Origin of the sequence: Campylobacter ornithocola (assembly GCF_013201605.1) — a bacterium.
Taxonomy (GTDB): domain Bacteria; phylum Campylobacterota; class Campylobacteria; order Campylobacterales; family Campylobacteraceae; genus Campylobacter_D; species Campylobacter_D ornithocola.
In genome coordinates, this window is sequence record NZ_CP053848.1 from 1,441,790 (window position 1) to 1,499,460 (window position 57,671).

The window sequence follows — 57,671 nt, forward strand, 5'->3', positions numbered from 1 at the left end:
GTGTATGATCTTGAAATTCACAAAGTAAAGGCTGTTGTTCTACACTAAAAACTTTAACATTTTTAAAAAATTTAGATAGATTAAAATCATGATTGCCTTCTAAATAAATGATTTCAATTTCATGAGCAAGTTCTTCAAGTAAGTCTATATAAGCTTTTGCAAAATCATGAGTTGCTTTTACTTCATAAATTAAAAGATCAAAAATATCACCCATTAAAAAAAGTTGCGGAGTTTGGAGTTTTTTATCTTTTAGGGCTTGTAAAAACTCCCAAAAACCACGTCTATTTTCATTTTCATGTGCGTCTGCTATGAAAATTGCATTTTCTTTTATAATTATTTTTTGCAAAAATTAAAATTCCAAAGCTTTATACTCTATAGAGATTATTTCAAATTCACTCTCGCCTTTTGGCAAACGCACTTTAAAGTCATCTCCTTCTTTTTTACCAAGCATTGCCTTAGCAATAGGCGAACTAATGGAAATATAACCTTTTTCCAAATTTCCCTCATTTACTCCTACTAAAGTATAAGTGCTTTGTTTTTCACTTTCTAAATCTTCCACCACAACAGTTGAACCAAATTTCACACTATCGTGTTCGTAAGAAGCTGGATCAATAATTTGTGCTCTTGAGATTAAGTCTCCAAGCTCAGCTATCTTGCCTTCTATAAAAGCTTGTTTTTCTCTAGCTGCGTGATATTCTGCATTTTCTTTTAAATCCCCATGAGATCTTGCTATGTCTATTTCTTCTACTACTTTTGGGCGTTCAACTTTTTTTAGGTATTCCAATTCTTTTTCTAATTTCTCATAACCATATTTACTCATAGGTTCTTTTTGCATAATTTATCCTTATTTGATTTCATAAAGTATTTTAGCTAAATTTTTTGCACTTGCAAATTGCAAATATTCTTTTAAAAAGCTCACTTTATCAAAAAATGCCTTATAATCGTATTTAAGATAAGCTTGATATAAATTTTCTACACTTACTTGCTCTTGCAAAAATTCAGGATTAAGTTCATTTTTACCTGCAAAATCTAAAAAAATATTTGCAAGACCTATATGTTTTAATTTTACAAAAAGTTTAGCTATAAAAATATCTATAGCTTTAGCCTTGTAAGCAAGTACAAAAGGCGTGCCAACTAAAGCTGCTTCAAGCGTAGCTGTGCCACTACAAATAAAAGCAAAATCTACATATTTAAGCACCTTTGGAGCGTTAGTTTGAATTTCAAATTCACTCACATCTCCATAAAGATTTAACCTTTTAAGATTAAACTCAGGTACACAAAGTATCTTTTTACCTTTAAATTTTATGCTTAAATCTTTAAAAATAGGCATCAAGCGCTTTATCTCACTTTTTCTTGAGCCTGGCAAAAAAGCTATTATTTTTTCATCATCTTTTTTTGAAAGTATATTATTTATATCATCTTGATTTTTAAATTCTTTAATCTCATCTAAAAGCGGATGACCCACATAAATACTTTTACTAAAAAATTTCTCATCAAAAGGCAAAATAGAAGCTAAAATATCAAAATGGTTTTCTATAATAGGAATGCGTCCTTTTTTCCAAGCCCAGACTTGAGGTAAGATATAATAAATTCTTTTTACTTTAGAATTTGCCTTTTTTAAAGCTTTCGCAAAAGGTATATTAAAAGCAGGAGAATCTATGCACAAAATCGCATCAATTTTTTGGGTAAGACTTAAATTTACAAGTTCTTTGATAGCTTTTTTTGCCTTAAAAATAAGTGGTAAAACTTCTATAAAACCCATAGCGCTAAATTCATGTGAGCTATATAATGGTTTGGATTTTAAGTTAAACTCTTCGCATAAACTCTCATCATAAATTCCAATCAAATCAAATTCTTTATACTCTTTCTTGTAAGCTTTTAAAACTTCTCTTAAATGCAAATTTGCCGATGGTTCTAACGCACAAACTAAAAAAAATTTCATATTACCTAACTTAATATTATTTTTATCTGATCTTTAATTATATAAAATACAAGCAATAATTCATAATTGTAAGATTTATTTTCAATTCTAGCAAAATATACTAAAAATATAAATTAATACTATTAAAATAGCAACAAATAGAAAATAATTAAAAAAATAATTAATTATGATAATTATTATCTTATTTTACCCGATATAATTTGTGTGATTATTTTAATTTCAAGGAGAAAAAAATGAAAAAAATAATTTTTTTATTATTTGTAAGTCTGATAAGTTTTAAAACTTTTTCATTGGCACAAGATAATCTTGATTTTTCTTTTCAAGATACGCCTCAAGAAAAATATAGAAAATTTTCCAGTGGTAACGAAGTAGTGTCTTGGTGGCAAAATTTATATAGCGGATTAAAGCTATCTAAAGATGAAAAAAACATAATTTATCAATATACCTTTGGGGATTTTGTAGTAATCAATGGTAAATTAAGAAATGGATTTTCTATATCTTCTTTAGATGAAAAACAAAAAGATATGATCTCAAGATTAGATAAAGCTCTATCAAAAACTATAGTGTTTGAAAATCTTCAAGTTTATCGTTATGAAAATCTTGGATTTTTGCTTAAACTAATAGATAAAGATTTATTTAAAAAAATTTACCAAAATGGAAAATTTACCAAAAAATCTGCTTCTTATTTAGAAATTATCAATCATAAAAAATACAAAGATTATGGATTTATGTCAACAACGGCTATTCGAAATAGTGTTTTTCAAACCCGTCCAATAGAATTAGTTATAAAAGTACCTAAATATTCTGACGTTATGTTTGTTTCGCTTAAAGAATTAGCAGGATCTCCGGATCAATATGAGTTATTATTTCCAAGAAATAGAATTTTAACCATAGAGAAATATGAATTATCACAAGATTATACAAGATTAACTATCTTTGCAAAAATGTCTCCACCTTGTCAAGAAGGCAAAACTTGTATAGAAGAGAAAGTAGATAATTTAAAACAACCTAAAAACTAATATTGGCATTGTGCCAATATTAGTTTTTTCTCCAGCCATATTTTTCAAAAATTTCTTTTACTTCATCACTGCTTAGATAGTTTATAAAATCTTGTACTTCTTTGCTTGAATTTTCTTTAGCAACCACATTTAAGGTTCTATATACTACTAAATCTTTTTCAATAGCTACTGCTGTTCCTATATCTGGATTGCTTTTTGACCAATCAATCCAAGTTATCCAAGCATCGGCTTTATTTTCAGCAAAAAGTTTTCTAGCGCTACCACTATTTGGAGTAAATGCAACAATATTTGATCTAAAATTAGCAATAGTTTGGATATTTTGAGTTCTTCCTATCATATCTTCCCAAACACCCGTTCCTGAAGTATTGCTTTTTCCAGCACCCTCTGGCACAACAATTCTTACTTTTTTATCAGCTAAATCTTTTAAACCTTTAATCTTTAAAGGATTTCCTTTTTGAGTTAAAATAATTGCTTCTCTAAAATATAAAGGCTTAATTTTATTTACATCAAAGTCTTTTTCAAAATCACTAGCTATTGCTAATGCAGATTGATCTGAAGCACCAAATAAAATATCCGCGTCTTTTTTAGCTTTTTCAAACCAAGTAGCTTGTGGTCCAAAATTTACATTAATTTTCACTCCTGTTTTTTCGCTATATTTAGATGCTACATCTTTTAAAGCAGTATGCGGGCCACCTGGTCCATAAAGATTAATATCTGCATTTGCTAAACTAACAAAAATCACACAAGCACTAAATAAGCTAAGAATTTTTTTCATTATTTCTCCTAAAATTAAATTAAGAGTGAAATTATACGATTTAAAAATTAATCCGCTACAACAAATACAAAAATTAACTTGTCTAGTTAGTAAACAAGTTAATAAAGCGGAGTTGCTTCTACTATTGCTGGAGTAAAAAACATTAGCTCATTTAAATCTAAAAATAATGCCGGGTCTAAAGTACAAGGTTGTATGCCAAAACGATTTTCTATGGGAACATTTGGATTGAAAAATGTTACCATACACTCTCTACCACCTTCAACCAAAGATCTAATTTGAACAGCAGGAGTTGTAGTTGGCATTATAGAAAAAACAGTTTCTAATTTAGCGTCATTTAGGTCACTTGAGCAAGATTTAGTACCAAAAAAACCACTTTCTAAAATAGCCAAACAAAGATCATCATCACTTGGGTGTATAAACTGAACATACCCAAAAGGCAAATCTTCTGCCAACTCATCCTTCTTTTTTAAATCATCACTTAAAATTATTTCTTTTAAAATCCAATTTTGATCTTCTAATTTAGAAGAAGTCTCTCTAAAAGGGCTTAAAGAAATTCCAGTTTCTAAAGATCTTATAGCAAACATAGGGGTAAAGTCAGGCAAATCTCCTTGAGAAGGATCTATGGCATATGAAATATTCAACAATGCAAAAAATGTAATTAATAATTTTTTCACAATAATCTCCTAAAATCTTCTAAAATTTACTGGAAAATGATCAGATGCTAAAAAAGTTCGAAGACCAGCTAAAGCTAAAACTGCAAGTATTGCAGGAGGATTGTAAAGCCTTGTTGTATCTGAATTTCCAGTAACGGCATAATCTATAACTCTTTGTGCGCTTGTTTGCGTAAAAGATGGAGGTGATACTATATTTATACGCGATCTTACTCCAGTATCTAATATAGAAACTAAATCGCTAGGAGTTCTATTGAAATCACCCATAATCATCCAGTTAATTTGTGGCATATTTCTAAAATGCATATCAACTGCATTTACTATAGCACCAGCATCGTTACCAGTTCTTGCTAAAGCATGTACACTAAAAAATACATCATTCCCTATACGAATTCCTATTATAGGACGAGACACAACAGTTGGTGGTGGCAATACTATAACCTCATCAGCTCTAATTCTACTAACTATTGCCATATTTACACGATTTGCACCAACATCCACTCTTGAATAATATATAAAAACATTATTTGGACGGGATAAAGTCCCTAAATTCCATTCATACTCGTGTATGGGAATTCCCACTCCCACAGGCTGAACTTGCCTTGGAGTCATAACTGCAGTAGTCGGTAAAACCCCTGCTTCTTGAACAGCTAAAATATCCAAAGGATTATCACCGCTTATTAACTGTCTAATGCTTATATTCCATTTGCTTTCAGTGGCAGCTGAAGAACCTTGCAAATTCCAAGTTCCGACATTATAATTTTCTAAAGCCCCAAAAGTTAAATTGATAATAAAAACCAAAAATAATATTTTCTTCATATTAACTCCTATCTATAAGGTCTTTTAGCTGTAAAAGTAGGTACTGTTATATACCATTGTCTATCTAAATTTTTCTCTCCAGATTTCAAGCAATTTGTCAAATAAATGTTAAAAAAACTAAAACTAAAATCTTTCATTACATTAGAAATTGGCGTTTGTATACATTGTTGTGTAGCAAAATTTTGTATTTGATAAGCTCCATTACTCATAGGAAATAATTTCCAAAATTGTGCATGATTGCTTTGATCACAAGGATAATGCACTATTCCATTTCCATACGCATTTAAACAAGTATTTGTTTTAACATTCTTAATCACAACCATATCATTAGGAAATTCTATCAACTGCCAAACTCTAGCATCACCAAATGGTTTGCTATTATACAAACTATAACCCCAAATCCAATTTCCAGGCGCCAAAGCCCATACAGTTAAAGCTGCTCCATTTGGATTCATAATAGTTACAAAATCACTCGGAAAACCTCTGTTTTCAAAAACAGCAACATCATTAAATTGTTTTTCGCTTTTTAGTCTTGGCAAGGGACCTTTTAAAGCATTATCACCTTTAAAAGTATTTGTTTTAATCAAAGGTGGTTGCAATGGAATCTGAGGAACCAAATCAGAACCATCAACCAAAGTTGGATTTTTTTGTTTTACAGGTGGTATTGGATTTTTACCTATTTTTAAAGGATCACTATCATTTATAGCACCAAAAGAACGCCCTAAAGGATTAAGTTGCTCCTTAGAAGAACATGCCGTAAAAAACAGCATAAATATGCTAAACATCATTATAAAATTAATTTTTTGCATACTTCCATCCTTAATTTTTTAAATCTTAAAATATAAATATATTAACATAATTTTTAAATAATTTTGATAAAAAATATCATTTAATAAAATATTATTAATTTTATAAAATATTTAAAAAATGAATTGTTATAATTTATTAATTTTTAATACAAAAGGAAAAATTATGGATATTGTTCAAAGATTTATAAACTACACCAAGATTAACACCACTACAAGTAGAGAAAATGGTGCTAAAGGTATTATGCCATCGAGTCCTAATCAAATGGAACTTGCAAAATTACTCGAAAAAGAACTACAAGAGTTAGGTTTAAAAGATATAAAAAGAAGAGAAAATACTATTACCACAGCCCTTTTACCAGCCAATACTCCAAATGCCCCAAAAATAGCCTTTTTCGCACATTTAGACACAAGTATGGAGCAAACCAATGATACCAAAGCACAAATTACTAAATATCAAGGTGGAGATATATGCTTAAATAAAAACTTAGATCTTTATCTAAAAGAAAGCGAATTTAAAGAGCTTAAAAACTATATAGGAGATGATATCATTCACACTGATGGCACAAGTTTACTTGGAGCTGATGATAAAGCGGCCATTGCAGCTATTATGGATATGCTTGAGTTTTTTGTAAAAAATCCTGATATTAAACATGGTGATATTTATGCTTGCTTTTTACCTGATGAAGAGCAGGGTTTAAGAGGAGCAAAAGCTTTTAATATAAAGGAAATTGATGCTGATTTTGGGTATTGTTTAGATTGTTGTGAGATTGGAGAGTTTATTTATGAAAATTGGAATGCAGGAGATTGTGAAGTAGAATTTACAGGAAAGTCTGCTCATCCTATGAGTGCCAAAGGAAAATTAGTTAATTCTTTACTTTTGGCACATAAATTTATCTCTATGCTTCCAAATGGCGAAGCACCTGAATATACGGAAAACAAAGAAGGATATTTTTGGGTTAAAGAACTTAAAGGAAATAGTGCTAAAACTACTTTAAAAATAGACATTAGAGAATTTGATGATGAAAAATACAAACAAAGAATGCAATTTTTACAAGATTTAAGCGATAGTTTTAAAAAGCTATACGGAGAAGAAAGAATTAACATTAAGCTTAACGATCGTTATAAAAATGTCTTTAATAGTCTAAAAACAACCGAATCTTTACCTATTAAACTTGCCTTACAAGCTTATGAAAATTTAAATATCAAAACTAAAATCATTCCTATGCGTGGAGGATATGATGGAGCGGTGCTTTCAGAAAAAGGCCTGCCTTGTCCAAATATCTTTACCGGAGCACATAATTTTCACTCTATTTATGAGTATTTACCTGTTAAATCTTTAAAAGTAGCAAGCAAAGTAATACAAGAAATCATCATTCTAGCTGCAAAATAAATTTAAGCCTTAAAAGGCTTAAATTTATAATAGCACAAAAGCGATTACAACTACTGAAACAACACAACCTAAAGCAGTTCTTTTAACAATTTCTAAAGGACTTACTCCTGCTATAGCTGAAACGATAATACAAGCTCCTAAAATAGGCGAAAGGTATCTTCCAAGCACTGCTGACATTGCCACTGCAGTACCAAGTTTAACTTGATCAAAACCAAGATCTTGAGCATGAATAGTTACAGCCTTATTAAATGCCATAGCAGCAGCATCACCACTACCTGTAACCATAGCCATTAAAAATGGTATAAAGGTTCCACCAAAACGCACATAATGCTGTTCGTTTTTAAGCCATTCTATGATGATATCAATCACCCCACATGCTTTTAAACCTGCAACAAAAACACTAGCTGCTATAATAATTCCTATAATTTCTGCATAAGATTTCCCCATACCATTGAAAAACTCTTTAAAAATGCTATCAGGTTTACTCATGGTTACTACCAAAGCTATGATTGCACCTAAGAGCATAGCTTCAGCAACTCCAACTTGTTTTGTCCATACTAAAAACTCATAATTATGCAAAGGACTTGCACCTATGATTAAAACAACCAAAGGTACTAAAGGCATAAGTGCATAAAACACATTTACTTTTTCGATATTATCTTCAACTTTATTTTGATTAGCTACTTCAAAAACTTGCCCTTTTTGATAATCTTTAAAAACTATTGCCATAATCATCAAAGAAATCATCACTATCACTCCTGCGGTTAATGCATTTGGAGTTTGAGTTAAGACAATTTCTTGTATATTTTTTCCAGAAATTTCTGAAATCAAAGCAGTATGAGAAACACCTGGACTTAAAATTCCTCCTATAGTTCCACAAAGCACTGTTGATGCTGCCATGGCAGGCTTTATACCTGAAGCCATTAAAAGCGGTATTAAAGTCGCACCAACTGCTGCTGCACACCCTGCTGCTGAAGGTATAGCTATAGCGATAAAAAAAGTCACCATAAAAGCGAGCGGGATCAAGAAAAATCCTACATTTTTCAAAGGTGTTGTAAGTAATCTAACCAAATGCTTATCACACTTAGTCACTTTCATCACAAAAGCAAAGCCCATGCTTGCACAAATTGCTTTAATCAAAGCAGGTTGCACCATAGCATGAGTAAAAGCACTCAAAGCTTCAATAGGTTTAAATGAAACCAAGCACAAAATAAAACCAACGCTAATTAAAGCTGTTTTTGTCTCTACTTTTTTAATAAGCAAATAAACCACAGCCACAATACCAAAAATCGCAGCTAAAAGATAAAAAGTTTGCATTTTTCTCCTTTAGATTTTAGTTATTTGATTGACTTTTAAATACTCTATACTAAAAGGATAGCTAAGCTTTAACACATCATGATAGCCTATGATTTTCAAGCTATCATCTTGTACTTTTAATGCAGAACCCTCCGGTATAGCATAAACAATATCTTTTGGATTAGTTAGTAAAAACTCTTCTAAACGCTCTTCCCTACTTTCTCCATTATGTCCAGGAAATTTTCCACTAATAAAATGAGGGTTGATTTGATAAGGAAAGATTCCTAAACTATCAAAACTTTTTGGCATAACGATAGGCATATCATTAGTTGTTTTTATACTAAGTCCTGCTATATTCGAACCTGCACTCCAACCTATATAACAAGCTCCTTTTTTAATACGCTCTTTTAAAACTTCAAGTAAATCATTTTCATATAATTTATGCAAAAGCATAAAGCTATTACCTCCACCTACTAAAAAAACTTTTGCATTTAAAATCGCTTCTTTTAAATTTTCAAAACAATGTAAAGATTTAATATTATCTTTTTTTAAGCCTTCTTTTACCTTAGCCTCATAAGCATCATAAGTCCTTCTAACTCCTGCGTAAGGTATAAAAAGAATTTCTTCATCAATCATAAAATTTTCTTTTAAAAAATCATCTATAAATTCTCTAGTATGACTTAAATATGCACTTTCTTTATAGCCAGAAGCACTAAAAAGTAAAAGTTTTGACATCATTCTTTCCTTTTAAAAAATTAATCAAAAACTATAATTTTAATATTTAAAAAATGAAAAAACAATTTAATAATAAAAATATTGTATTACTTGTGTTAAAATTTAAAAAAGGAATAAACATGAAAGAAATTTTAATAACAAACGATGATGGCTATGAAAGTGAAGGATTAAAAAAACTTATTAAAATGCTAAGAAAGCATTTTAAAGCTAAAATCACCATAGTAGCTCCTGCTAGTGAAAAATCAGCATGCTCGCACTCTATAACACTAACCAAACCTTTAAGATTTTACAAAGTTGGCAAAAGATTTTACAAGCTTGATGATGGCACACCTGCTGATTGTGTTTATCTTGCTTTGCATGCTTTATATAAAAAGCGTTTGCCTGATCTTGTGATAAGTGGGATTAACAAAGGTGCTAATGTAGGCGAGGATATAACCTACTCAGGAACTTGTGCGGGTGCCATGGAAGCAGTACTTCATGGAATTCCTGCTATTTCTTTATCACAATTTTACAAAGATAGCCAAAAAGAGCTTAATTATAAACTTGCTTTAAAACTTACTAAAAAAATAGTCAAAAATATCTTTGAAAAAGGCTTTCCTCTAGATAAAAAAGAATTTTTAAATATCAACTTTCCTTCAAATAAAACAACCTTTCAAGGCTTAAAAATTTGCAAGGCAGGTAAAAGAATTTATAGTTATGAAGCACATTCAAATACAAATCCAAGAGGTGTAGAATACTACTGGCTAGCCGCTGCTAATCTTGACCATGAAAATGAAAAAGACTCAGATATAGCACTTTTAAAACAAGGTTATGCTACGATCACACCTATAATGCTTGATCTAACAGCTTATAAACAAATGAAAAATCTCAAAAAATGGATGAAAAATGGATAGATACACGCGTATAAAATGGCTTGTTAATGAAGAAAATTTTATTAAATTTCAAAATACCAAAGTTTTAGTTTGTGGTTTGGGTGGAGTTGGCGGAATTTGTGTTGATGCACTTTTTAGAAGCGGCTTTAGCAATCTGACCTTAATCGATACGGATAAATTTGAAACTACTAATCAAAACCGCCAACTTCATAGCGAAAATATAGGCGAGGAAAAAGCTAAGGTTTTTGAACGTATTTATAATGCCAAAGGTATAGTTAGTAAAATCGATGATGAGTTTCTGAAAAGTTTTGATCTAAGCGAATTTGATTTAATCATTGATGCGATTGATGATATACCTGCTAAGGTCGCTTTGGCTAATTTAGTTGATTTAAAAAAGCAAATTTTTATCTCATCAACTGGTGGAGCTAGAAAGCTTGATCCAACGCGTATTAAAACGACAAGCATATTTAAAACACATGGCGATGCTTTAGCTAAAAAATTCCGTTATGAGCTTAGAAAATCAGGCTTTAAAGGGGATTTTGATGTGGTATTTTCAGATGAAGAAGCTCATTGTAAAGATCTTGGCTCATTTATGGGTGTGACAGCCTCTTTTGGACTTGCTTTAGCTTCTTTGGCTTTAAGGAAAGTGCTTGATAAGAAAGCTTGATATAAAAGACTTAGCTTCTTGCATCAAGCTTTTTAAGCAAAGCGTATCCACTCTTTGTAAAAATGATTATACAAAAGAGCAAATTCATGCATGGATTAATATAGACCAAAAAGTTTGGGAAGAAAAATTTCAAAATCAACTAGGCTTTGTTTATGAAGAAAAAGGCCAAATCATATCTTTTATAAGTATAAATTTAGAAGAAAAAACACTCGATCTTTGCTTTACTCATGGAAACTATGCTCATCAAGGTTATGGCAAAGCTTTATTAGAATTTGCTCTTAAAAACTACCCTTATAGTGAAATTTATACTTTTGCTAGCCTTAGTGCTAAAAATTTCTTTTTAAAAGCAGGATTTAAAATCATCAAAGAAAACATTGCTATAAGAGATCAACAAGAATTGAAAAATTTTTTAATGAAAAAGGAAATAAATTGAAAAAATTACTTTTGCTTTTTAGTCTTTTTTGCTCTTTTGTTTTGGCAAATGAAAATTTAGAAAATCTTTTTAAAGATTACAATGAAAGTGGAGTTTTTATAGCTTATGATGGCAAAGATTATTATAGCAATGATTTTACAAAAGCAAACAAACGCATTTTACCTGCCTCTACTTTTAAAATTTTTAATGCCCTAATCGCACTTAATGAAGCCGTTGTGAAAAATACTAATGAGATTTTTTATCATTACAAAGGCGAAAAAGTATTTTTACCCTCTTGGAAAAATGACGCAAATTTAGCCCTAGCTATGCAAAGATCTCAAGCTCCTGCTTATAAGGAACTAGCTAGAAAAATAGGCTTAGAAAAAATGCAAAAAAATTTAGATAAACTTAACTATGGTAATCAAAAAATAAGTAAAATCGATGAATTTTGGCTTGATGATTCTTTGCAAATTAGTCTTAAAGAGCAATCCACTTTACTTTTCAAACTTGCAAATTTAGCACTAGATTATCCTAAAAATATACAAAAAGAAATTATCAATATAATAAAACTTAGTGAAAATGACCATTATGAGTTTTTTGCAAAAACAGGCTGGGGTAAAGAAAGATATGGACAAATCGTAGGTTTTATAAAAGATAAAAAAACTCATCAAATTTATGCTTTTGCTTTATGCATGAATACAAGTGATTTTAACAAACTTTATCTAAGAGAAGAATTAGCAAAAAAATATCTATCAAATTTAATAAACTTGACACATAAAAAATAAAGGATGATAAGTCAAGGTATTTTGAAATTCTTTTTCATAGTTTTTTAAAAATGCCTTGCTTATGAAAAATTTATTACCCAAAGCATTTACCCCGCTTAATTTCAAATGTCTAAAAAGTTCTAAAGTATGATCAAATTTTAACTCTTTTAATTCTTCTTTTGCTTTTATGATCTTAAATTTTTTAGAAAGCTTTTGCTTAATTTGCTCTAAAGTTAAATATTCAAGTGATAAATTAGTGCTTTGCTTTATTTGAATGAAATTTTTTTCTCCAAAAGTAGAAAAAAGCAAAATCCCGTTTTTATTTAGCATGCTTGCAAGGTTTTCTAAAAGCTCATCTATCTTTAGCCACTGCATACAAGCATTTGAGGCTATAAGATCAAATTTTTTCGTATAAAAATGATGATTTTTAAGCTCATTCATATCAAAAACGCCAAATTCATCAAATTTACAAAGATTTTCAAAAGGATAAATATCATTTAAAAAATAATGCTTAAATTTAATACACTCTTGCAAAGCCTTACTAAAAATCCCTACCCCACAGCCAAACTCAAACACCGCTTCAAAATAGCTAAAATCACTCTCATTAAGTATTTTACAAAGCTCTTTAGCCATGTCTTTTTGCACAGGTGTATTTACGATATAAGTGTCTTTTGCTCTTATGAAAGTTTGCAAAGTGCTTCCCAAGTGTGGTATTTAAAAAATGCAAAATGTGGCTCATCGATAAACACTGCCTTTTTTTTGAAAAAATTAAAAGCATGCTTTGGTGGAAAGATTTTATCCTCTTTGCTAATTATGGCTTTATCCCAAGTGAAATTTTCATTTAAATCCTTAGTGCAAAACTCATATAAGCTTAAAAGTTCTGCTTTTAAATGCTCGTTTTTTTCAAAGTAAAATTCATCACTTAAACTCATTCTTTTCTCAAGCAAATTTGCTTTAAAATCCTCTAAAGCAAATCTTTTTATCGTTAGTTTAAAAATGGCTTTTTTGATCCCAAATTCATCATTTATAGGTAAATTTGTGCCATTTATGGCTATTTTTTTATCAAATTTTATATCTTTTAAAAGTTTACTCGCTACACAAACTCCCATAGAAAAGCCAACAAGAGTGATTTTTTCAAATTTATGAAGATCAAATTCCCAACCAAAACTCGTATAATCATACACCATTAAAACATTTACATCACTTTTTAAATGCGCAAAATGGCTAAAATGTGAGCAAAACCCTGAAAAAAATAAAATCAACTCGGATGAATTTGCATTTTCATGTAAGAAATGAGTTTTCAAAGTACCTCCAAAACCTTTTCTAAGTCTTTTTTCACTAGCCCAGCATGCAAAGAAAAGCGAATTCTAGCTGTATTTTTAGCTACGGTTGGCTCTTTAATAGCAGGTGCAAAAACACCATTTTCTAAAAGCTTTTGAGAAATTTCACTAGCTAGTGCATTTTGCCCTAAAATAAAAGATATCACATAAGCCTCGCCTAAAACTGCACCTTTACTTGCTAAAGCATTTTTAAACCAAGTGCTTAATTCTAAAAGTTCTTTTCTTTGAGCGTTAAATTCATGTAAATGCTTAAAAACATGCAAAGTCCAAGCTACATTGATGGGCGCAATAGCAGTTGAGTATATAAAAGCTCTTGCTTTGTTGATAAAAAAATCTTTCTCATCACTTATCATACAAGCTCCCATGGAAGCTATGGCCTTACCAAAGGTAAAAACTAAAAAATCCACTTCCTTTTCTAAGCCCAAAAATTTCACATAACCCAAACCATCATCTCCAAAACACCCAACACTATGCGCTTCATCAATGTAAATTTTGATATTTTTAAACTCTTTTTTTAAATTTATGAATTCTTTTATAGGTGCAAAATCTCCATCCATACTAAATAAAGCTTCGCTTGCGATGATGATATTTTCAAATTCTTTATGGTGTTTTTGCACTAAGCTTTGTAAATGCCTTATATCATTGTGTTTAAATCTTATAAATTTAGCCCCGCCAAGCCTTAAACCATCGATGATACTTGCATGTACTTGTTTATCTGCTAAAAATAAAGTATTTTTAATGCTTGCTAAAGCTTGCAAACAGCTAACATTTAAGGCATAACCATTGTTAAAATGCAAAATTTTTTTGCCTAATTTAGCTTCTAAAAAGCTTTCAAATTCATCAAAAATCGCATAGTTTCCACTCAAACTTCTTGAACTTGAACTAGAAAATTCAAATTCTTTCAAATGTGTTAAAAAATCTTGCTTTAATGCTTTTTCATTGCTTAAATTTAGATAATCATTGCTCGCTAAATTCAGCAATTTTTGCTCATTATAAATAACATATTTTCCCTCATGTTTTAATGAGCGTAGAATTCTAAAATTATCTTGTTGTTTTAATGTATCTAAAATTTGTGCAATTTGCATTATTGTTTAAGCCTTGCGTAGTTTTGACAACCTAAGTCATCTTTTAAATCACAAGCCTTGCCAAAATATTCTAAAGCTTTATAAAGATCCTTTCTAACACCATGCCCATTTACATACGCAACTCCAAGATTAACACAACCCGCACCTTTATTTAAATCACATGCTTTTCTAAAGAATTCAACTGCTTTAAAATTGTCCTTTTTTACACCTTGTCCATTTACATACATAAAACCAAGATTAGCGCAATCACTTTCACTACCTAAATCACAAGCTTTTCTAAATAATTCAACTGCTTTAAAATTGTCCTTTTTTACACCAAGCCCATCCTCATATAAAATACCAAGTTGATGACAACCATCACCAATATTTAAATCACAAGCTTTTCTGTAAAATTCAACTGCTTTAAAAATATCCTTTTTTAAACCATCTCCGTTTTCATGCATAAGCCCAAGACCATAGCAACTTTTACCTTCATTTAAATCGCAAGCTTTTTTAAAGTATTTTAAAGCTATTGGGTAATCGTCTTTAACATAAGCTTCAAGTCCTTTTAAAAACAAATCCTCTTGTGAGTATGCAAAATTTAAAAATAAAATTGTTAGAACAATTAATATTTTTTTCATTATTTTCCTTTTGAAATTTTAAAATAAAAAAGCTAATTATATAAATATTTTCTAAATAATCCTTTTTCGTTTTAAAGCATAAATTTGAGTAAAAATTGTAGTATCATTAGTAATAAAAATCAAAGAAGTAAAAATGAATTTAAAAGAACTAGACTTAAAATACATTTGGCACCCTTGCACGCAAATGAGCGATCATGAGTTTTTACCTTTAATACCTATAAAAAAAGCTAAGGGGGTGTATTTGTATGATTTTGATGAAAAATCCTACATAGACTGCATTAGCTCTTGGTGGGTAAATATCTTTGGCCATTGCAATGAATATATCAATGAAAAAATCAAAGATCAACTTCAAAATTTAGAGCATGTTATACTTGCTGGTTTTTCACATGAGCCTATCATAAAGCTTTCGCAAAGACTTTGTAAGCTTTTACCTTTTGATAAATGCTTTTTTGCAGACAATGGTAGTTCAGCCATAGAAGTGGCTTTAAAAATGAGTTTTCAATACCACTTAAACAATGGCTCCAAAAAGGATAAATTCTTATCGCTTAGCAATTCTTACCATGGAGAAACTTTAGGTGCATTAAGCGTTGGCGATGTGGCACTTTATAAAAAAACCTATGAGCCTTTACTTTTAAAAAGTATCACAACACCTGTGCCAACAAGCAAGGACTATACAAAAGAACTTGAAATTTTAGAAAGCATTTTAAAAAATCATCATCATGAAATTTGTGCTTTTATACTTGAGCCTTTACTTCAATGTGCGGGCAATATGCATATGTATGAGCTTGGGTATTTAAATGAAGCGGTTAAACTTGCTAAAAGTTATGGTGCGCAAGTGGTATTTGATGAGATAGCCACAGGTTTTGGACGCACAGGGGAAATGTTTGCACTTGATTATTGCTCACAAAGCATTGATTATATATGTCTTTCTAAAGCTATCACGGGTGGGTATTTACCACTTTCAGTGGTGCTTACTAAAGATGAAATTTATGAGAAATTTTATGATAGCTATGAGAGCCAAAAGGCCTTTTTACACTCTCACTCTTACACGGGTAATGCCCTAGCTTGTGCAGCAGCTAATGCAACTTTGGATATTTTTGAAAAAGAAAATATCATCGCAAAAAATAAAATCAAAAGCGCTTTTATAAAAACTCAATGGGAGAGTTTAAAAGAATTTGATTTTTTAGGAAATTTTAGAAATTTAGGCATGGTAAGTGCATTTGATATACAAAAAAGCAAATACCAAAGAGCAGGACTTGAAGTCTTTCAAAGAGCCTTAGAAAAAGGTTTGCTTTTAAGACCACTTGGAAATACAATTTATTTCATGCCACCATATGTTATAAATGAAGATGAGATTGCTTATGTAGTGGAGTCTTTAAGAGAGATTTTCAAGGATTTTTGAAAGTTTTTCACACACTTTATCATCAAATTCTATGATAGGAATTTTAACGTAATTGCTTATAAAATCCTTGCTAAAAGTATCTTGGCTTTTTAAAACCAAAGCAAGGATTTTAATATCTCTTTGTTTTAGTGCTTCTATACTTAAAAGCGTGTGATTGATACTTCCTAGATAGTCTTTTGCTACTAAAATCGTAGGGTGCTTAAACGCACTCATATAATCAATCATCGTTTTTTCATCATCAAGGGGCGAAAAAAGCCCGCCAGCTAGCTCGATGATGAGTTTGTCACTTTGTGGAATTTGTATATCAAAAGCTTTATAGTTTAAATTTTCTAAAATTCTGCCTTTGTGCGGGGAAGCAGGGGTTTTTAAAAACACACCTTCTTTAAAAATCTTAGTTTTTGGACTAAACTCAGCTACTACCTCGCTATCTTTTGGCGTGCCTGCTTGGATAAGCTTAAAATAATCAAAACCCAATTCTTTACAAATTCTAGCACTTAGATAAGTTTTACCAACATCTGTGTCTATACCACTAATGTATATTTTCATTTTAAGCCTATGAAAGTATTTTTAAACCCACGGTGCAAGCAATGATGAGAGCGATCAAAAAAAGCTTTAAAAAGCTTTTACTTTCTTTGTAAAAAAGCACTCCGATGATAACCCCGCCTGCGGTTCCAGCTCCTGTCCATATAGAATAAGCCACACTCATAGCAATGCTTTGCATACTAAGGCTTAAAAACCCAAACGAAAAACCAAAACACACTATCAAAGCTAAAAGATAAAGCTTATTTTTAGTGCTTACAAGTTGCTTCATGATAATCACACCAAAAATTTCAAAAGCAGTCGCTAAAAATAAAAAAAACCATTCCATTATTTAGCTTCCTTACTAATGATTTTAAGGCCTATAATGCTTAAAAGTAAAATGGCTATTAAAGTAAGCTTGGTAATAGAGCTTGGTTCATTGAAAATAAACATCTCATTAAGCACCACTCCAACTGTGCCAATACCCACAAAGACACTATAAGCAATACTTACTTCAAGTCTTTCGCAAGCTTTTAAAAAACATGTAAAAGATATGCTTACACCAATAGCTGTTAAAGCATAATGCCAAATTTCAGTTGAGTATTTTAAACCGCTCACCCAAAAACACTCAACCAAACCACCTAAAATAACCATAAACCAACCAAAATTAGAGCTTATTTTTGTTCTTTCTATCATAATCTACCTTTTTTTCAAAAGCGCAAATTATAACTAAATTTACAAAACAATAAGCTCTATAAAGTTAAATTTTCTTACTTTCTACCTCTTTTAATATAGATTGAGAGATGTTTCCTACGGCTTTGGTAGCTTCATTTGTAAAATTAGCGATTTCTACATTTTCCTTTGTAACATCTTCTAAATTAACTATAGCATCATTGATTTGGGTAATGCTTTGAGTTTGTTCTTGCATTGATATAGAAACATCATTAACACTTTGAACTAAAATATTAACATTAGCTTCTATCTCTCCTAAACTTTTTTCTGTTTTTTCAGCTAAGTGACGCACCTCATCAGCTACCACCGCAAATCCACGTCCATGCTCACCCGCACGTGCAGCTTCAATAGCAGCATTTAAAGCTAATAAGTTAGTTTGATCTGCTATATCTTTAATCACATTAACAATTTCTTTTATATTATCAGCTTGTATTACTACTTCTCTTGTTTTATCTCCTACATTTTGCATAGAGATATTGATCTGATCTACCGCGTGTATTGATTTTTCAAGTGATTGGGATTGAGAGTGTGTCCCATCTACTAATTTTTGCATAGATTCTTCTAGTTTTATGCTTTGCAAAGTTAGTTCTTTTGCAAAAGCAGAGGATGAAATAAGCATTTTTTTAATTTCTTCGCCTAAAACATTTGTTGTAATTTCTACATTACCTTTTGCATTTTGAACTTGTGTTGAAAAATCTAATGCCTTATAACTTTCAAGTACCCTATCAAGTTCATTGATATTAGAACCTACTTTTTCTTCTAAGACTTTTAACATACCATTTAAAATATTTTTTAATTCTACAAGCTGAGGATTAATAGGATTTTTATCTAATCTTACTGATAAATTTCCAAGTTCAATTTCTTTAACTTTTTGTACACTTTCAGAAACTGCTTCTTGATCTTTATGTAAATTATTTTGAATATTTGCAATACTTTCACTAATCTCACGAGCAATAATTGCAAATTCATCATTTCCTTTAAGATCTATTTTTATTAAATCCATTTTCTTTTTATAATTTAAGCTATCAAAAAAACTTTCTAAAGTATTTTTGATCACTATAATTTTTTTAAGAAAATAATCTATCATACCACCCAATATAGCTATAATTATCAATACAAATATTACTCCAAAAATAATTTGAGTTATCAAGAGCTTATCAAAAACCTCATCATAATCTTTTAAAGAATTTGCAGAACACAACATCATTTCATTTGCAGTATTTATACATACTGCTACACGCTGATCACCTTTTAAAGTATACTCGATCAAATTTGTTGGTTCATTTGGAGTTAAACTTGCAACACTAATAAACATTTTTATCACATTTGCTATTTCAATCTCTTTACTTAAATCAATATAACCCGAAGAATGAGCAATTAAATTTCCATTACTATTAATCAAAAACACACTGTTGCTTGGAGTTATTTTTAACTCCTCAAAAGCCTTTCGCATATCATCAAGAAAAATTTCACCCGCTAATACACCCATGAATTTTCCATCTATTTCTATAGGAGCTGTTATAGACACAACCATTTTTTTAGTTACTACATCTTCAAAAGGATCTGAAATATTGATTTTTCTAGTATCCTTTGTGAGTTTATACCAAGATCTTACTCTAGCATCAAAACCATCTTTTTCTTGATTTAAAATAAAATGCCTTCCTTTAGAATTAATATCAACATCAATCAAACTACCATCCTTTTCATATCCTATATAAATAGCTGTAAAAGAATGCAAAGAAAAAATGTATTCTAAAAATTGAGCCACATGCTCTTTATCTGTGTTTTTGCTAGCTATAATACTTTTGGATATTCTCTCGATACTTTCTTTTCTTGAATTAAAATAAAGCTCAGCAAAACTTTTACCATTTTTAACGCTTTCTTGTTTTCCGTGAGTAATGCTTTGTAAAATATCTCTTTTAGAAGAATAATAATTTAATCCTACAAAAACTCCAAAACCCATACATAAGATTAAAGCTGTAAACATAGAAATTCTTTTTGCCACAATCGTTTTAAACATCATTTACCCTCCAATTTAACATAGTTGCAAATTATTGTAATATAACTATTAAAAAAAATATTAGTTTTAACCAACAATTGTAAAATAATATGAAATATTTGTTTTAAATTTTCACATTTATTAATTTAAATTAATTTTTATTTAATTATTATTTAATATAATAAATAATTTTAAAAAAGGAGAAATTATGAAATTCTTAGCAGGTAGTAAAAAAGCTTTGCTTGTATTAGCAAGTTTAACTCTTTTGTCAAACACAAGCATACTAGCAAAAAGTTTTGAACCAGTTATTGTAATTCATGGTGGGACAAGTGGTTTAGGGCTTACTAAAGAAGAGTTTGCTAAAAGAGAAAAAGTAATGAAGGAATCTTTAAAAGCAGGTCAAAGCATACTTGAAAAAGGTGGAAGTTCAGTTGATGCAGTAATAGCTGCTATTAAAGTAATGGAAGATAGTCCTGAATTTAATGCTGGAAAAGGTGCTGTTTTTACCTCTGATGGTTATAATGAACTTGACGCATCTTTAATGGATGGAAAAAATTTAAAAGCAGGTGCAATTGCTATGGCAAGGACAATAAAAAACCCTATAGAGGCAGCAAAACTTGTCATGGAAAAAACACCTCACACTTTAATAGCTGGCGAGGGTGCTGACAAACTAGCTAAAAATCATGGTCTAGAAATAGTAGGACAAAAATATTTCTTTACCGAACACAGATATAAACAACTTCAAGAAGCTAAAAAAAGCAAAGAAGTATTGCTAGATAGTGATAAAGCAAAAGCTCATCTTGGCGTGAGTACTGAGCCGTATTTAGGTACAGTAGGTGCGATAGCTTTAGATAAAAATGGAAATTTAGCAGCAGGTACAAGTACAGGTGGTACTACAAATAAAATGACAGGTCGTATTGGAGATTCTCCTATTATAGGAGCAGGAAACTATGCAAATAATGATTCGGTAGCAGTATCTTGCACTGGAACAGGTGATATTTATATAAGAGTGGCCGCAGCACATGAAGTAGCATCTTTATATGAATACAAAAAACTTCCTATTCAAAAAGCTGCAGAAGAAACTATTAAGCAAGTTGCAGAACTTGGCGGAACAGGTGGAATTATCTCTATAGATAAAAATGGTAAAGTTGGCTATGCTTGGACTAAAGATAAATTAGGAATGTACCATGGAGAAGCAAGAATAGGAGAAGAGCCAAAAATATTTTGGCCGCTTGAGAAATAACTAGCGTATTTTAGTTTTTCTAACACCTCGAAGTTTAAAAATCTTCGAGGATCCACTTTCAAAAAATTTTTCATCTACTATTATATCTACATTTTGCATAGCCCAATTCAAATCAAATTTTTTTCCATGAATATTTGCAGAAGTAGAATAAAGCCAATTAAATTGTTTTAAAAAATCCTCGTGAGCACAATCTTTAACAACACGTATAGCTTTAGAATTAGGATATAAAAAAGTAGTTTTTTTAGATTTTCTAATAGTATTTTTAAAGTGATTTGGTACTCTTGTAAGTTTTTTAAGCTCGCTAAATTTAGTTGTAGTAATCAAACAATCTTGATTTAAAGGTCTTTTTTTTAAAATATTAAGGGCTTTTAAATCTTTGCTTAAAAACCCTGCTGTTGTATCAGTTTGAGCAAGATAAATCATGCTTTTAAGTATTCTTGCAAGCTCTTTACTTCAAGACATGATTTATTTTGTATGGCTTTAATGGCCTTTGCGCCCGCATACGCTGCTCTTAAATTCGTAAAATATGGGGTTTTAAAGCGCAAAATATTTGCTCTAATTTTTTTAGTGTCACCTTTAAAACTATGTTCATCACTTGTATTAATAGCAAGTTGAATTTGAGAATTTTTTAATTTATCCTCTACATTCGGTCGTCCTTCAGAAATTTTATGAACAAATTCACACTCTAAACCTGCTTCTTGTAAAATTTTATAAGTACCGCTTGTAGCAATGATTTTAAATCCTAGTTTAATATATTCACTAGCTAAATCCACTGCGTATTTTTTATCTTGTTCTCTTAGCGATAAAAATACATTTCCATTTTCTGGTAAGAAATTTGAAGAAGCAAGTTGGCTTTTTGCGTAAGAGTTTTCAAAGTCTTTACTTACACCCATAACTTCGCCGGTTGAGCGCATTTCAGGCCCAAGCTCAAGGTCACTTCCGCTAAGTTTAGCAAAAGGAAATACCACTGATTTTATGCTAATGTGTTTTGGTTTTTTAGCTCTTAAAATTCCATTTTTTTCCTCTACTACTTTAAAGGTATCATAAAATTTTAAGCTTTCTCTTAAATTTCCTTGCCACATCACGCGCGTTGCAACCTTAGCTAAAGGAATTCCTGTAGCTTTACTTACAAAAGGCACGGTTCTACTAGCTCTTGGATTTACTTCTATCATATAAAGTTTATTGTTATGGATAGCAAATTGTATATTTAAAAGCCCAACTACACCTAAATTTAAAGCAATATCTTTTGTTTTTTGCTCAATCACTTCAAGCATAGCCTCATCAATATTTACAGCAGGTAAAGAACAAGCACTATCACCTGAGTGAATTCCTGCTTCTTCAATATGCTCCATAATACCAGCGACATATACTTCTTTTCCATCACTTATAGCATCTACATCAAGCTCAGTTGCATTATCTAAAAATTGATCAATTAATACCGGAGATTTATCACTTACATCCACTGCTTCTTGCATATAAAATCTAAGCTCATTCTCATCATGCACCACGCGCATTGCACGACCACCTAAAACATAACTTGGTCTAACAAGCACGGGGTAACCTATTTCATTTGCTTTTACAATCGCTTCTTCTACACTTACTGCTGTACCATTTTTAGGTTGATTTATACCCAAATCTTCAATAAATTTAGCAAATTTTTTTCTGTCTTCGGCTAAATCTATCACTCTCGCACTTGTTCCTATGATTTTTGCCCCAAAAGCACTAAGACGTTTAGCAAATTTGAGCGGGGTTTGTCCACCAAAATGTACTATCACTCCATCTGGTTTTTCTCTATCAATAACCGCTCTTAAATGCTCAAAATCAATTGGCTCAAAGTATAAAATATCACTTGTATCATAATCAGTTGAAACCGTTTCTGGATTGCAATTATACATTATAGTTTTTACACCCATATCTTTTAGAGCAAAAGAAGCATGTACACAAGCATAATCAAATTCAATACCTTGCCCTATGCGATTTGGTCCACCACCTATAATCATTACTTTTTTATCTTTTTTATCTTTGCCTTCTTTTATTTGAGTTAACTCACTTGTATTAATACTTGAATATAAATACGGGGTTAGTGCTTCAAATTCTCCTGCACAGGTATCTACTTCGCTATATTGAGCAATAATTTTATGTTTAATTCTTGCATAATAAATATCATTTTGGCTTAACTCAAGATTATCTTTTTGATTAATCAAGCTAGCGATTTTTTTATCTGAAAAACCTAAGGTTTTAGCTTTTCTTAATAACTGCTTATTGCTTAAAATATCCATATCAATCTGTTCTTCAAAATTAACTATTTCTTTGATTTGATTTAAAAACCAAGGATCTATTTTGCAAAGCTCAAAAAGCTCTTGTGTGCTAAAACCTTCTCTAAAAGCTTGTGCTATATAAAGCAAACGTTTTTCATTAGCATGACGAATTTTTGCCAAAAGCTCATTTTTATCGCATTCTATAACATCAAAACCACTTAAACTTCTCTCAAGCGAGCAAAGTGCTTTTTGCAAGCTTTCTTTAAAGGTGCGCCCTATGGCCATAACCTCACCCACACTTTTCATAGCAGTACCAAGCTCGGTACTTGCATTTGGAAATTTTTCAAAAGTAAAACGAGGAATTTTGGTTACGATATAATCAATCACTGGTTCAAATGAAGCAGGAGTTCCTGTGATATCATTTTTAATCTCATCCAAACTAAACCCAACTGCTAAAAGCGTAGCTACTTTAGCTATAGGATAACCCGTTGCTTTACTAGCTAGAGCTGAAGATCTTGAAACACGAGGATTCATTTCAATAACTATCATTCTACCATTAGTTGGATTAATAGCAAATTGCACATTTGACCCTCCTGTATCTACTCCGATTTCTCTTAAAATCGCAAAAGAAGCATTACGCATTGCTTGATATTCTTTATCAGTAAGCGTTAAAGCAGGGGCTATGGTGATAGAATCGCCCGTATGAACCCCCATAGGATCAACATTTTCAATAGAGCAAACGATAATACAATTATCATTTTTATCTCTAATGACTTCCATTTCGTATTCTTTCCAACCAAGCAAACTCTCTTCAATTAAAATTTCATGAATAGGACTTAGCGCTAAAGCGGTATTTGCAAGCTCTGCAAACTCATCCATATTATATACCACACCACTTCCTGCACCACCTAAAGTAAAAGAAGCTCTAATCATCAAAGGAAAACCGATCTCATCAACAGCTTTTAAAGCCTCTTCGTAATTATATGCGTACATAGATTTTGGCAAATCCATACCAATTTTCTTCATACATTCTTTAAAAACTTGTCTATCTTCGCCTTTTTTTATCGCTTCAGGATTTGCACCTAAAAACTTTACGTCTCCAAGTTCGCCACTTTCGTAAACTTCCATAGCAACATTAAGTGCTACTTGACCACCCATAGTAGGTAAAACTGCGTCGATTTTTTCTTTTTTGATTATACTTAAAATACTTTCTTTGGTAATTGGCTCTATATAGGTCGCATCAGCAAATTCAGGATCTGTCATAATAGTAGCTGGATTTGAATTAATCAAAACCACTCTATATCCTAACTCTTTTAATGTTTTTGCTGCTTGAGTTCCTGAGTAATCAAACTCACAAGCTTGACCTATAACGATAGGTCCACTGCCTATTAATAATATATTTTTTATATCTGTTCTTTTTGGCATATATTTTCCTAAGCTGAATTTTTAACCAAATTATAACAAAGATTAGTTTTTTAAAAGTTGAAATTTTAAAAATAAATAAGTAAAAATTAGTTTTCTACCATATAAAAATAACTTGGTACTTTCATTTTAGTATAAGGTTTAACATAAGCATTTTGATAAGCACCTTCTTCCTCTATTTTAAAAATTTCTCCTACAGGAATTCCTGAAAAGAAAATTTCATCTAAACCGCTTGTATAAACTTTATCACCCATTTTAAGCTCAAGCCATTTAGGGATATATTTAACTAACACATAATCATTTCTACCATGAGCTATACCTGGTGCTTGCTCTTTGCCTATATATACAGAAAAAATACACTCCTCATCACCTTGCAAAAGACCCAAGGCTCTACCATTTTTTTCTATCACTATACCTGCTGTATAACCATTATAAATCAAGCCTTTGATTTTTCCTTTATAATCAACATCGAGCCAAACTTTATGATAATCACTAATTTGTGCATAAGAAGTTGCTTTTACTAAACTAACATTAGGATAATAAAAACTTGAATTTTTATCACTTAAAATATTATTTAGCTCATTAGCAAAGTTTTTCATATAGATATTGTTTTTTTCAAGCTCAGCATTTCTTTCTCTTAAAATTCTAATTTCTTGAGCTTGATCAAAATGTTCATTAAATTTATTTTTTAAGATATTAATACTTTGAGAAAATTGATTAACAATAGCAATATTTAAATCTAAAACATTTCGTTTTATTACATCTCCATAATAAAACGAAATAAATACTAAAAAAGATAATATTAAAACGCTAAGAATTTTACTCTTCATTCGTTAGTTGGTGCAATAATGAAATTTCTTCTAAAGCTTTACCCGTACCTTTTGCAACTGCTAAAAGTGGCTCATCAGCTACATATACTGGAAGTTTTACAATTTCAGATAAATATTTATCAAGCCCACGTATTAAAGCTCCACCCCCTGTTAAAACAACACCATTTTCAACAATATCTGCTGCAAGATCAGGTGGCATCATCTCAAGGACAATTTTTAATGCATCAGCAATTTCTTTTAAATGCTCACGCATTGCCTCTCTTACATCTTCGCTTGTTAACTCTATTCTATTTAACAATCCTGTTACTTGATCACGCCCTTTAACCACCATAGAAAGTTCTTTTGGGAGCTGAACTGCTGAACCTATCGCGATTTTAATTTCCTCTCCTGTTCTTTCACCTATAACAAGATTATATTTCTCTTTCACATAATTTACTATACTAGTATCAAGCTTATCGCCTGCTGTACGGATAGATTTTGAAATAACAAGCCCTCCCAAAGAGGTAACACCAATTTCAGTCGTACCACCACCAATATCTACGACTAAACTTCCTTGAGGTTCTCTAATTGGCAAATTTGCACCAATAGCAGCTGCCATAGGCTCTTCTATCAAAAACACCTCCCTAGCACCTGCACTTAAGGCACTTTCTCTAACCGCTTTTCTTTCAACCTGAGTTAAACCATAAGGTACTGAAATGATAATTCTAGGTCTTAAAAAAGATTTTCTCCTATGAGTTTTTTCTATAAAATAACGGATCATTTTTTCAGTCATATCAAAATCAGCAATCACGCCATCTTTCATAGGACGGATTGCTTCAATATTACCAGGGGTTTTTCCTACCATTTCTTTAGCTTCTTTCCCAACAGCTAAAATTTTAACCCTGCCATATCTTTCACGTTCTACTGCAACAACCGATGGTTCATCAATAACTATGCCTTTATCTTTTACCAAAACCAAAGTATTTGCAGTACCTAAGTCAATCCCCATATCACTTGAAAAAAATCCAATTATTTGATCTAAAATCATTCTCAGCCTTTAACTTTTTTATTTTTTATAAATAAAGGTTTTGCACCTTCTTTAATTACTTCTTTGGTAATTACTATGCTATATCCGTTGTATTCTGGCAAATCAAACATCAAATCTACCATCATTTCTTCAATAATACTTCTTAAACCTCTTGCTCCTGTTTTACGTTCTAATGAAAGCTTAGCAATTTCTCTTAGCGCTTCATCTTCAAATTTTAATTCTACATTATCAATAGCAAAAAGCTTTTGGTATTGCTTAATAATAGCATTTTTTGGTTCTGTTAAAATACGCACCATACTTTCTTCATCAAGCTCTTCAAGTGAAGCCAACACATGTAATCTTCCTATAAGCTCAGGAATAAGTCCAAAATGTACTAAATCATCAGGTTCTAGTCTTTGAAGCAAGGCTTCTTTTTCATCTTTTTTATCATCAGTAAAAAAGCCCATGACATTATCACCCAATTTTCTTTTAATAATATCACTAATACCATCAAAAGCTCCACCGCACACAAACAAAATATTAGTTGTATCTATTTGTATAAAATCTTGATTTGGGTGTTTTCTACCACCTTTTGGTGGGATATTTACCAAAGATCCTTCGATGATTTTAAGCAAAGCTTGTTGTACACCTTCACCACTTACATCTCTTGTAATAGAACGATTTTCGCCCATTCTTGCAATCTTATCTATCTCATCAATAAAAATAATCCCTTTCTGAGCTCTTTGCACATCTCCATCAGCAGCTTGCAAAAGACGAGTGAGAATATTTTCAACATCTTCACCCACATAACCAGCCTCTGTCAAAGAAGTCGCATCACAAATGGCAATAGGCACATCTAAAAATCTCGCTAAAGTTTGTGCTAATAAAGTTTTTCCGCTTCCTGTTGGGCCTACTAATAAAATATTAGATTTAGCTAACTCCGTATCATCATCTTCTAGGTTTGATCTAAAAAGTCTTTTATAGTGATTATAAACACCCACGCTAAAGATTTTTTTAGCTCTATCTTGCCCAATGACATATTTATCTAAATATGCTTTTAATTCTTTAGGAGTAATATCTTTAAAATTTTCTTTATCAACTTCTTTATTTTTTAACTCTTTTTCCTCTCCAAAGAAAATATTACAAGCACTTTCAGCGCAATATTCGCATATAAAAGCGTTATTATAATCATTTACTAAAATTCTTCTTTCACTTGTTTCTATTTCATTACAAAAACTACATCTTTTAACCATGATTTTTTTCCTTATATATAGGAATCCCTCTTTTTGTTTCCAAAATAAAATTACACATTTTTTTCACATTTTCGCTAGAAGTACTTTCCAATAAACTTAAAGCATTATCTTTTAAATTTCCTTGTCTGAATAAAAATTTAAAAGCCCTACTTAAAACATCTACTTCTTCTTTATCAAAACGTCTTCTAATACCTACCAAATTTAAGCTTCTAATACTTGCACGATTACCTTCAGCTAAGCAAAATGGCACTACATCTTGAGAAAGCGCGCTAGCACCTGCTATCATGCACCCTTCACCCACTTTTACAAATTGATGTATCGGAGTAAGTCCGCCCACTACGGTATAATCCCCAAGTTCTACATGACCTGCTAAAGTAGCATTGTTTGCTAAGATAATATGATCTCCTAAAGTACAATCATGTGCAATATGAGAATAAGCCATGATAAAAGCATTATCGCCTATTCTTGTAAAACCATCACCCTTAGCCGTACCTGAATTAATAGTAACAAATTCCCTAATAACAGCATTTTTCCCTATAATAACACCTGAGTCTATCTCATCTTTATAAGATATATCTTGTGGAATATCTCCAACTATGGCATAAGAAAATACCTTTGAATTTTTACCTATAGTTACATTGGGTAAAATTCTTGCACCTTGTTTGATGATAGTATTTGCACCTATATTGGTATTTTTTCCAACATAAGCATAAGCTTCCACTACAACATTATCTGCTATAATAGCTCCATCTTCTATGACAGCACTTGGATGAATTTTACTCATTATTTATCTACTATCATAGCTTTAAGTTCTGCTTCTGCAACCAATTGTCCATCTACAAAAGCTTTTCCTTGAAAAATCCACATATTTCCACGATTTTTCACCACACTCATTTCATAATCAAGTCTATCACCTGGACGCACAGGATTTCTAAATTTAGCATTATCAATGCCTGTAAAATACACCACCTTAGTACTTGGATCTACTTTATCATCCATACTTTCAAATGCTAAAACTCCTCCAGTTTGAGCCATACCTTCTAAAATTAATACCCCTGGATAAATTGGATGATCTGGAAAATGCCCCATAAAAACATGGTCGCTTATGCTAATATTTTTATAACCTCTAACAACTTCTTTGTTTTTCAATTCTACGATTTTATCTACAAGCAAAAATGGATACCTATGCGGTAAAATTTTTTGAATTTGCATTACATCTATCATAAATTTAGCCTTAAAATATATTCAAAATTTAGATTTTACAAAAAAAATATTAATAAATTAATTAAGTCTTATAACTTCACAATCTTTTCTTTATTATCAAAATAAATTTCACTTTTTGCCATAAATTCATAAGCACCTTTAACGATATTTTCAACAATAATCACTGGTGAAAGATCATAAGCACCAAAATGCTTTTGTCTTATTTTAATTTCTTGTTCTATTTTTAAAGGATTTTGTAAAAAATCTTCAAAATTTTTAAATCGCATTTTACATAAGCTATTAAAATAATCAAAACTCCATAAATTAATCTCATCCTTTGCACTTTTATAACGCTTTAAGCCCTCATCTGAAATGCTAAATTTAGTGTAAGAATTTTTAAAATGTGAATAAAATAGAACATGAGTTTTTATGGCTTGTTTATTTTGTTTTATCAAAGCTCTTAACAAGCGATAATTTAAAAATTTCTTTCTTTGAATTTCAAATTTAACGCCCTTTTTTTCTAAATTTTTTACTTGATTATAGAATTTGATTTTTTCTTCTATGCTTGAAGGCAATATTTGCTTATTGATAGGACTCATAAGCTCATCTATAAAAGCTTTTTGACCTTTTTGTTTGGAAAGTGCATAAATACATCCGCAATAATTTTGATGATAAAGCATATCTTGCTTAGCTAGAGCAAATTGTCTTTGCGTACCTCCATTTTTCCTAAAATCAGGTGCTAAAAACTCTACACCAAATTTATCACATTCTTTTTGCAATGCTAATTTTAATTGTTCTAAATCTTTTTTAGGAGAAGTTAAAAGGGTTGTTGTGAGTTTTTTTTCTCCTATTTTTTTGGCAAATTTGACACTTTTTTGCATTCTAAAATCAAAACAAATTTGACATCTTGCACCTTTTTCAGGCTCATATTCATAACCCTTTACATTCTCAAGCCATTTTTCATACTCATATTCACCTTTATAAAGTTTAATACCTAATTTATCACAACTACGTTTAACATCTAAAAATCTAAGTTCATGCTCACTATATGGATGAATATTTGGATCATAAAAATACCCGATGATTTTCTCATCAGGATAAGTCTTGCTTAATTCTTGTATAAAATAATGACTATCCACACTACAGCAAATATGCACTAGCATAATTCTTTTAACACCTTAAAAGCATGATCTTTAGCTTTTACATTTTTATAAATTTTTATGATATATCCTTCCTCGTCAATCACAAAAGTAGATCTTACAAGTCCTTCATACTCTTTACCATAATTTTTCTTTAACCCCCAAGCACCATAGAGTTTGCAAATTTCTTTTTCGCTATCGCTTAATAAAGTGTGCTTTAAGTCATATTTTTTTATGAAATTTTCATGCGATTTCACACTATCTGGACTAATACCTATAATCACAGCATTTTGCCCTAAAAAATCTTCATAATTTTGACTAAATTCACAAGCTTGTGTAGTGCAACCTGGGGTGTTATCTTTTGGATAAAAATACAAAATAATTTTTTTACCCAAAAAATCACTTAAAGAAATTTTAACTCCATCTTGATTTAAAAGTTCAAAAACAGGGGCTTTATCGCCAACTTGTAATTCTTTCATTTATTACCTTTCATTCTTAATTTTTCCACACTGTCACCGCCAAAAGCAATATTATATGGTTCAATATCTTCTAGTATTATGACTATATTTTGCTTTGGTTTATTATATTTTGTATGTAAAAGCTCTGTAATATCTGCTACTAGTTCTTCTTTTTGTGCTTTGCTAAATTCTGGTTTAGCAAGTTTTATATTTATAATAGGCATTGTTTTTCCTTGTTTTAAAATAAAGAATTTTACTATATTCTAATCAATTATTAGTATATTTTTGATAAAATTAGTTTTATTTTCAATAAAGGCTTACTTATGATTAGGGCAAAAAAAATTTGGATGGATGGAAAAATCATCAATTTTGATGATGCAAAAATTCATGTTTTAACACATTCATTGCATTATGCAAATGCGGTTTTTGAAGGAACAAGAGCTTATAAAACACAAAATGGTTTAGCAATTTTTAGATTAAAAGAACACACCAAAAGACTTTTAGAGTCTGCAAAAATCACTTTAATCAACTCTCCTTTTTCTCAAGAAGAACTTGAAAATGCACAAATTGAGCTCTTAAAAGCAAATGATTTTCAAAATAACACCTATTTACGACCTTTAATTTTTTTGGGTGATGGCACTATGGGAGTTTATCATGCTAAAGCTCCTGTTAGAGTAGCTATTGCTGCTTGGGAATGGGGTGCATATTTGGGCGAAGAAGGCTTAGAAAAAGGCATTAAAGTTAAGATTTCTTCTTTTGCTAGAAATAGCGTAAAATCTAGTCTAGATAAAGCGAAAGCAAGTGCAAATTACTTAAATTCTCAAATGGCTAAATATGAAGCTATAGAAGCAGGATATGAAGAAGCTTTAATGCTTGACGAAGAAGGTTTTGTAGCAGAAGGAACAGGCGAGTGCTTTTTTATGGTTAAAGATGGAAAATTAATCACCCCGCCAAATGATTTTTCATTAAAAAGCATCACTCAAGATACTGTTTTAAAAATTGCACATGATTTGGGCATAAGTGTGGTGCGTCAAAGAATTTCAAGAGATGAAGTTTATGTGGCTGATGAGGCATTTTTCACAGGAACTGCAGCAGAAATAACACCAATTAATAACATAGATGCGAGAATCATAGGAAATGGAAAAAGAGGTGAGCTAACAACAAAGCTCCAAAATGCGTATTTTGATATAGTTTATGGACGCAATGAAAAATACGCTTCAATGCTAACTTATATTTAAAAAGGAAATAAATGCCAGCTGATTTGAATGATTATTTTAATAAAAAAAACAATCAAAATAACAATAAGCAAAATTTAAATTTTAAAGCTCCAGAATTTAATTTCAAAGGTTTTGGAAAATTTTCACCACTTATTTATAGCACGATTGCAATTATTTTAGTTTTTGCACTTTTTAAACCTTTTGCAATAGTTAACTCAGGGGAAATGGGGATTAAATCTACTACAGGTAAATACAGCCCTACTCCGCTTGAGCCAGGACTTCATTTTTTTATGCCAGTATTACAAAAAATCACGGTAGTGGATACTAGAGTAAGACAAATCAACTATGCTTCTATTGAAGGTGTAAATGAAAATTTACAAATAGGCTCAGGGGTTGTAAATAAAAATAGCATTTCAGTACTTGATTCAAGAGGATTGCCCGTATCTATTGATGTAACTGTTCAATATAGACTAAATCCTTTACAAGTTCCTCAAACTATAGCTACTTGGGGGCTTAACTGGGAAAATAAAATCATCGATCCAGTAGTAAGAGATGTGGTAAGAAATGTAGTAGGTCAATATACAGCAGAAGAACTCCCAACAAATCGTAATACTATAGCAGTGCAAATTGATCAAGGTATTAGAAAAACTATAGAAAGTCAGCCAAACGAACCTGCCGAACTTCAAGCAGTTCAACTTAGGGAAATTATCTTACCTATAAAGGTAAAAGAGCAAATTGAAAGAGTGCAAATTGCCAAACAAGAAGCTGAAAGAACTAAATATGAGGTAGAACGTGCAAATCAAGAAGCACTCAAAAAAGCAGCTTTAGCTGAAGGGGAAGCAAATGCAACCATTATTAGTGCTAAAGGTAGAGCAAGTGCGGTTAAAATTGAAGCTGATGCACAAGCATACTCAAACAGAGAAATAGCAAAAAGTTTAAATAATCCTTTACTTGATTTAAAACAAATCGAAACCCAAAAACAATTTAACGAAGCTCTTAAAGTTAACAAAGATGCTAAAATTTTCTTAACACCAGGAGGAGCCGTACCAAATATTTGGGTTGATAGTAAAGATAGTAAAAAAACTAGTTCTATGGCAAATTAAGCTATTAACTTATTAAAGAGTGATAATGAATACCCAATATATCCGAGAGCAAATAATTTTTTACACTACCCATTTGCACTTAATTGATTTTTTACTAATGGCTTTGGTTATTTTTTTTTTCATTATCACTTTGTTTATTGCCTTAATTATCAGAAATAAACCCGCTTTTGCTTTTATTGTTATCTTTTTGGGAATTCTATGTTCGGCTAGTATTGCTTACTTGGGATATTTTTTAATTGATACTAAAGTTAGGTCAAGAATAGCCAGTTTAGATAATGCTCAATTTTTTGTATATGATAATTCATTAAGTGTTGATTATAGCTTAACAAATACTTCTAAAAAAAGTTTTAAATATTGTAAAATAAAAATAGAAGTTTTCAAAAAAATAGACAATAATAATACTTTGCAAAATATGCTACACGCCTTAAAACCCTTAAGAAGTAAATCAATTACTATAGAAAAAACTATTATACCAAATCAAACTATTAATCTAAAAACCAAATTTTCCGATTTTAAAAATGGTCAAGATTTTGATATAAAAATAAATTCAAAGTGTTTTTAATGGGATATTTTACTTTTTTTCATATTCTAATTATTATCATTATGCTAGTCTCTACAGGTTTAACTTGGGTTTTACTTTATTTAAAAGTACAAAACAAAAAATATATGATTATTTTTTGTATAGCTAGTTTTATGCTTGCCTTAATCTTAACTATCTCATTACTACTAACCATAGATCAATACACCAAAAAAGCAAGTCTAAGTAATTTTTCAACCTATAGACGCTTAGCGACAGAAAGTATTATAGTAAAAGGGAGAGTAACTAATGATACCAATTTTAAACTTTCTGAATGTTTTTTAGAACTTAGAATAATTGATGACAATAAAAAACATAACATAAGCGGGGAAATCTTTAATCAAGAAAATTTTGATAGCATTAAAAGAGCAAATCAACAGCAAAGAGATGTTTCTTATAATGTGAATATTGCTAAACAATTACCAGGACACACTTACAAAGACTTTTCGTTTGAGATAGCATTGCCACCTCATTTTCAAAGCTACAAAATATTTAAACAACTAAAATGCAAATAAGGATTATTGAATAAAATAATCCCCATTAAAACTAATCAAAGAATATTTTCTTTCATTGCCTATACTTGAAACTAGCTCATCAATATCCAAAAAAATTAAACTATCAGCACCGGTATATTCTCTAACTTCCTCAATATTTTTATTAGCTGAAATTAGTTCTTCAAAAGTAGGAGTATCTATACCATAAATATCAGGGAATTTAATTTCGGGACAAGCTATAGCCAAATGAATTTTTCTAGCACCCGCTTGCTTCAAAAGTGCAATGATTTTTTTGGAAGTTGTACCTCTTACAACACTATCATCAATCACAACTATATCTTTATCTTCTAAAACTTTTTTCATAGGGTTTAATTTGAGTTTTACTTTTAAATTTCTCATTTCTTGAGTTGGCTCTATAAAGGTTCTACCCACATAGTGATTTCTTACTATTGCCATTTCAAGTGGAATTTTCAAATACTGTGCAAAGCCTATAGCAGCACTTACACCACTATCTGGAACAGGTACTACAAAATCTACCTTTTCTTTAAATTTCTTAGCTAAAGTTTCACCCATTTTTTTGCGTACTTCATATACACTTTTACCTTCTATAATACTATCAGGTCTAGCAAAATAAATATATTCAAATGCACAAATCCTTGGATCTACTTGATCAAAAATTTGAATGCTTTCAAACTCATCACTTCCTTGAGTAAAAATTAACATTTCACCCGGTTTGACATCACGAACAAATTCAGCTTCTATCAAATCAAAAGCACAAGTTTCGCTTGCGACAATATATCCACCATCTTTTAATCTTCCTAAAGACAAAGGTCTTACACCATAAGGATCTCTTACCACAAAAAGCTTATTTTTACTAGCTAGCATAAAGCAATATGCACCTTTGCTTTGCATCAAGCTTTCTACAAACCTATCTTTTAAAGTTTCTTTTTTGCTTTTTGCTATTAAATGTACCACATTTTCTGTATCCATATTTGAATGAAAAATAGCCCCATTATCAATCAGCTCTTTTCTAACTTCTTCTTTATTAATCAAATTCCCATTATGCACTAAAGAAATATCTCCTAAAGAACAAGTAGCTGTAACAGGCTGTGCATCATGTAAAGAAGAATTTCCTGCTGTAGAATAACGATTATGTCCTATGGCTATCTCTCCTTTTAAGTTTGCTAAAATTTGAGTATTAAAAATTTGCCCCACTTCTCCTCTAGCTTTATGAGTCTTGATATTTAAGCCATCACTTACACTAATCCCACTTGCTTCTTGACCACGATGTTGCATAGCAAATAAAGCATAATATGCCACCGTACTTGCATTTTTTGAATTAATTACCCCAACTACTGCACACATTTAAATTCCTAAACAATCATCTATATCATACAAACCATTTTCTTGAGAAACTAGCCATTTTGCACACTTTATCGCACCTTTTGCAAAAGTTGCTCTTGAAGTAGCCGTATGACTTAACTCTATAAATTCACCTTCGTTATAAAAGCCAACCCTATGTGAACCTACTATATCTCCACCTCTTAAACTCATAACCGCAATCTCATCTTTGCTTCTTTGCCCAATAATACCATCTCTCCCACTTACTCTAACCTTTTCTAAATCCAATTTTCTGGCCTTAGCAACATTTTGAGCTAAAGTTATAGCAGTACCACTTGGAGCATCTTTCTTCTTATTGTGGTGCATTTCAAGTATTTCTATATCAAAATCCCCTAAAGTCTCACTCGCTAAATACGAAAGTTTTTTTAATATAGCCACGCCCAAAGACATATTAGTTGCATAAAGAATAGGCATAGTAATGCTTGCACTTTGCATTAACTCATTTTGCTTAATATCTAAGCCTGTAGTACCTATCACCAAAGGTTTGGGGTTACTTCTTGCGTATAAAAGCAAATCTTCACAACCCTTTGGGGTAGAAAAATCAATAATCACATCGCATTTATTAAAAAAATCTTCATAATTTGACCCCTGATCAAACAACGCAGTAACTTTTGCTTGTTTATCATCTTCTAGACAAAGTCTTATTTGAGTACCCATGCGTCCATTGCTTCCATGAATTCCAATGTTAATCATTTTTAAAATCTACCTTTTTAAAATTTGGAAAATTGTAGCGTTTATTTATTTAAAAGCAAATAACATTACAGATAAAATACTTTTAATGGTAGAAAGTTAAAGATTCTTAAGAATCTTTAAAAATTAGTGTAGATTTTCAATATAGCTTAAAGCACTTAAAGCTGCTACAGCACCATCACCCGCTGCACATATTACTTGTTTTGGAGCATCTTTTCTTAAATCACCTGCTGCAAATAATCCCGCGATATTAGTTTGCATTTTAAGATCAACACTCACTTGACCACCATCTTCCATGGCACACAAAAACTCACCATTGTCTTGTTTTAAAATTTCATTTCTCACATTTAATCCAACAAAGGTGAATATTCCAGGTACATCAAGCTCTCTTTTAGAACCATCATTAAACACTATCTTAACTTTATTAACTCCCATATTATCACCACAAACCTCATCAACAACCGCATTTGTGATTAATTCTATTTTTTCATTATTTTTTACTTTTTCAACTGTTGAAGGCGCTGCTCTAAATTCATCTCTTCTGTGGATCAAATACACTTTTGAACAAATATTAGCTAGATATAATGCCTCTTCTAAAGCAGTATCACCACCGCCTAAAACAGCTACTTCTTTATTCTTATAAAAAAAACCATCGCAAGTTGCACAAGTACTCACACCTTTACCAAAAAACTCATTTTCACCTTTAAAACCCGCACGACGTGGCGTAGAACCTGTACAAACAATAACAGCTTTTGCTTGCTCATTTTTTCCACCTTCTAATTTTATATTAAAACTTCCATCAGCATTTTTGCTAATTTGTTCCACACCTACCATTTCGTGTTTTAAACCAAAACGCATACATTGCTCATTCCAAGGAGCCATAAAAGAAATTCCATCTAAAACTTGAGCAACCCCTGGATAATTTTCAATTTCTGAACTTGAAGTAATCTGTCCACCAGGCATGCCTTTTTCAAACATTACAACATTTTTTAACCCACCTCTAGTAGCGTACAAACCAGCACTTAAACCCGCAGGTCCACCACCTATAATAGCTAAATCTAACATAATATTTTCCTTGTAGTTTTATTTATAGGTATTATACAAATTTTTCTTTAATTATAAATAATAAAAATTATCAAATAATAAAAAATATGAAGAAAAGCCACAAAAAGTGGCTTAAGATTATAAAAGTGAGTTTAGTTTATCTGCCAAAGCTTGTTTTGATTGAGCACCAACTAGCTGATCAACCACTTCACCATCTTTAAAGAAAATGATAGTTGGGATAGATCTTACACCAAATTGTGCAGCTAAATCACCTTGCTCATCTGTATTTACTTTACAAATTTTAGCCTTACCATCAAAATCATTTGCAAGTTCATCAATTACTGGAGCAAGCATTCTACAAGGTCCACACCATGGAGCCCAAAAATCTACTAAAGCTACGCCTTCTTTTGCTTGTGCAAAATTTTCTGTAGTTAAATCTATATATTTTCCCATTTTTTCTCCTTTATTTTTTCACATTTTATTAAATTAGAATAAATATTCTCTTAATAACCAATGTTCTCTAAAAGTTTTATATCATTTTTATATACACAAAGTAAATCTATTTGAAAATTCGCATCGCTTTTATGTTTCATAAAGTAATACTCTATAGTTTTGATGATTTTATTGTATTTTTTATTATCTAGTCTATATGCTACTTCATAATTTCCTTGCGTACTTTTAACTTCAACAAAATGCAAAATTCTATCTTTTTTAGCAATAATATCGATTTCTCCAAATTTAGAATGAAAATTCCTTTTTAAAATTTCAAAACCTTGAGTTTTTAAATATTCGCACGCTAAATCCTCTCCTTTTTTACCGAAAAGATACTCCATAAGTGCCATTAATCTTCTATTCTCATCATAAAAACATCATCTTTTACAAATTCTTGTTCTCTGAGCCTTTGAGTTAAAATTTGTATATTTTTTTCATAAGTTTGATGAGTGATGAAAAATAAAGTACTATAATCTTGCTTTTCTTTTTTAGGCTTTTGCAAAAAAGTATCGATTGAAATTTGATGTTCACTCATTAAGTGTGTAATTTTTGATAAAACTCCTATTTTATCTAAAACTTTTAATCTTAAATAATATCTTGTATAAATTTCATCTTTATTTAAAAGTTCATAAGAAGTATCATTTAAATACCCAAAAATAGCGCTATTTTTTTCTTTTCTTGCTATATCGATTAAATCTGCTATAACAGCACTTGCAGTTGCCTTACCGCCTGCTCCTGGACCATAATACAAACTTTCACCCAAAACATCCCCATCAACACTAATAGCATTCATCACTCCATCAACTTTTGCCAACATTTTATCTTTATTTAGCATAACAGGATGAACCCTTAGTTCTATTTTTTCATCTTTAATCTTAGCAATACCCAAATGCTTTATAGTGTATTCAAATTCCTTTGCAAAATAAATATCTTCATCACTTACCTTGCTAACACCCTCAATCAAGATATCTTCAGGCTTTACTCTTAATCCATAAGCAATATTTGCTAAAATTAAAAGCTTATGTGCTGCATCAAAACCTTCTATATCAAAAGTGGGATCAGCTTCAGCATATCCTAAGTCTTGTGCTTTTTTTAATACCTCTTGAAATTTAGCACTATCTTCAGTCATTTTACTTAAAATATAATTACTTGTACCATTTAAAATGCCTTTAATAGAAACAATATTATTAGCACTTAAACCCTCTTTTAAAATTTTAATAATAGGAATTCCACCTGCTACACTTGCCTCGTATCCAAAAGCCGTATCTTGTGCTAATTTTTCAAGCTCACAGCGGTGATAAGCAAGCAAAGCTTTATTAGCAGTTACTACTGATTTTTTTCTTTTTAAAATCTTTGAAATAATCTCAAAAGGCAAATCAATACCACCCATTAACTCCACAAACACGTCAATATCTTCACGTTCTAAAACTTCATCAATATCATTTACTATAGGAATCAATGCATTTGGTTTTAGACTTCTTGCTAAAGCAATTACTGGAATAATTTCTTCATTACATCTTGCTTTAATTAAATCTTGATTTTTTAACAAAGTTTCTACAACAGCACTTCCTACCGTGCCATAGCCTAAAATTGCGATTTTCATTTTATTCTCTTAAATATTTTTTTATATTTCTTGCTGCTTGACGAATGCGGTTTTCATTTTCAATTAAAGCTATTCTAACATACCCATTACCCGCTTCACCAAAGCCAACTCCAGGACTTACCGCCACATTTGCTTTTTGTAAAAGTTGTTTAGAAAATTCCATGCTACCAAGATGAGCTTTACTTTGAGGAAGTTTTGCCCAAACAAACATACTTGCATTAGGTTTTTTTAGCTCCCATCCTGCTTGATAAAATGAGTCAAGCAAGACTTCCAATCTTTTTGCATAAGTTGCCTTAATCTCTTCAACGCAAGCTTGATCTCCATCTAAAGCTATAGTAGCAGCAACTTGTATAGGAGTATACATACCATAATCAAACCAAGATTTGATTTTTTTTAAAGCTGCAATTAAGCGTTTATTGCCCACCACAAAGCCCACACGCCAACCTGCCATATTATAAGACTTTGAAAGTGTATAAGTTTCTACTGCTACATCTTTAGCACCTTCAACTTCAAAAATCGAAGGAGTTTTATAAGAACCAAAAGTTAAGTCCGCATAAGCAATATCAGAAATAATATAAAATCTTTCTTTTTTTGCCATAGCAACCAATCTCTCATAAAAACTTTTTTCCACTGTAACTGTTGTAGGATTATGCGGAAAATTTACCACTACATATTTTGGACGCGGAATGCTTTCATGTAGTGTTTTTTGTAAATTTTCAAAAAAAGTATTTTCATTTAATTCATAATTTTCATTAAAATCAAAATTCATAGTTGCTACATTACCACCTGCTATGATAAAAGCTTGAGTATGTATAGGATAAGCAGGTGTAGGTACAATAGCTACATCTCCTGGGTTAATCACAGCTCTTGCTAAATTTACAAAACCCTCTTTAGAACCCATCGTTGCAACTACTTCACTTTCAGGATCTAAATCAACATCATATTTTCTTTTATACCAATTACAAATTGCAAGTCTTAGTTTATAAATTCCACTCGAAGCAGAATAACCTGAAGTTTTGTCTTTATTTGCACTTTCACAAAGTTTATCTATAATATGTTGAGGAGTTTTGCCATCAGGATTCCCCATAGAAAAATCTATTATATCCTCCCCCGCTCTTCTTGCTGCCATTTTAATCGCATTAACTTCAGCAAAAACATAATTTGGAAGTCTTTCTATGGTATTAAAATGAATTTCTTCAAACATTGTCCATCCTTTTAGCGTCTTAAGTAAATTTTTAAACCCCTTTTTATATTATCAAGGCTAAACATATCCCCTATAATAGCATATTTTGCGCCCAATGGTATATTTACATTTACCTCATTTTGCTTATGTGTATTTTCTACACCTTGAATAAAATTTAAATTTTTATCTAAAAACTGAATTTTACAAAACCAAGAGTCAAGATTGTGTGCACTAAGTTCCATACTTTTTGCACCTTGCAAATCAATAATATATTCTCTTAAAGGTTTGTTTAATTGAGTAATGGTATTTAATGGAATTTGAGTATTGACTTTAGGTTTTGCTTTTGAAAAATCTAGCTCATATTCATAATTTAACTCTGAAATTTTATAAATATCTTTAATAAAAACAGAACTACCCAACAAAGCCTTATAAAAAACTCCTGGATCAAGCATATACTGAGAATCTACAGCTAGCTTATATGTGATATAGTTTTCCCTTAAAGTTAATTCAGTTGGTATAAAATAAATATAACCTAGTTCATTTAAAGTATCATTAATCGTCTTAAAAAATAAAACAGAATCAGCTTGGGCTTTAAAACTAAAAGTTAAAGTTTTTGGCTCATTTAATATAAAATTTGCCAAAGAATTGGTTTTTAAAATTTGAGAAATAGTGTAAATATCTACATTTCCGCGCTCATCTTTATAATCATTTCTTGCAAACAAAAGTTCCAATTGCGCATCTTTAGAATTATCATTAACAATATGCTTAGCAACTTCTAAAGCACTTAGCGCAAAAGCATTAAAAGTAAAAAAAATGGAAAATATTAAAATTCTTACCATAATTTTCCTCTATTTTCTTTTATAAACTCAGCTTTTGTAATTTGTTTGATTTTACCATCTTTAATCATTAAAAACTTAGACACACCGTTTTTAAACTCTAAAGTATTGTTATTTTCATCATTTAAACTAAAAGCAGCATGACCTGTAGTGATTAACATATCTTTATCCAAAGATAAAACATAATCATTTTTAATAGTCAAAGAATTTTTTCTAAAAGTTTTTAAATCCACCATACCAAGCCAAAGCTCTGCGCTTGGTTTTATAACACTTTCTTTAAGCAAAACCATATTTTCTTCAGGCATATTTAAACTAGTATTATCTTCTAGTGTTTCTTCTATGGTATTATTACTCTCATCTATTGATTCTAAAATAGCACTTGCATTTGTCTCATTGTTTTCTATAACATCATCAGCAAAAAAGTTAAGAGCTGGAGTTTCATTCTCATCAACTTTTTCTTCTAAAACAATTTGCTCTTGATTTAATACATTAGTGGTATTTTCATCTAAAGTGGAACTTTGAAAAAATCTTGAAACACCCCAAGCTAAAACTACTATCAAAAGTATCACTACTACAATCACAATATACCAAATACTTGAACTTTCTTTAGTGTATGAGTTCATTTTAGGTGAAATATGTATATGGTTTTTTTTCTCAATACCATTTTCCTCTAAATAAACATGATATTCTTCTAAAAAACTAGAAAAATCAAGCTCGTATTCCCTTTGTAAAATTTTAACAAAACCATTTACATTAAAGCGAGATAAAGACTTAAAGTCTTTTTTGATGATATACTCAAGACAAGCCATTTCTATCTGTGTTCTTTTTTGAACTTCCAATAAATTTAAATCTTCTAATTTTTTCCAACTATCCATTTTTCATCCTATCGCAAAGTATCGCAAATGCAGCACTAACATTTAAGCTATCAAAATCATTATGCATTTTTATACCTATACACTCATCACATTTTTTAAGCACTTTAGGCGCTATACCAAAACCTTCACTTCCCATAATCAAAACTTTTTTCTCTTTGGTTTTTATAGTATGTATATCACTACCTCCGCTCGCACTAGCATAGATATAAAAACCTTTTTGTTTTAATTCATTTATCATACTCAAAATATCATCATTCAAGACTATTTTCATATCTAAAGCCGCACCACTACTTGCACGGATCACTCCATCCATAGCTACACTTTTAGCTACCAAAATAACTCCATCAACTCCTAGTGCATAAGCACTACGCATAATAGCACCTATATTTCCAACATCACTAATATTATATAAAATAACTACGAAATCTTTTTCTTTTAAACTTTCAAAAGAGCTAAATTCAAACTCAGCAATTTCCATTAAAAAACCTTGATGATTTCCACCCCTTGCTAAACTTTGTGCAGCTTTAAAATCAAGCTTTTTAATTTTTTTTGATACCTTTGCTATTTTTGAAAAATCAGATTTTTCACACTCTTTTGCTAAATAAATCTCTTTAATTTTTTCTTTGTGTTTTTCTAAGATATAAAAAAACACTTGCTTACCATAAACTATCATTTTTAAATAATAACCAAATTCAACTTAAAAGCAGTTTTTGATAATTTTCTTTTGGAGATTTTGCATTGATTTTTGAAAGAAGCTTTGCCTTTGCTTTTAAAGGTAAATCAAGCTCATAAACATCTTGCTCACACAAGGTGTTTTGGTGAAATTGCTTTTCTTTAGCACTTATCACCACGCACCATTCACCACGCAAATCCATTATTTTTAATTTTTCTAGAATCTCTAAAACATTTGCTCTAAATTTGGCTTCAAATTTCTTTGTTGCTTCTTTTATGACAAAAATTTCTCTCAAAGGATCAATTTTACTTATTTCTTCTATTAAATTAAGTATTCTAGTGGGTGCTTCATAGACTATGCTAGGATAAGGATTAAGCATTAAATTTTCAATATCTTTTTGTCTTTGAGGGTTTTTATTGGCTAAAAATCCCATAAAAATAAATTCTTTTTTACAAAATGCACTTGAAACTAATGCAAGCAAAGCAGCATTTGCCCCTGCTAAGACTTCATAATCAATATTATTTTTGGTAGCATATTCGATTAAAAATTGACCTGGGTCGCTAATGCCTGGCATACCCGCATCACTTAAATACGCAATATCTTGTTCAAAAAAATTCTCATCTATTTTTGCTAAAAAATCTTTTTCATTATGAGTATGTAAGGCTAGATATTTATCAGGTTTTATTTTTAGATTAAATTTTTCATTAAGAAGATGGACCAAAGACTTGCAAACTCTTGTATCTTCACATAAAAAGAGTTTGCATTTTTGCAAAATTTCTAAAGAATGAAAAGAAATATCGTTTAAATTTCCTATGGGTGTAGGAATAAAATATAACATTATTGCATTGCGTATTTTTTCTTAAATTTCTCTACACGACCTGCAGCATCTACGATTTTTTCACTACCTGTAAAGAATGGATGGCAATTTGAACAAATATCAACTTTAATTTCTGGTTTATTTGACTTAGTAGTAAAAGAATTTCCACAAGCACAACTAACTTTGCATTCTACATATTCTGGGTGAATTTCTTTTTTCATTGTTTATCCTTTTTCAAAACATTAAGGCGTAATTATATAGATTTTTATATAAAAAATAGCTAAATTTAAGCATGTTTTTAAATTATGATTTTTGAAGCAACCCCTACTAAAGCCGTTTGAGCTTTCAGTATAAAATCAGCTTGCAATTTTGCTTTTTTTACATTCGCTTCTCTTTCTTTTTGAGAAAATCCACCTTCAGCACCTATTAAAAATACATGTTTGTTAGATTCAAAACTCATTAAATCTTCACCTTCAAAGTCTATTAAAACAATATTTTCATAATTTTGCTGAAATTTTTTAAAATTATCAAAGATTTCAAGCTCCATTAAAGAGGCACGACCACATTGTTGAGATGATTCTATAAGAATTTTTTCCATTCTTTTAAAGTCTAACTTAAAATTTTTTTGTGAATAATCCATATACACAAAAGAAAGTTTTGCAACCCCAAGCTCATTTAAAAAAGGTAAAGTTTTTTCTATGATCTTTGGATCAATCACTGCTAAAGCTATGTGCAAATATGTTTTTAATTCTTGTTTTTCTTCTTTTTTATTCTGCAAACTTAATACACAAGAATGTCTAGAAAGTCCGATGCATTCGTAAGTATAAGCAAAAAAATCTTTTAAATTTTTTAATATGATTTTATCACCTATTTTAATTCTTCTAGCCTTCAAATGTAAAAAAGCTTCATTTTTCAACTCCAAATTTAAAGCACCGCTTTGTGGATGATACAAAAATCGCATTAAAAATAAAACCTTTGAAGCAAATAAGGTACAAAAAGCAAAGATATACCCAAACACAAAATAAAAAAGCTTAAAAATCTAAATCTCGCATAACGTTTAAATAATCTTGCTTTTTTAAATAATATAAATTGATAAATAGCTAAAGCAAAAATAAAAATCCAACAAATCCACATAGAAAGCATATATAGATTAAACTCAAAATGTTTTAAAGCCCAAAGTAAACTTCCGGTAAAAAGCGTAATTGCCAAAAATAAATAATAAATTGGTAAAAACAAACGAATTCTTTTTATAAAAATAAACTCTTGCGAAAAACTACTTTGAGTTAGATATAAATAAAACAACATTAAAAAACCATTTGCATATAAACTGTATACGTGTAATGCCAAAAAAAACTCATAACTTTGATCCATCACTATCCTTGCGTATTATTTTCATCTTTGATATCATCATCTACGGGTATAGGAAGTGTTTCATCATTTATAACAACACCAGAATCACTTTGTTCAATCTGAACTTGCTCAGTTTGTACTTCTTTTTTTGTATTATTATTTTCTTGATTAGAGCAAGCTATAAAAAGCAATAATGGCACAATCAGCAAAACCTTTTTCATCATACCTCCTTTTGATTGACAAAAATAAAATTCGAATTTTGAAGTTTTTTAAAAAAATCCTTATCTTTCCACTCATCACATATAGCTTTTGAAAATTCAATATCTGCTAAAGTGATTTTTGGCAAAAATTCACTATAAGCATCTTCTTTAAAACCTTGCGCATAACCCGTTCTTGTTTCATGCACAATAATACTTTTTAAATTTACACCTTGCTCACCATTAATCATTTTGGTCTTTGAGAGTAAAGTATCAATCAATATAAAAAATACGCGTACAAAATTTTCTGCACTTACATTCACAGGCAAGCTAACCCATCTTTGCGAATGCTTTTTTATATCTTCCAAATAAGCTTTATCATCATCTTTAAAAAGTGTAATAGCGTGATCAAAACTATCAATAATTTGTTTTATTTCATCTTTTAACAAACCAAAATCATATACCATTCCAGCATTATCAAGGTATTTACTCTCAAGTAAAATTTCTACCTTATAAGAATGTCCGTGTATACTTGTTTTACATCGTTTGGAGCTACAAAATCTAACAATATGAGCATTTTCAAATTCAAACATTTTTCTAATAATCATATACCCTCTTTATCTCCCCAAATTCTAATATGTAATCTATCGGAGTAATTATATCCATTTTTTATACAAAATTCAGCAACACTTAAGGCATTTTTAGAAACTTCTAGCTCATTTACTCCCATAGGCATACAAAAAACTTCATTTTCACAAATTTGTAAAATTTCATTAATTTCTTTTAAAGCTTTATTTTCTTCTAAAAAATCCCTATCTAAAACAAATTTATAAAAACTACCCTTAGCATGATTTTTAAAAGCTTCTAAGGCTTTTTCATTGATCCTTTTTTCTTTTTTTACTCCACTATTACTAAGCTTCACCCCTAAGGCAAAATAGCACTTTTTATATAGTGGATATTTCTCAAAATCAATTTCAATACTTGCGTTGGTTTCAAAATGCACTTTAAAATTATGTTCTAGAAGTAAACTAATAAAACACAAAAATTCTTTATTTTGATAATTTAACAAAGGTTCCCCGCCAGTAATTACAACTATAGGCTTACACAAATTTACTAGCTTTAAAACCTCATCAAAAAGCTCTTTTGCATTATATGTTTTATAACAAGCTTTAAATTCTTTAGTAAGAACAGCTCTAATAGTATCACAACCCAAAAGTATTTTAGAATCTTTTTCTTTTTTTACTCCAAAACCTATACAATTAAAATTACACCCAGCAAATCTGACAAATATAGCCAAATTTCCACTATATTTCCCCTCGCCTTGTAAGCTTAAAAAAGTTTCAACAATTTCCATTATCCACCTGTTTGATAAAAGGCTCTTGTTGAACTTTGATTAGCTTCATTTTCAGTCCATCTGTTTTTTTCTGATTTATTTTTAATCACAGTTTTTAAAACCTCACAAGCACCTATTATGTCTTTATTGCGTATAGCTTTTTTAATACTTAAAGCCTCATCATAATATAAGCAAGGTATTAAAAGACCTTCTGCTGAGAGTCTTATACGATTACAACTATCACAAAAATCATGACTATGCGGATCAATAATACCAAACTTATATCCATCTTCAAGTTCATAAATGGTCGCGGGTGCATTTGGTGTTTTTTGTCCTTGTCTAAAAGAATATTTTTGAGCAATAATATTTAAAATATCTGCTGATTTTAAACCTTTTAAGTCCCCATAAGCATGATAATTTTCCATAAATTCTATAAAACGAATTTGGCTTTTACGCTCTTTGGCAAATTCCAAAAGATTGATAAATTCATTATCATTAATCCCTTTAAGTGCTACGGTATTGAATTTGATATTAAAACCCAATTCTAAAGCCTCATTAATACCATTTAACACATCTTTAAGTATATTTTTTTGAGCTAACTTAAAAGCAACTTCTTCTTTTAGTGTATCTAACGAAATATTAATTCTTTTTAAGCCAGCTTGCCTTAAATCCTTTGCTTGTTGTTTTAATAAAGAAGCATTTGTGGTAAGTGCTAAATCCAGATCTTGCTTATACTCACTAATCATAGCAATAAATTTATGCAAATCTTTTCTTACTAAAGGCTCACCGCCTGTAATACGAATTTTTTTAACCCCTTCATCAATGCAAACTTTAACAAACATAAAAAGCTCTTCAAATGATAAAAGATTTTCCTTAGCACTCCATTCAAATGGAGTTTTTGGCATACAATAAAGGCAACGAAAATTACATCTTTGTGTTACTGAAATTCTTAAATAATCAATCACTCTTCCATAACTATCCACCAACATAAAGGGCCTTTATAATAATTTATTGAATTTCAAAATAAGCTCAACCCTACCCATACCTATACGCAAATCTTTAGCAATTTGCTCTATAGATTTTTTCTGATTAAAAAGCTCTATAACTTTTTGCTCTTCATTATCATAGCTTGGGCTTAGCTTTGTAATACTTTGAGTTTTTTGCTCTAAATTTAACAAACGATTTTTTTGCTCACTTTGAAACTCTTCAATCACCTCTTCTACTTCTTTTAAAGCACTTAAAACAGGAATGATATTTTGATTGATTTTTTGTTCTAATATTTGCAAAAGCTCTTCTTTTAATTCTTCTTTTATAACTTCAATATCCATTTCTTCTTTTTCTTGCTCTTGTTCATCTAGACTTTCTTTCTTTAAATAATGATATTGCTTGTTTAAATCTTCAATCATCTTGCCAAGTTCATTAATCTTAGCAATACTTTCTTTTTCTTTAATCATCATATAAGCAAACATAGCAAAAATTAATAAAGCCACCACAAGCCACAATAATAAATCACTACCCATTCTCTTGCTCCTTTAAAATCTTAATCATTGCTCTTTGCATATTTGCTACAAAATTATCATAAACAAGCTCATCTTCAGCTTTTATCTGCATAATTTTTGCCTCATTTTCGCTTAAAGCTTTAAAAAAAATACTAATTTTTTGGCCATTTATCTCAAATCTTGCGTAATATTCCATATCTTGAGTTAAACATTTGTCTTTAAATTGAATATGTGCAAAATTTACACCTATCACGAAGGCTTTGTATTTTAAATCTGTAAATAATTTTGTTTTATTAATATCATTTTTTATCAAATACAATTCTTGTTTTATGTCCATAAGCAAATCAAAAATAATTTGTTCACCTTCACTAAATTCCACTCTTGATGCAAGTTTTTTCCACTTGCTTAAATTAACATAATTATTACTTGAAAGATATTCTTGTAAAAACTCTTCATATCTCTCCTTGCTCTCTTCAAACTCAAGCTCCAGTGAGCTTTTAAAAAATTTTATCTCCATAAAAGATCAACCCAAATAAATATAAAAAATACTATACTTAAATACCCATTTAAAGTAAAAAATGCTTTATCAATTTTTGCAAAATTCTTTCTGACAATACGGTGCTCAAAAAATAAAATAGCAGCACTAATTATTACTCCTAAAAAGGCAATGTTTCCCGTTGGAGCCACCCAGACAAATAAAAGCCAAAAAAGTACTGCTAAAATATGGCAAAATGCTGAGATAAATAGGGTTGCTTCAAGCCCAAATTTAGCAGGTATAGAGTGCAAGCCTGTTTTTTTATCATACTCCATATCTTGTAAAGCATAAAGCAAATCAAAACCAGCTGTCCAAAAAGTAACACCCAAACACAAAATCACGCTATAAATTTCAATACTTCCCAAAACTACAATACTGCCCGCAATAGGAGCAAGTCCTAAGCAAAATCCTAATACTAAATGTGCTAAGGATGAAAATCTTTTAAAAGCTGAATAAATAGCTAAAATAAACAATACCGGCAAAGAAAGAGCAAAGGCTAATTTATTAATAAAATAACTTGCTAAAACAAAAACAATGGCATTTATTATAATAAAAAGTAAAATACTGACCTTTCCTATACGTCCATCAATATTAGGCCTATTTGCACATCTTGGGTTATTTTTGTCAATATCCTCATCCATTAAACGATTAATAGCCATTGCAAAATTTCTTGCACTTACTGCACAAATAACACCCAAAAACAAAGCCTTAAAGCCAAACCATGTACTATCGTTTAAAATAACAGAAGCTACAATCATCGAAGTAAATAAAAATGGTAAGGCAAAAATAGAATGTTTAAAAACAATTAAATCTAAAATATCTTTCAATTTTTCTTTTAATATAGGCATTTTTTCTCTTTATAATATATTTTTGTTATGATTTTACTAAAATAATTTTAAATTTAGGATATTTTTACGATGTTTTTTGAATTTGCACTCATTGGAACTACCGCAAGTGGCAAAACAGAACTTGCAAACAAACTAGCTTATGAATTTAACGCAAGTATTTTAAGCCTTGATAGTCTTTGTGTGTATAAACAAATTAATGTTGCTTCAGCAAAAACAGAACAAAAAACCCTAGATGAGCTTGATTATTTTGGTGTAAATTTATTAAATGTCGATGAACACTTTAATATTGCTTTATTTTTTGAAGAGTACAAAAAAGCAAAAGCCTTTGCAAAAAAAAACAACCAAATACTTATTATCACAGGTGGCACTAGTTTTTATCTAAAAGCTTTAATGGATGGTTTGAGTGAAAATTTTAAAGAAAGCCAAAGCATACTAAGTAATGATGAAATTTATCATTTAATGACAAAAATTGATCCGCAAGCTAAAATAGAAAAAAATGATAGCTATCGTTTAAAAAAATGGCTTGGAATTTATGAGCAAACTAATAAAATTCCAAGTGAAATTTTAAAAGAAACTAGACAAGAAGCTTTAATCAAAAAACTTGATATTTTTGAAATTTCTTGGCAAAAAGAACTTTTAGAAAAACGCATTATTAAACGCACTAAAAATATGCTTGATGAAGGTTTAATAGATGAGGCTAAAATGCTATTTAATAATTATGATCATACTTTAAAAGCATTAAATTCCATAGGTTTAAAAGAATGCAAATATTTTTTAGACCAAAAAATAAATCAAAAAGAACTTGAAGAGCTTATCATCATCCACACAAGACAACTTGCTAAAAGACAAAGAACTTTCAATAAAAAATTCGATAAAGAAATTTTAGATTTTGAAAATGCTTATGAAAATTTAAAAACTTATATTTTAAAAAAATATCAAGGTTGAGTGTTTAAAACACTTAATTTATCTTTACATAAATTTTGCCAATTGCTTGTTGTGTTAATATCTATACAATCTTGTAAACTTTGCTTTTGATTTGGTATATCTTTTAAATCTTCATATACATTACTTTGCACATAAAAAGCTCTTGCACGCTCATCATCTTTTAAAGGATTGGCAAGCAAGTCTTTAAATAAGGTTAAAGCCTTTTGAGGCTGATTACTTTGTCTTAAAGCTTTTATATAGATAAATTCTAAATCAGGACTAAAAAGATTAACTCCTTTTAAATTTTGATAATCAATCGCCTTTGGAGCATAAGTTAAAATACTTGTTAAGAAATTATTTTTTTCGCAATAGAGTAAAAACTCATAATATAACTCAACCATACGATAATTCATAGGAAATTGTTCTAATTTTTGCAAAGTTCTTATCATAGCATTATAATCTTGTAATTTAAGCTCAGCAAAGAATTTAATATAATTTGCTTCAAATTTTTCATTATCACTAATAATAGTTCTTGTGTTTAAAATATCATTAATTGTTTTTACAACAAAGTTATAACGCTTATCTTTAAGTGCTAAATCTGCATTTTGAAGCTTATAAAAAATCACATCATCGTCTTCATTTTCTACTATATATTTTTTAGCTTCTTCTATACGCGTTGTACGTTTAAAGCACTCAAGCATTTGTTTTTTATTTTGTATTTTACTCCCTACATTATAAGCTTTAAAATCATCATATATTTTAACAGCGGCTAAACATTCATCATTTTTTAATTTTTGCTCTAAAACCAAAATAGCAGATTGTTCTAAAAGATCCTTAACTTCTTTATTAGAATATTTTTCTATATCTTTTTGATAATTTATAACTTGTTCATAGTTTTTTTCTTGAAAATATAATTTTACATTATCAAACAATGCTTTACTAGAAGTTTCTCCAGCATATTTTTTCATAATTTCTTCATATCTTTGATGTAAAAAACTTGCATTAGCATCTTTTAAATATAAAAAGTTTTTATCTTGTGCTTCTTTGATTAAACTCACATATTCGCCCAAAGGAAAATCCTCTGCGTAAAGATCTAAATATTTTTGAGCTTTAGTGTATTCATTTGCATTTAATAAGGCTAAAGCAAGATCTTTTAATACTCTCTCATACTCTTTATCTACCTTAGTTAAATGAGCAAAAATATACTCATAAATTTTAGAACTCAAATCATAAACCTTGTTATTACTAAAAGCTTTAGCCAAAGATAAAGAATTTTCTAAATCATTCATGAAAAATTCAGGATTTGATTCTAAAATCTTACTAGCTAATTCTTTAGCTTCTTTTATATTTTGAGTTTCTAAATAATTTTTTGACAAAAACAAAGCGGCTCTACTAGCTAAATCTGCATTTGGAGTAGAGTAATATACATCTTGATAAATATTATTAGCTGTATTTTTTTTACCCAAATTGTACAAATAATCTGCATAATCAAGCAAAGCCATTATGGTGTATTTATCACCTTTGTGCTCAGTATTTAAAGTGTCTACAATATATTCAACATTAGACCTTTGAGATAAACCCATATAAACTCTCATCATAATATACATTACTTCTGTATAGTCTTTATCGTTAATATAAGTTCTTACCCATCTTTTAGCATCATCTAACATTTGCTCCAATACTTGCTGATCTTTATCAAGCTCGTAAGTGTAAAGTTTATTTTGTGCTCTTAATTTATAAAGTTCAAATTCATTCATAAAAACACTACCTTGATAGCGTTTAATGGCATTAGTTGCATCCCTTAATACTTGATCATATTTTTTTGCCTCATATTCTTGCTTAATGTTAAAATATGTATTAAAATCTACACTTTTAGATGTTTCCATAGGATTAGAATTCAAATCTAAAGCACCGATATAAGGCATTAATGCATCTTCAAAATAAATATTAAAATCAAGACCATCACTTGGTTTATAATATCTCAAATCTTCTGTAAAAATAAAAACAAAATGTTTAGAAGTATCGCTATTTTGGGTATGGATTTCTTTGGTGTTAAAAATATTCTGAGAATAATTAAACATTTTCGCTAAAATTTTAGGATATATTTTTATCGTTAAAAATGTTTGCTGTTTTTCAAAACGAATTGCAAAAGTATCGAATTCTTTATCTTCAAACTGCATACTACTAACACCTAAAACATTACATTCAAAATGAGTTTTTTCAAATTCAAAAATACTTTTACAAGTGAAATCTTTATTATCTTTTAGATGTAAAAGCGTAAAAGGGCGCTTGTGTTCTTCCCCTTTATTAACAATTATTTCAAAAGAAAATGTATATGTTATGCTTAATAAAAATAAAAATAAAATCCTTATCATAAGCGTGATTATAGCAATATTATTTTACAAAAGCAAAAATACACAAGAAAGACTTCCGACTAAACACAAGCATAAAATAATCTTTTGTTTTACATCTAAGTTAACACTTTCTATTATTTGAGCTTTTTTGAAAAAGATATAAATTAAAATTTTCAAATAAGCATAAAGCATAATCATAGAACTTAAAGCTACAGCAAAAACAAGCACATAATAGCCTGAGTTCAAAATAGAAGCTAAAATTAAAATTTTACCCCAAAAAATTCCAAAAGGCGGAATACCTGCTATACATAAAATAAATATAGCAATCATTATAGATAACACAGGTCTTTGGTCAAACAAACCTGAAAAACTTTCAAATGAACTTTTTTGAAATAAACTTAATATCAAGAAAATTCCATAGTTTGCAAAAGCAAAAGATATCCAATACATAAATAAAGCAAAAATTGAAAGCAGATAAGAAGTGCCATCACCTTGAGAACTTACACTCATACTAGAAACAATCACCGCTAATATAAAAGAAGAGTGAGTAATAGAACTATATGCAAGCATTTTTTTCACATCTTTTTGAATTAAAGCCACTATGCTTACAGCGAGCATAGAAAAAATCGCTAACAATGCTACAATATATTCAAATTTTACTCCACCACCTAAAGCAGAAAAAATTCTTAAAACTACTATTATCATAGCTATTTTTGGTACTATAGAAATAAATGCTATAAAATTCGTATGTACCCCATAATATACATCTTTTAACCAAAAGTGAAAAGGGGCAATAGAAAGCTTTATCCCAACAATAACCAAAAACATCACCCCAGCACAAAGCAAGATAGGGTCTGAGATATGTTCAGAATGCAATAAATTGTCCAAATCTAAAGATTTGGTTTTTAAATATACGAAAGCACACGCAAAAACAAAAAATCCAGCTCCAATTGCCGCTAGAGTAAAATACTTTATACTAGAACTAATAGCATTGTGAGTTCCTCTTAAAGCAATAAGCGTATAAAGAGCCAAAGAAGAACCCTCTAGTGCCAAGAAAATTATGATTAGATTGGTGCTAGATACCATTAAAATTAAAGAAGCTATCATAAATAAAAACAAAGAAAAAAATTCTGCCTTTTGCTCATCTTTGTCCATTAACAAATAAAACATAGAAAAAACCAAAATGACTATTTGAGCAAAAATCGCATAATTATCACTTACAAACAAACCAAAAAAAGCATGAGAATCATTTAAAACAAAGCCATTATAAAGCAATAAAAAACACAAAGTGCTGAGCAAAGCTATAACACTTACTCCTATATAAAAATTTCTAGAAAGCTTTTTAAAAGCATCCAATAATAACAATACAATAGCCCAAAAAAGCAATGACAACACAGGAAATAATAATATAAAATTTAATTTTTCTAAACTAAAACCACTCATTAAAAACCTCTTATATCATCTATGATTTTTTGATTTTCTATTGCAATATTTCTTGTTTGCATAACCTCAAGAATACTATTTACATTAGAAGCAATTTGATCAAGCATAGCACTTGGAGCTATTCCTAAATAAATTACCAATGCACTCAAAATGCTCAAAACAAAAATTTCACCCTTTTTTAACACTAGTTTTTCTATCTTTTTTTCACAAGTAGTAAAAAACATATTTCTATAAATATTTAGCATATAAATAGCCCCTAAAATAATCACACCACCTGCAAATAAAGCATACCACAAATTTACACTTGCCACACCTTGTAAAATCAAGAACTCACCCACAAAAGAAATAGTTAGAGGTAGCGAAATAGATGAAAATAGCAATATAGCAAAGAAAAAGCTAAATAAAGGAGCATTTTTAGCTAAATTTTTATAACAATCCAAGTCAAAGGTATGATATCTTTTATAAAGCATATAAGCAGTTAAAAATAAACCACCTGTTACTATACCATGTGCAAACATATAAAATACAGAACCACTAACTCCATTATATGTAAAAGTAATGATACCTAAAATCACCACACCCAAATGCGAAATAGAGCTATAAGCAATCAATTCTTTTAAGTCTTTAGTTTTAAAAGCAATCAAAGCCGCATATAAAATCCCAGCTATACACAAAATAGCAAGTAAAGAATGATAATGACTTAAAGTATCAGATGTTAAAGGCAAGATAAATCTTAAAAATCCAAAAGGTGCCATTTTAAAACTTACAAGCATGACAGATACTAAAGTCGGGCTTTTTGCATAAACTTTTGGAGCCCAAGTATGAAAAGGAAATAAAGGACTTTTAATCGCAAAGGCGATGAAAAATCCTATAAAAATTAAATTTTGTATGTTTTCAGGTATAAAAAATTCATTCTTATACCAAGCAAGCAAATCAAAACTCCAGTATCCAAAGCTTTGATAATACAAAAACCCTACATAAATAATTGCTAAAAGCATAAGCATAGAACCACAAAATGCATAAATGAAAAATTTAATCCCTGCTTTATAGTTATTTGAATACCTACCGATTAAATAAATAAGCGGTACAAGAGAAAATTCCCAAAATACATAAAACAACAAAGCATCTAACGAAGCAAAAAGTCCTATAATACAAAATTGCAGTAAAAATATACTCACTACAACACTTTTATCTTGTATATCCAAACACACAAAAGATAAAAAAATCATAATAGAACAAAGCAACATTAAATAAAGTGCTATAGCATCTACACCTATATGGAAATTAACTATTAAAGAATTTAAACTAAACTCATAGGCTATACCACCATGATAGTTAAGTAGCAAAAAAACATTTAAAACCAAAATTAAAAAGCTAACTAAAACAGCAAAAGCCTTAGAATCTTCTTTTTGTAAAAATAAAGCTATAAAAGCTGCAAAAAATGGAAATAATATCAATAAATTAAGCATTTTACACCGCCAACGCTAAACAAAATAAACACACAAAAGCCAAAATAACAATTCTTAAAACCAAAGAATAATCCTTACTTACACTAAGAATCCTAGCAAATGTTTTTAGAAAAAATGCAATATTATCTATCAAGGAATCCAAAATTTCTTTATCACTTTTTCTCAAAAATTCGCAAAATAACGCATATTTACCAATAATAAATTGATGATAAAACCTTGGTATATAGTATTCATTAAACAAAAGCCTATAAATACTTGTTTTAGAAAGTGATGGTTTAAACCAATTTTTCCAATAAGCTATAATAGCCAAAAGCACCCCAAGTACTGCGGCTACACTTGCGAGTATCATAACTAAAGAATTTTGTCCGTTAATGAAAGCTAAATTTCTACTTACAAATTCCATAAAACTATGTTCAAAAAATCCCGCTACAACAGCAAGTAAAGCCAAAGGACTCATAGCAAGCAAGGCTATTTTGCTTGCCTCATGAGGATGCTCTTCATGTCTTTTTGGAGTAAAAAATACAAGCATTAAAAGTCTAAAACTATAAAAAGCTGTCATAAAAGCTGCTATCAAAAGTGCTAAGAAAATTCCATGGTGATGACTTATAAAAGAAAAACCTAAAATCAAGTCTTTAGAGAAAAATCCAGCGAAAGGATAAATTCCTGCTAAAGCTAAAGAGCCTATAAGCATTAAAATAGCACTAAAACGCATACTTTTATAAAGTCCACCCATTTTACTAATATCAAGCTTATCATTCATCGCATGCATAACATTACCTGCGCCTAAAAACAATAAAGATTTAAAAAATGCATGGGTTGCTAAATGAAACAAAGCTATTGCGTAAGCTCCAAGACCTGCTGCTACAAACATATATCCAAGCTGAGAAAGCGTTGAGTAAGCAATAATTCTTTTTAAATCTTTAGCTACCATAGCCATAGAAGCAGCAAAAAGCGCCACAAAAGCACCAAGTATAGCGATAAAATATCCCACTTCTGGAACTTGTAAATAAAGCTCTCCTGCGCGGATAACCAAATACACTCCTGCAGTAACCATAGTCGCTGCATGGATCAATGCTGAAACTGGCGTAGGACCAGCCATAGCATCAGCAAGCCAAGTATGGAAAGGAAATTGTGCTGATTTTCCCATAGCACCTATAAAAAGTAAAATTGCTATTAATATCAAAATAATATTATTATAATCTAAAGACAAAAGTGTAAAAAATTCATCATATTTTAAAGAGTTGAATTCTATATAAATTAAGAAAATTCCTAAAAGCAAAGCCAAATCTGCAATTCTATTCATAATAAATGCTTCATTAGCAGCAAAAGTGTATTTTTCATTATGATACCAAAAGCCTATTAAAAGCCAAGAACACAAGCCAACGCCTTCCCAACCTATAAAAAGTCCTAAAAAATTATCACTCATAACCAAAAACATCATGGAAAAAACAAAAAGTCCCAAATAGCTAAAATAACGATTAAATCCTTCATCATGCTCCATGTAAAATATACTATACAAATGCACAAAAGTCGCTACTATACTTACTACATTCATCATGATTAAAGTAATAGAATCTATTTTAAAACCAAAACTAACATCTACTAAAGATATCCAAGTACCAAGCTCGAAATTAAAATGCACTCCATTGCCTAATAAAATAATTGAAGCAAGAGCTGAGAAAGCTATGAATAAAGAAGCCAAATAACCTAAAATAATTTTTTTAGTGCTAAAAGCAAAAATACCCAAAATAAGCGCTGAAACCAAAGGAGAAAATAGTGCTATTAAAGCTAAATTTTGCATTTTATTTCTCCTTTTTCAGCCAAAGAACTAAGTTCTAGCGTTCCTGTTTTCCTATACCATAAAACACAAAGTGCTATTCCAACAGCTACTTCACAAGCCGCAACTCCCATAACAAAAAGAGCAAAAATTTGTCCTTCTATGTCTTTATGCGAAGCTCCTGCTGTAACCAAGGCCAAATTAGCAGCATTTAATAAAATTTCACTTGAAATAAAAAGCATAATCAAATTTTGGCG

General features: G+C 30.1%; 65 protein-coding genes and 2 pseudogenes (2 of these 67 running past the window's edge). 13 read left to right on the plus strand and 54 right to left on the minus strand.

Features of this window, described 5'->3' with window-relative positions; all coding sequences use genetic code 11:
• The 3 genes in view from CORN_RS07335 to lpxB are tightly spaced (at most 9 nt apart) and all read right to left on the minus strand, a layout consistent with a single transcriptional unit that may run on beyond the window.
• A protein-coding gene (locus tag CORN_RS07335; RefSeq protein WP_094750311.1) for a UDP-2,3-diacylglucosamine diphosphatase crosses the window boundary here: on the minus strand, positions 1-346 show its 5' end (the start). The gene continues 383 nt to the left of window position 1, outside the view; only the first 346 of its 729 coding nucleotides appear in the window; it begins with the start codon at positions 344-346; its stop codon lies beyond the left edge, outside the window.
• A 3-nt stretch (positions 347-349) separates the two neighbouring features.
• Complete coding sequence (gene greA / locus CORN_RS07340; RefSeq protein ID WP_066008226.1) at positions 350-835, minus strand: transcription elongation factor GreA; 486 nt, start codon at positions 833-835, stop codon at positions 350-352.
• A gap of 9 nt (positions 836-844) precedes the next feature.
• A complete protein-coding gene (gene lpxB, locus CORN_RS07345; RefSeq protein ID WP_066008230.1) occupies positions 845-1,942 on the minus strand; it encodes a lipid-A-disaccharide synthase in 1,098 nt (365 codons plus the stop codon).
• A 233-nt stretch (positions 1,943-2,175) separates the two neighbouring features.
• Here lpxB and CORN_RS07350 point away from each other — a divergent pair, with 233 nt between their 5' ends.
• Entirely contained in the window at positions 2,176-2,961 is a 786-nt protein-coding gene (locus CORN_RS07350) for an ADP-ribosyltransferase (protein WP_066008231.1), read from the plus strand.
• Between the two features lie 19 nt (positions 2,962-2,980).
• Here the strand turns inward: CORN_RS07350 and peb3 are convergent, their stop codons facing one another.
• From peb3 to CORN_RS07370, 4 genes are all read right to left on the minus strand, one after another.
• On the minus strand, positions 2,981-3,736 hold the full coding sequence (gene peb3, locus CORN_RS07355; RefSeq protein WP_066008232.1) for an AcfC family glycoprotein adhesin PEB3: 756 nt from the start codon (positions 3,734-3,736) through the stop codon (positions 2,981-2,983).
• A 98-nt stretch (positions 3,737-3,834) separates the two neighbouring features.
• Positions 3,835-4,410: an RICIN domain-containing protein gene (locus CORN_RS07360; RefSeq protein WP_066008234.1), complete on the minus strand. Its 576-nt coding sequence runs from the start codon at positions 4,408-4,410 to the stop codon at positions 3,835-3,837.
• Between the two features lie 9 nt (positions 4,411-4,419).
• A complete protein-coding gene (locus CORN_RS07365; RefSeq protein ID WP_066008236.1) occupies positions 4,420-5,226 on the minus strand; it encodes a cytolethal distending toxin subunit B family protein in 807 nt (268 codons plus the stop codon).
• A gap of 8 nt (positions 5,227-5,234) precedes the next feature.
• Complete coding sequence (locus tag CORN_RS07370) at positions 5,235-6,035, minus strand: cytolethal distending toxin subunit A/C (RefSeq protein WP_066008241.1); 801 nt, start codon at positions 6,033-6,035, stop codon at positions 5,235-5,237.
• A 163-nt stretch (positions 6,036-6,198) separates the two neighbouring features.
• Between CORN_RS07370 and pepT the strand changes: the two genes are divergently transcribed.
• Positions 6,199-7,425: a peptidase T gene (pepT, locus tag CORN_RS07375; protein WP_066008242.1), complete on the plus strand. Its 1,227-nt coding sequence runs from the start codon at positions 6,199-6,201 to the stop codon at positions 7,423-7,425.
• Between the two features lie 24 nt (positions 7,426-7,449).
• On the opposite strand, the gene dcuC is transcribed toward pepT, so the two are convergent.
• Entirely contained in the window at positions 7,450-8,742 is a 1,293-nt protein-coding gene (gene dcuC / locus CORN_RS07380; protein ID WP_066008244.1) for a C4-dicarboxylate transporter DcuC, read from the minus strand.
• Between the two features lie 9 nt (positions 8,743-8,751).
• Entirely contained in the window at positions 8,752-9,456 is a 705-nt protein-coding gene (gene pepE, locus CORN_RS07385; RefSeq protein ID WP_066008245.1) for a dipeptidase PepE, read from the minus strand.
• A gap of 119 nt (positions 9,457-9,575) precedes the next feature.
• On the opposite strand from pepE, the gene surE reads away from it, so the two are divergent.
• From surE to blaOXA, 4 genes are read left to right on the plus strand one after another with little or no spacing between them, the layout of a single operon-like run.
• Entirely contained in the window at positions 9,576-10,349 is a 774-nt protein-coding gene (surE, locus tag CORN_RS07390; RefSeq protein WP_066008246.1) for a 5'/3'-nucleotidase SurE, read from the plus strand.
• Positions 10,342-10,995, plus strand: coding sequence for a ThiF family adenylyltransferase (locus CORN_RS07395; RefSeq protein WP_066008248.1), 654 nt, complete (start codon positions 10,342-10,344; stop codon positions 10,993-10,995). The genes surE and CORN_RS07395 overlap by 8 nt, the downstream gene beginning before the upstream one ends.
• Entirely contained in the window at positions 10,979-11,428 is a 450-nt protein-coding gene (locus CORN_RS07400) for a GNAT family N-acetyltransferase (RefSeq protein WP_066008250.1), read from the plus strand. The genes CORN_RS07395 and CORN_RS07400 overlap by 17 nt, the downstream gene beginning before the upstream one ends.
• Positions 11,425-12,192: an OXA-493 family class D beta-lactamase gene (gene blaOXA / locus CORN_RS07405; RefSeq protein ID WP_066008252.1), complete on the plus strand. Its 768-nt coding sequence runs from the start codon at positions 11,425-11,427 to the stop codon at positions 12,190-12,192. Before CORN_RS07400 ends, blaOXA begins: the two co-directional genes overlap by 4 nt.
• Here blaOXA and CORN_RS07410 read toward each other — a convergent pair.
• From CORN_RS07410 to CORN_RS07425, 4 genes are read right to left on the minus strand one after another with little or no spacing between them, the layout of a single operon-like run.
• Positions 12,166-12,864 carry a methyltransferase domain-containing protein gene (locus tag CORN_RS07410; protein ID WP_245162292.1) on the minus strand — a complete coding sequence of 233 codons (699 nt, stop codon included), beginning with the start codon at positions 12,862-12,864 and terminating at the stop codon, positions 12,166-12,168. The genes blaOXA and CORN_RS07410 overlap by 27 nt on opposite strands.
• Positions 12,849-13,475 (minus strand): pimeloyl-ACP methyl esterase BioG family protein, encoded by a 627-nt coding sequence (locus CORN_RS07415; protein WP_066008256.1) that lies wholly within the window; start codon positions 13,473-13,475, stop codon positions 12,849-12,851. The genes CORN_RS07410 and CORN_RS07415 overlap by 16 nt, the downstream gene beginning before the upstream one ends.
• Entirely contained in the window at positions 13,472-14,596 is a 1,125-nt protein-coding gene (locus CORN_RS07420; protein ID WP_066008258.1) for an aminotransferase class I/II-fold pyridoxal phosphate-dependent enzyme, read from the minus strand. Before CORN_RS07420 ends, CORN_RS07415 begins: the two co-directional genes overlap by 4 nt.
• Positions 14,596-15,216, minus strand: coding sequence for a tetratricopeptide repeat protein (locus CORN_RS07425; RefSeq protein ID WP_066008262.1), 621 nt, complete (start codon positions 15,214-15,216; stop codon positions 14,596-14,598). The genes CORN_RS07420 and CORN_RS07425 overlap by 1 nt, the downstream gene beginning before the upstream one ends.
• Positions 15,217-15,349: 133 nt before the next feature.
• Here CORN_RS07425 and CORN_RS07430 point away from each other — a divergent pair, with 133 nt between their 5' ends.
• Complete coding sequence (locus tag CORN_RS07430; RefSeq protein WP_066008264.1) at positions 15,350-16,618, plus strand: adenosylmethionine--8-amino-7-oxononanoate transaminase; 1,269 nt, start codon at positions 15,350-15,352, stop codon at positions 16,616-16,618.
• On the opposite strand, the gene bioD is transcribed toward CORN_RS07430, so the two are convergent.
• From bioD to CORN_RS08710, 5 genes and pseudogenes are all read right to left on the minus strand, one after another.
• Positions 16,592-17,164 (minus strand): dethiobiotin synthase, encoded by a 573-nt coding sequence (gene bioD, locus CORN_RS07435; RefSeq protein WP_066008266.1) that lies wholly within the window; start codon positions 17,162-17,164, stop codon positions 16,592-16,594. The genes CORN_RS07430 and bioD overlap by 27 nt on opposite strands.
• A gap of 7 nt (positions 17,165-17,171) precedes the next feature.
• The gene (locus CORN_RS07440; protein WP_039619256.1) at positions 17,172-17,486 is read right to left on the minus strand and encodes a DMT family transporter; all 315 of its coding nucleotides are present in this window, start codon (positions 17,484-17,486) and stop codon (positions 17,172-17,174) included.
• Entirely contained in the window at positions 17,486-17,833 is a 348-nt protein-coding gene (locus CORN_RS07445; protein WP_066008272.1) for a DMT family transporter, read from the minus strand. Before CORN_RS07445 ends, CORN_RS07440 begins: the two co-directional genes overlap by 1 nt.
• 64 nt (positions 17,834-17,897) lie before the next feature.
• A pseudogene (locus CORN_RS08705) lies at positions 17,898-18,299 on the minus strand (methyl-accepting chemotaxis protein); the annotation flags it as partial.
• An 816-nt stretch (positions 18,300-19,115) separates the two neighbouring features.
• Positions 19,116-19,892 (minus strand): annotated as a pseudogene (locus tag CORN_RS08710) (cache domain-containing protein); the annotation flags it as partial.
• Positions 19,893-20,076: 184 nt separating this feature from the next.
• On the opposite strand from CORN_RS08710, the gene CORN_RS07455 reads away from it, so the two are divergent.
• Positions 20,077-21,111, plus strand: coding sequence for an isoaspartyl peptidase/L-asparaginase family protein (locus CORN_RS07455; RefSeq protein ID WP_039627090.1), 1,035 nt, complete (start codon positions 20,077-20,079; stop codon positions 21,109-21,111).
• Here the strand turns inward: CORN_RS07455 and CORN_RS07460 are convergent, their stop codons facing one another.
• The 10 genes from CORN_RS07460 to CORN_RS07505 form a co-directional block, all read right to left on the minus strand.
• Positions 21,112-21,534: a Sua5 YciO YrdC YwlC family protein gene (locus CORN_RS07460; protein WP_066008274.1), complete on the minus strand. Its 423-nt coding sequence runs from the start codon at positions 21,532-21,534 to the stop codon at positions 21,112-21,114.
• A complete protein-coding gene (gene carB, locus CORN_RS07465; RefSeq protein WP_066008275.1) occupies positions 21,531-24,794 on the minus strand; it encodes a carbamoyl-phosphate synthase large subunit in 3,264 nt (1,087 codons plus the stop codon). The genes CORN_RS07460 and carB overlap by 4 nt, the downstream gene beginning before the upstream one ends.
• 86 nt (positions 24,795-24,880) lie before the next feature.
• The gene (gene mreC, locus CORN_RS07470) at positions 24,881-25,621 is read right to left on the minus strand and encodes a rod shape-determining protein MreC (protein WP_066008276.1); all 741 of its coding nucleotides are present in this window, start codon (positions 25,619-25,621) and stop codon (positions 24,881-24,883) included.
• Positions 25,611-26,648, minus strand: a complete 1,038-nt coding sequence (locus CORN_RS07475; RefSeq protein WP_012662095.1) for a rod shape-determining protein — start codon at positions 26,646-26,648, stop codon at positions 25,611-25,613. Before CORN_RS07475 ends, mreC begins: the two co-directional genes overlap by 11 nt.
• A 2-nt stretch (positions 26,649-26,650) precedes the next feature.
• Positions 26,651-27,880, minus strand: a complete 1,230-nt coding sequence (gene clpX / locus CORN_RS07480; RefSeq protein ID WP_066008277.1) for an ATP-dependent Clp protease ATP-binding subunit ClpX — start codon at positions 27,878-27,880, stop codon at positions 26,651-26,653.
• On the minus strand, positions 27,873-28,664 hold the full coding sequence (gene lpxA / locus CORN_RS07485) for an acyl-ACP--UDP-N-acetylglucosamine O-acyltransferase (RefSeq protein ID WP_066008280.1): 792 nt from the start codon (positions 28,662-28,664) through the stop codon (positions 27,873-27,875). Before lpxA ends, clpX begins: the two co-directional genes overlap by 8 nt.
• Entirely contained in the window at positions 28,664-29,104 is a 441-nt protein-coding gene (gene fabZ, locus CORN_RS07490) for a 3-hydroxyacyl-ACP dehydratase FabZ (RefSeq protein WP_039619275.1), read from the minus strand. The genes lpxA and fabZ overlap by 1 nt, the downstream gene beginning before the upstream one ends.
• A 68-nt stretch (positions 29,105-29,172) precedes the next feature.
• Complete coding sequence (locus CORN_RS07495) at positions 29,173-30,246, minus strand: epoxyqueuosine reductase QueH (protein ID WP_066008281.1); 1,074 nt, start codon at positions 30,244-30,246, stop codon at positions 29,173-29,175.
• Positions 30,240-30,701, minus strand: a complete 462-nt coding sequence (bcp, locus tag CORN_RS07500; protein ID WP_066008282.1) for a thioredoxin-dependent thiol peroxidase — start codon at positions 30,699-30,701, stop codon at positions 30,240-30,242. Before bcp ends, CORN_RS07495 begins: the two co-directional genes overlap by 7 nt.
• Positions 30,698-30,904 carry a tautomerase family protein gene (locus tag CORN_RS07505; RefSeq protein WP_066008283.1) on the minus strand — a complete coding sequence of 69 codons (207 nt, stop codon included), beginning with the start codon at positions 30,902-30,904 and terminating at the stop codon, positions 30,698-30,700. The genes bcp and CORN_RS07505 overlap by 4 nt, the downstream gene beginning before the upstream one ends.
• Before the next feature lie 99 nt (positions 30,905-31,003).
• On the opposite strand from CORN_RS07505, the gene ilvE reads away from it, so the two are divergent.
• Genes ilvE through CORN_RS07525 form a run of 4 tightly spaced genes read left to right on the plus strand, consistent with a single transcriptional unit; the run spans position 31,004 to position 34,092 of the window.
• Positions 31,004-31,918, plus strand: a complete 915-nt coding sequence (gene ilvE, locus CORN_RS07510) for a branched-chain-amino-acid transaminase (RefSeq protein ID WP_066008284.1) — start codon at positions 31,004-31,006, stop codon at positions 31,916-31,918.
• Between the two features lie 11 nt (positions 31,919-31,929).
• Positions 31,930-33,000, plus strand: coding sequence for a prohibitin family protein (locus CORN_RS07515; protein ID WP_066008285.1), 1,071 nt, complete (start codon positions 31,930-31,932; stop codon positions 32,998-33,000).
• Between the two features lie 25 nt (positions 33,001-33,025).
• The gene (locus tag CORN_RS07520; protein ID WP_066008286.1) at positions 33,026-33,562 is read left to right on the plus strand and encodes a DUF2393 family protein; all 537 of its coding nucleotides are present in this window, start codon (positions 33,026-33,028) and stop codon (positions 33,560-33,562) included.
• Positions 33,562-34,092 (plus strand): DUF2393 family protein, encoded by a 531-nt coding sequence (locus CORN_RS07525; RefSeq protein WP_066008287.1) that lies wholly within the window; start codon positions 33,562-33,564, stop codon positions 34,090-34,092. The genes CORN_RS07520 and CORN_RS07525 overlap by 1 nt, the downstream gene beginning before the upstream one ends.
• A 3-nt stretch (positions 34,093-34,095) precedes the next feature.
• Here CORN_RS07525 and purF read toward each other — a convergent pair whose 3' ends face one another.
• The 21 genes from purF to mqnP form a co-directional block, all read right to left on the minus strand.
• Positions 34,096-35,436 carry an amidophosphoribosyltransferase gene (gene purF / locus CORN_RS07530; protein ID WP_066008288.1) on the minus strand — a complete coding sequence of 447 codons (1,341 nt, stop codon included), beginning with the start codon at positions 35,434-35,436 and terminating at the stop codon, positions 34,096-34,098.
• On the minus strand, positions 35,437-36,165 hold the full coding sequence (gene dapB / locus CORN_RS07535) for a 4-hydroxy-tetrahydrodipicolinate reductase (RefSeq protein ID WP_066008289.1): 729 nt from the start codon (positions 36,163-36,165) through the stop codon (positions 35,437-35,439). It lies immediately after the preceding gene.
• Positions 36,166-36,288: 123 nt separating this feature from the next.
• Positions 36,289-37,227, minus strand: a complete 939-nt coding sequence (gene trxB / locus CORN_RS07540; RefSeq protein WP_066008290.1) for a thioredoxin-disulfide reductase — start codon at positions 37,225-37,227, stop codon at positions 36,289-36,291.
• 117 nt (positions 37,228-37,344) lie between these two features.
• Positions 37,345-37,659, minus strand: a complete 315-nt coding sequence (gene trxA / locus CORN_RS07545; RefSeq protein WP_039619298.1) for a thioredoxin — start codon at positions 37,657-37,659, stop codon at positions 37,345-37,347.
• A gap of 50 nt (positions 37,660-37,709) precedes the next feature.
• The gene (locus CORN_RS07550) at positions 37,710-38,048 is read right to left on the minus strand and encodes a YraN family protein (RefSeq protein WP_066008291.1); all 339 of its coding nucleotides are present in this window, start codon (positions 38,046-38,048) and stop codon (positions 37,710-37,712) included.
• A complete protein-coding gene (locus CORN_RS07555; protein WP_066008292.1) occupies positions 38,048-39,301 on the minus strand; it encodes a homoserine dehydrogenase in 1,254 nt (417 codons plus the stop codon). Before CORN_RS07555 ends, CORN_RS07550 begins: the two co-directional genes overlap by 1 nt.
• Position 39,302: 1 nt before the next feature.
• On the minus strand, positions 39,303-40,505 hold the full coding sequence (locus CORN_RS07560) for an LL-diaminopimelate aminotransferase (protein WP_066008293.1): 1,203 nt from the start codon (positions 40,503-40,505) through the stop codon (positions 39,303-39,305).
• A gap of 11 nt (positions 40,506-40,516) precedes the next feature.
• Positions 40,517-41,323 carry a hypothetical protein gene (locus CORN_RS07565; protein WP_066008294.1) on the minus strand — a complete coding sequence of 269 codons (807 nt, stop codon included), beginning with the start codon at positions 41,321-41,323 and terminating at the stop codon, positions 40,517-40,519.
• Entirely contained in the window at positions 41,317-42,195 is an 879-nt protein-coding gene (locus CORN_RS07570; RefSeq protein WP_066008295.1) for a hypothetical protein, read from the minus strand. The genes CORN_RS07565 and CORN_RS07570 overlap by 7 nt, the downstream gene beginning before the upstream one ends.
• Positions 42,188-42,868 (minus strand): 23S rRNA (guanosine(2251)-2'-O)-methyltransferase RlmB, encoded by a 681-nt coding sequence (rlmB, locus tag CORN_RS07575; protein WP_066008296.1) that lies wholly within the window; start codon positions 42,866-42,868, stop codon positions 42,188-42,190. The genes CORN_RS07570 and rlmB overlap by 8 nt, the downstream gene beginning before the upstream one ends.
• Before the next feature lie 19 nt (positions 42,869-42,887).
• Positions 42,888-43,706, minus strand: a complete 819-nt coding sequence (rsmI, locus tag CORN_RS07580) for a 16S rRNA (cytidine(1402)-2'-O)-methyltransferase (RefSeq protein ID WP_066008297.1) — start codon at positions 43,704-43,706, stop codon at positions 42,888-42,890.
• Positions 43,706-43,906, minus strand: coding sequence for a 50S ribosomal protein L31 (gene rpmE / locus CORN_RS07585; RefSeq protein ID WP_039668879.1), 201 nt, complete (start codon positions 43,904-43,906; stop codon positions 43,706-43,708). Before rpmE ends, rsmI begins: the two co-directional genes overlap by 1 nt.
• Positions 43,907-43,983: 77 nt before the next feature.
• On the minus strand, positions 43,984-44,646 hold the full coding sequence (locus CORN_RS07590; protein ID WP_066008298.1) for a 16S rRNA (uracil(1498)-N(3))-methyltransferase: 663 nt from the start codon (positions 44,644-44,646) through the stop codon (positions 43,984-43,986).
• Positions 44,646-45,056, minus strand: a complete 411-nt coding sequence (locus CORN_RS07595; RefSeq protein WP_066008299.1) for a hypothetical protein — start codon at positions 45,054-45,056, stop codon at positions 44,646-44,648. Before CORN_RS07595 ends, CORN_RS07590 begins: the two co-directional genes overlap by 1 nt.
• 2 nt (positions 45,057-45,058) lie before the next feature.
• A complete protein-coding gene (locus CORN_RS07600; protein ID WP_066008300.1) occupies positions 45,059-45,256 on the minus strand; it encodes a hypothetical protein in 198 nt (65 codons plus the stop codon).
• The gene (locus tag CORN_RS07605; RefSeq protein WP_066008301.1) at positions 45,256-45,840 is read right to left on the minus strand and encodes a 6-pyruvoyl trahydropterin synthase family protein; all 585 of its coding nucleotides are present in this window, start codon (positions 45,838-45,840) and stop codon (positions 45,256-45,258) included. The genes CORN_RS07600 and CORN_RS07605 overlap by 1 nt, the downstream gene beginning before the upstream one ends.
• On the minus strand, positions 45,837-46,586 hold the full coding sequence (locus CORN_RS07610) for a 7-carboxy-7-deazaguanine synthase QueE (protein WP_066008302.1): 750 nt from the start codon (positions 46,584-46,586) through the stop codon (positions 45,837-45,839). The genes CORN_RS07605 and CORN_RS07610 overlap by 4 nt, the downstream gene beginning before the upstream one ends.
• A complete protein-coding gene (gene moaA / locus CORN_RS07615) occupies positions 46,586-47,554 on the minus strand; it encodes a GTP 3',8-cyclase MoaA (protein WP_066008303.1) in 969 nt (322 codons plus the stop codon). Before moaA ends, CORN_RS07610 begins: the two co-directional genes overlap by 1 nt.
• A 9-nt stretch (positions 47,555-47,563) precedes the next feature.
• Positions 47,564-48,085: a DUF6115 domain-containing protein gene (locus CORN_RS07620; protein ID WP_066008304.1), complete on the minus strand. Its 522-nt coding sequence runs from the start codon at positions 48,083-48,085 to the stop codon at positions 47,564-47,566.
• On the minus strand, positions 48,078-48,581 hold the full coding sequence (locus tag CORN_RS07625; protein ID WP_066008305.1) for a hypothetical protein: 504 nt from the start codon (positions 48,579-48,581) through the stop codon (positions 48,078-48,080). Before CORN_RS07625 ends, CORN_RS07620 begins: the two co-directional genes overlap by 8 nt.
• Entirely contained in the window at positions 48,572-49,447 is an 876-nt protein-coding gene (gene mqnP, locus CORN_RS07630; protein WP_066008306.1) for a menaquinone biosynthesis prenyltransferase MqnP, read from the minus strand. The genes CORN_RS07625 and mqnP overlap by 10 nt, the downstream gene beginning before the upstream one ends.
• A gap of 69 nt (positions 49,448-49,516) precedes the next feature.
• Here mqnP and miaA point away from each other — a divergent pair, with 69 nt between their 5' ends.
• A complete protein-coding gene (gene miaA, locus CORN_RS07635) occupies positions 49,517-50,392 on the plus strand; it encodes a tRNA (adenosine(37)-N6)-dimethylallyltransferase MiaA (protein ID WP_066008307.1) in 876 nt (291 codons plus the stop codon).
• Here miaA and CORN_RS07640 read toward each other — a convergent pair.
• The 5 genes in view from CORN_RS07640 to nuoK are tightly spaced (at most 24 nt apart) and all read right to left on the minus strand, a layout consistent with a single transcriptional unit that may run on beyond the window.
• Entirely contained in the window at positions 50,383-52,746 is a 2,364-nt protein-coding gene (locus CORN_RS07640; RefSeq protein ID WP_094750312.1) for a tetratricopeptide repeat protein, read from the minus strand. The two genes, miaA and CORN_RS07640, sit on opposite strands and share 10 nt — an antisense overlap.
• A 24-nt stretch (positions 52,747-52,770) precedes the next feature.
• Positions 52,771-54,168: an NADH-quinone oxidoreductase subunit N gene (locus CORN_RS07645; protein ID WP_066008308.1), complete on the minus strand. Its 1,398-nt coding sequence runs from the start codon at positions 54,166-54,168 to the stop codon at positions 52,771-52,773.
• Complete coding sequence (locus CORN_RS07650) at positions 54,168-55,637, minus strand: complex I subunit 4 family protein (protein WP_066008309.1); 1,470 nt, start codon at positions 55,635-55,637, stop codon at positions 54,168-54,170. Before CORN_RS07650 ends, CORN_RS07645 begins: the two co-directional genes overlap by 1 nt.
• 1 nt (position 55,638) lies before the next feature.
• Positions 55,639-57,438 carry an NADH-quinone oxidoreductase subunit L gene (gene nuoL / locus CORN_RS07655; protein WP_066008310.1) on the minus strand — a complete coding sequence of 600 codons (1,800 nt, stop codon included), beginning with the start codon at positions 57,436-57,438 and terminating at the stop codon, positions 55,639-55,641.
• Positions 57,426-57,671, minus strand: partial view of an NADH-quinone oxidoreductase subunit NuoK gene (nuoK, locus tag CORN_RS07660; protein WP_066008328.1) — the 3' portion only. The gene runs 66 nt beyond the window's last position; the window shows 246 of its 312 coding nt (coding positions 67-312); its start codon lies beyond the right edge, outside the window — the gene reads right to left on this strand; its stop codon occupies positions 57,426-57,428. The genes nuoL and nuoK overlap by 13 nt, the downstream gene beginning before the upstream one ends.

Coding starts and splice junctions, on each gene's coding strand:
- greA (WP_066008226.1), bottom strand. CDS start 835: ATGCAAAAAGAACCTATGAGTAAATATGGTTATGAGAAATTAGAAAAA.
- lpxB (WP_066008230.1), bottom strand. CDS start 1,942: ATGAAATTTTTTTTAGTTTGTGCGTTAGAACCATCGGCAAATTTGCAT.
- CORN_RS07350 (WP_066008231.1), top strand. CDS start 2,176: ATGAAAAAAATAATTTTTTTATTATTTGTAAGTCTGATAAGTTTTAAA.
- peb3 (WP_066008232.1), bottom strand. CDS start 3,736: ATGAAAAAAATTCTTAGCTTATTTAGTGCTTGTGTGATTTTTGTTAGT.
- CORN_RS07365 (WP_066008236.1), bottom strand. CDS start 5,226: ATGAAGAAAATATTATTTTTGGTTTTTATTATCAATTTAACTTTTGGG.
- CORN_RS07370 (WP_066008241.1), bottom strand. CDS start 6,035: ATGCAAAAAATTAATTTTATAATGATGTTTAGCATATTTATGCTGTTT.
- pepT (WP_066008242.1), top strand. CDS start 6,199: ATGGATATTGTTCAAAGATTTATAAACTACACCAAGATTAACACCACT.
- dcuC (WP_066008244.1), bottom strand. CDS start 8,742: ATGCAAACTTTTTATCTTTTAGCTGCGATTTTTGGTATTGTGGCTGTG.
- pepE (WP_066008245.1), bottom strand. CDS start 9,456: ATGTCAAAACTTTTACTTTTTAGTGCTTCTGGCTATAAAGAAAGTGCA.
- surE (WP_066008246.1), top strand. CDS start 9,576: ATGAAAGAAATTTTAATAACAAACGATGATGGCTATGAAAGTGAAGGA.
- CORN_RS07395 (WP_066008248.1), top strand. CDS start 10,342: ATGGATAGATACACGCGTATAAAATGGCTTGTTAATGAAGAAAATTTT.
- CORN_RS07420 (WP_066008258.1), bottom strand. CDS start 14,596: ATGCAAATTGCACAAATTTTAGATACATTAAAACAACAAGATAATTTT.
- CORN_RS07425 (WP_066008262.1), bottom strand. CDS start 15,216: ATGAAAAAAATATTAATTGTTCTAACAATTTTATTTTTAAATTTTGCA.
- CORN_RS07430 (WP_066008264.1), top strand. CDS start 15,350: ATGAATTTAAAAGAACTAGACTTAAAATACATTTGGCACCCTTGCACG.
- bioD (WP_066008266.1), bottom strand. CDS start 17,164: ATGAAAATATACATTAGTGGTATAGACACAGATGTTGGTAAAACTTAT.
- CORN_RS07440 (WP_039619256.1), bottom strand. CDS start 17,486: ATGGAATGGTTTTTTTTATTTTTAGCGACTGCTTTTGAAATTTTTGGT.
- CORN_RS07445 (WP_066008272.1), bottom strand. CDS start 17,833: ATGATAGAAAGAACAAAAATAAGCTCTAATTTTGGTTGGTTTATGGTT.
- CORN_RS07455 (WP_039627090.1), top strand. CDS start 20,077: ATGAAATTCTTAGCAGGTAGTAAAAAAGCTTTGCTTGTATTAGCAAGT.
- CORN_RS07460 (WP_066008274.1), bottom strand. CDS start 21,534: ATGATTTATCTTGCTCAAACTGATACAACAGCAGGGTTTTTAAGCAAA.
- carB (WP_066008275.1), bottom strand. CDS start 24,794: ATGCCAAAAAGAACAGATATAAAAAATATATTATTAATAGGCAGTGGA.
- mreC (WP_066008276.1), bottom strand. CDS start 25,621: ATGAAGAGTAAAATTCTTAGCGTTTTAATATTATCTTTTTTAGTATTT.
- CORN_RS07475 (WP_012662095.1), bottom strand. CDS start 26,648: ATGATTTTAGATCAAATAATTGGATTTTTTTCAAGTGATATGGGGATT.
- clpX (WP_066008277.1), bottom strand. CDS start 27,880: ATGGTTAAAAGATGTAGTTTTTGTAATGAAATAGAAACAAGTGAAAGA.
- lpxA (WP_066008280.1), bottom strand. CDS start 28,664: ATGAGTAAAATTCATCCAAGTGCTGTCATAGAAGATGGAGCTATTATA.
- fabZ (WP_039619275.1), bottom strand. CDS start 29,104: ATGATAGATGTAATGCAAATTCAAAAAATTTTACCGCATAGGTATCCA.
- CORN_RS07495 (WP_066008281.1), bottom strand. CDS start 30,246: ATGCTAGTGCATATTTGCTGTAGTGTGGATAGTCATTATTTTATACAA.
- bcp (WP_066008282.1), bottom strand. CDS start 30,701: ATGAAAGAATTACAAGTTGGCGATAAAGCCCCTGTTTTTGAACTTTTA.
- CORN_RS07505 (WP_066008283.1), bottom strand. CDS start 30,904: ATGCCTATTATAAATATAAAACTTGCTAAACCAGAATTTAGCAAAGCA.
- ilvE (WP_066008284.1), top strand. CDS start 31,004: ATGATTAGGGCAAAAAAAATTTGGATGGATGGAAAAATCATCAATTTT.
- CORN_RS07515 (WP_066008285.1), top strand. CDS start 31,930: ATGCCAGCTGATTTGAATGATTATTTTAATAAAAAAAACAATCAAAAT.
- CORN_RS07520 (WP_066008286.1), top strand. CDS start 33,026: ATGAATACCCAATATATCCGAGAGCAAATAATTTTTTACACTACCCAT.
- CORN_RS07525 (WP_066008287.1), top strand. CDS start 33,562: ATGGGATATTTTACTTTTTTTCATATTCTAATTATTATCATTATGCTA.
- purF (WP_066008288.1), bottom strand. CDS start 35,436: ATGTGTGCAGTAGTTGGGGTAATTAATTCAAAAAATGCAAGTACGGTG.
- dapB (WP_066008289.1), bottom strand. CDS start 36,165: ATGATTAACATTGGAATTCATGGAAGCAATGGACGCATGGGTACTCAA.
- trxB (WP_066008290.1), bottom strand. CDS start 37,227: ATGTTAGATTTAGCTATTATAGGTGGTGGACCTGCGGGTTTAAGTGCT.
- trxA (WP_039619298.1), bottom strand. CDS start 37,659: ATGGGAAAATATATAGATTTAACTACAGAAAATTTTGCACAAGCAAAA.
- CORN_RS07550 (WP_066008291.1), bottom strand. CDS start 38,048: ATGGCACTTATGGAGTATCTTTTCGGTAAAAAAGGAGAGGATTTAGCG.
- CORN_RS07555 (WP_066008292.1), bottom strand. CDS start 39,301: ATGAAAATCGCAATTTTAGGCTATGGCACGGTAGGAAGTGCTGTTGTA.
- CORN_RS07560 (WP_066008293.1), bottom strand. CDS start 40,505: ATGTTTGAAGAAATTCATTTTAATACCATAGAAAGACTTCCAAATTAT.
- CORN_RS07565 (WP_066008294.1), bottom strand. CDS start 41,323: ATGGTAAGAATTTTAATATTTTCCATTTTTTTTACTTTTAATGCTTTT.
- CORN_RS07570 (WP_066008295.1), bottom strand. CDS start 42,195: ATGGATAGTTGGAAAAAATTAGAAGATTTAAATTTATTGGAAGTTCAA.
- rlmB (WP_066008296.1), bottom strand. CDS start 42,868: ATGATAGTTTATGGTAAGCAAGTGTTTTTTTATATCTTAGAAAAACAC.
- rsmI (WP_066008297.1), bottom strand. CDS start 43,706: ATGTTATATTTTATTCCTACACCCATAGGAAATTTAAACGATATTTCT.
- rpmE (WP_039668879.1), bottom strand. CDS start 43,906: ATGAAAAAAGAAATTCACCCAGAATATGTAGAATGCAAAGTTAGTTGT.
- CORN_RS07590 (WP_066008298.1), bottom strand. CDS start 44,646: ATGCGATTTTTGTATCATCCACAAAGCGGTGCTTTAAATTTGGAGTTG.
- CORN_RS07595 (WP_066008299.1), bottom strand. CDS start 45,056: ATGGATCAAAGTTATGAGTTTTTTTTGGCATTACACGTATACAGTTTA.
- CORN_RS07600 (WP_066008300.1), bottom strand. CDS start 45,256: ATGAAAAAGGTTTTGCTGATTGTGCCATTATTGCTTTTTATAGCTTGC.
- CORN_RS07605 (WP_066008301.1), bottom strand. CDS start 45,840: ATGATTATTAGAAAAATGTTTGAATTTGAAAATGCTCATATTGTTAGA.
- CORN_RS07610 (WP_066008302.1), bottom strand. CDS start 46,586: ATGGAAATTGTTGAAACTTTTTTAAGCTTACAAGGCGAGGGGAAATAT.
- moaA (WP_066008303.1), bottom strand. CDS start 47,554: ATGTTGGTGGATAGTTATGGAAGAGTGATTGATTATTTAAGAATTTCA.
- CORN_RS07620 (WP_066008304.1), bottom strand. CDS start 48,085: ATGGGTAGTGATTTATTATTGTGGCTTGTGGTGGCTTTATTAATTTTT.
- CORN_RS07625 (WP_066008305.1), bottom strand. CDS start 48,581: ATGGAGATAAAATTTTTTAAAAGCTCACTGGAGCTTGAGTTTGAAGAG.
- mqnP (WP_066008306.1), bottom strand. CDS start 49,447: ATGCCTATATTAAAAGAAAAATTGAAAGATATTTTAGATTTAATTGTT.
- miaA (WP_066008307.1), top strand. CDS start 49,517: ATGTTTTTTGAATTTGCACTCATTGGAACTACCGCAAGTGGCAAAACA.
- CORN_RS07640 (WP_094750312.1), bottom strand. CDS start 52,746: ATGATAAGGATTTTATTTTTATTTTTATTAAGCATAACATATACATTT.
- CORN_RS07645 (WP_066008308.1), bottom strand. CDS start 54,168: ATGAGTGGTTTTAGTTTAGAAAAATTAAATTTTATATTATTATTTCCT.
- CORN_RS07650 (WP_066008309.1), bottom strand. CDS start 55,637: ATGCTTAATTTATTGATATTATTTCCATTTTTTGCAGCTTTTATAGCT.
- nuoL (WP_066008310.1), bottom strand. CDS start 57,438: ATGCAAAATTTAGCTTTAATAGCACTATTTTCTCCTTTGGTTTCAGCG.